A 49,716-nucleotide genomic window follows, 5' to 3' on the forward strand; every position below is an offset into this window, starting at 1 on the left:
AAGATTGAACTACTGTGTTTTTGAATTCTAAACTATAGTTTTTGTTTCGACCAGTTCTATTAAAGGCCGTTTCTCCAAATGCCTTATAATTGTTTATCCATGCTGACAAAGACTTATGGTTAACATCATATTTCTTGGCTATAGATTCTTGACTTCCTTTTCCGGTAAGATACTCGATTACTGCTTGTAGCTTGTCCTGTGGCGATACATTTCTAGGTATAAAAAACACTCCCTCCTAAATAAACAAGTTTTTATTATTTCACTTGTCTACCTAGAAGGGAGCATATCAAACCACCATCGGGGATCTTTTTTGCGTATATATATTAAAAGCCTGTATTACATTAGTACAATGATGTGCCGTGGTCGACATACAGAATCTGTCCGGTAAGCTTATATCCAGATGGTTTGCACACTGGGCTGGCAATTGATGACATGGACAAGTATAAACAGGCGATGAATGAACTGTTATCATTTTTAAAAAGGGGATGGCTATTTATCTGCCCGATTAAATATCATTGTCTTCGGGGTTTTGTTTGTCTTTCATAACATGGTATAATGATGGCATGAATATTTTACATGTCTCATATGAAAATTTAATACGGGCGCGCTATAATTTATGAAATTCAGGGTATGCCCGTGAAAAACAGGATACCGGGGGACGGCATATGAAGAAACTGGGAATCATTGATATCGGATCGAATTCAGTAAGGATGGTAGTTCTCCACATCAAGCCGGATGGCAGCTTCAGGCTCATTGATGAAGTAAAGGAAACGTTGAGGCTGGGTGAACGGAACGGAGATTCCAGGAATCTGCAGCCGGAAAAGATGAGGACTGCCATTGAAACACTTCGTTTTTTCAAGGATCTGGGTGAGGCGTTGGAAGTGGATGAGCTGGTTGCAACAGCCACGGAGGCAGTCAGAAGGGCACCGAACCGGGAAGATTTTTTGAAGATGGTACAGGAGGAGATTGGCATCCGGATCAGCGTGCTGTCTGGAATGCAGGAGTCTTACTATGACTACTTCGGAGCCATAAACACAATGGTGCTTTCGGACTGCCTGATAATGGACATCGGTGGCGCAAGTACAGAACTCATACTGGTCAGAAACAGAGAATTCAGACAGTCGGTAAGTCTTCCTTTCGGTGCCATTACGATGGCTGAGATGTTTCGGCTTAAAGATCCTCTGACGGAAGAAACACGGCAAAAGATGAGAAAATTTCTGTACAGTGAGTTTGCAAACCTTACGTGGCTGGAAAGTGCCGGGCCTTTGGTAGGGATTGGAGGGTCGTTCCGTAATCTGTCCAAAATCGACAGAAAGTTAAAAAACTACCCTTTGGATATAACACACAATTATTCAATGACCGACATGGATGTGAATGAAATATTCAGACTGGTTTCCGGAAAATCCGCAAAGGACAGAACGGATATTAAAGGTCTTTCTGCTGACAGAGCAGATATTTTTCCAGGTGCTCTTGCAGAAATAGAGGCGCTTCTGGATTTTACCGGAATTAAAAGTATTCAGGTGAGCGGTGCGGGTCTGCGGGAAGGAATCGGATACGAACATATGCTGGGCGGCAGGGAACCGGTCAGGGATGTGCTTGAAAATTCACTGGATAATCTGGTAAAGAATTTTGGAGTAAATGAACGGCACGCCAGCAATGTATGGAATCTGTCGCGGACACTTTATCATCAATTGCAGGAAGAATTAGGAATTGAACGAAATCAGGAAAGAGTATTAAAGACGGCCGCTCTGCTGCATGATTGCGGAATCAATGTAAGTTATTACGACCATCATAAACATTCATTCTACACCATATTGAATAGCCGCATCAATGGACTGTCCCACAAGGAGCTTGTTATGGCTGCAATGGTCGCCGCCATGCACAGAAAGGACGAGATGAAGCTTACGGCACCGTTTAAATCCCTGCTGGACAGGAAAGAATACAATACGGTCAGACAGCTGGGCATCATGGTCCGGATCGCCGAAAGTCTGGATAGAAGACAGAATGGGAACGTGATTGGTATCGAAAGCCAGATTGCGGCTAAAACTGTAACCCTCAGGATACAGGCCTGGATAAGTCCCGGTTTGGAAATAAATGATGCAAAAAGCATTGCAGGTACATTTGCCAGAACTTTTGGAAAGCAGCTGCAGATACAAGAATCAGAAGAGGTGGACTCAGTTGAATAAAAAAGGGTATGAGGTAGTAGGGGCTATTGTAATAAGACCAAACAATCTGGAGCTGACGATTGCCGAGCTTCGAGGGGACGGGGGCAAGAATATCCTTGAAGAACTCGTTCAGCCGACAAATATCGGAAGTGACGTTTTTCAGACAGGGAGAATCCATGCCGCAACAATCAGCGATACAGTCCTGCATATCAAAGGATTTAAAAAGGCCATGGATAACTATCAGGTCAAAACATATAAGGCGGTGGCAACGAGCGCATTCAGGGAAGCGGAAAATCAAGAGTATGTACTGGAAAGAATACGCATGAATACAGGGATTGTCGTGGATGTTGCCAACAGTGCACAGGAGCGATTCTACATGCACAAAGCTCTCAGGTACGGACTTCCCAAAGTGGGAAAAACAGTGGAGTCAGCGCTTGTAGTGAATGTGGGTTCCGGTGGAGTCGAGTTTTCCATATATCAAAAAGGCAATCTGATGATGACGGAATATATTAATATCGGGGCACTACGTCTTCATGAACAGTTGTCCACATTTCAGACCAGGACAACAGAATTTCTCCGGGTTATGGAGGAATTTATAAGCAGCCGCCTGTCTATTGTCAAACCAATCATCAATAAGGCTGATATCCAATATTTTATCGGTCTGGGTTCTGAATTGAATATGGTGGCCGGACTGATATCGGCAAAGAAAAAATTGATCGATATTGTTGAAATCGAGAATCTATATGAGAAAATAAAACGAATGCAGGACGAGGAAATCATGGAGGCATACCGGATGTCTGCGAAGCAGGTGGAAACGCTGGTGCCAACCTTTGTAATTCTGAATTCCTTTCTTGGGATGACTCATTCAAAAAAAGTCTATATACCTAAAATTGATTTCCGCCAGGGAATAGTCTGCGATCTGGCAGACAGTATTTTTGACCTGGAAAGGCAGGAAGAGTTCAACAGGGATATTATTTCTTCTGTCTGGTACCTGGCCAAAAAATATGGAATCGACAGACAGCATTCCTCCCAGGTTGCTAAAGTTGCCATGAAGATATATGATCAGACCGAAAAGTACCACCAGCTTGGGAAAAGAGAGAGGCAATATCTTGAAATCGCAGCGATGCTTCATGCCATTGGATATTTTGTGAATTTTAATGACTACAATGTGATTACGAGCTGGCTGGTCAAAAGACAGAATATTATGGGAATATCTAATCTGGAGATGGAGATAATATCCAGTATCATCTTTTATCATGAAGACGAGGTTCCAAGGCAACATCATACAGTATATACCAACCTGTCCCATGAAGAAAAGGCAATCGTATTAAAACTGACAGCTATATTGAAAATTGCGAATAGCCTGGATTATTCAAGGGGAGGGAAAGTGTCAGACATCGAAATCTGCCGTAAAAAAGACGAATTGATTCTGACCGTCAAGGCATCACAGAATCTTCTGCTGGAGGAATGGGTATTCAATAAAAGAGCTGAATTTTTTGAAGAAGTCATGGGAATCCATCCTGTGTTAAAAATTATGATGTAGGAGGGAACAGATGGGGAGCCGATATATAAACAGGGAACTGAGCTGGCTGGAATTTAACCACCGGGTTCTGGAAGAGGTAAGCGACCGACAGAATCCATTGTTTGAACGACTGAATTTTGCTTCAATTGTATGTTCCAATCTCGACGAGTTCTTTATGGTGCGCGTCGCTTCTGTTCAGGATCAGATTGATGCGGGATTGCGGACAAAGGATCCTTCAGGCCTGACGCCTATGGAACTCATGGAAAAAATTTCCCTGCGTACACACCGCATGATGAAAGAACTGTATCTCAGACACAACGATGAGCTTCTAAAAGAGCTGGATGATGAAAAAATCAGGATACTCAGCCATGACCAATTAAGCGCGGACCAGGTTTCGTTTTTAGATGATTATTTTGAAAAGGACATATTTCCTGTGCTTACTCCTATGGTGGCGGACCAAGGCAGGCCGTTCCCCCTGGTCCAGAATAAAAGTCTCAATATTGCCGTGCTCCTCTCGGACGAGGAGGAAAGGGGGGATGCTGCATATTTTGCTACAGTGCAGGTTCCGTCTGTACTTGGCAGAGTCCTTCCCGTACCCTCAGGTGATGGCTACAGGAATTTTATACTTTTGGAAGAAGTAATCAGGATGCGTCTTGACCGTCTGTTTACAGGTTATGCCGTGTTAAAGACGGCCATATGGAGAATAACCAGGAATGCCGATCTTGGAATACATGAAGAAGGCGCAGAAGATTTGCTGGAAGTTATCGAGGAGTCTGTACGCATGCGGAGATGGGGAGCGGTCATCCGACTTGAAATAGAGGAAAACGCGGACAGGAAAATACTCAAGCGCCTGATGGATGAAACGGAAGTCAATCGGGAACATGTTTATAAGATACCGGGAACAGTTGATCTCATTTATCTGAGGAGGATATATTCTCTGAAGGGTTATTCCAAGCTGCGATATCCCGGGTTGGAGCCCGTTATTCCTGAAGCCCTGAAAGGCAGGGAGGACATGTTCGATGTAATAAGAAACAAGGATATTTTTCTGCATCATCCATACAATTCATTTCTTCCAGTAGTGGAGTTTGTGCAGAAGGCTGCCCAGGATCCCCGGGTTCTTGCCATAAAACAGACTCTTTACCGGGTCAGTGAAGATTCTCCGATTGTAAAGGCTCTGGAACAGGCTGCTGAAAATGGCAAACAGGTAACTGTTATGGTTGAGATCAAAGCCAGGTTTGATGAACAGAACAATATCCTCTGGGCAAAGCGCCTGGAAACGGCGGGATGCCACGTTATTTACGGTTTTGCTGGGCTGAAGACGCACTGCAAGGTGCTGCTGGTTGTCCGGAAAGAGGAAGACCATATCAGAAGATACGTCCACCTCGGGACCGGAAACTATAATGATGTAACAGCCAGATTCTATACAGACATGGGCTTGTTCACCTCAAATCCGAACTTTGGTATGGATGCATCAAACCTCTTCAATATGCTTTCAGGGCTTTCAAAACCGATGGCCATGAACCGGCTCAGCGTTGCACCCTATACGCTGAGGGAAAAAATGCTGAAGCTCATCAACCGGGAAAAGGAAAATGCAAAGAGGGGAAAAAAGGCCGCAATTATTGCAAAAATGAACTCTCTCGTAGACATAGGCATCATTGAGGCTCTTTATAGCGCCTCTCAGGCGGGTGTAACAATCAGCCTTCTCGTCCGTGGAATATGCTGCCTAAGGGCCGGGGTGGATGGCATGAGCGAAAATATAACGGTGCAGAGCATCGTTGGAAGATTTCTTGAACACAGCAGAATTTACTATTTTTACAATGACGGAAAAGAGGAAATCTATCTTTCAAGTGCGGATATGATGCAGCGCAATCTTGATCGGAGAGTCGAAGTCCTTTTCCCTGTGGATGATCCGGAAATCCGCAATCAGATAAAGGGTATCCTGGAAATATTTTTCAGGGATACCGGAAAGGTGAGGAAAATGACAGCCAAAGGAACATACCGAAAGCATACGCAGGGGCAGCAAGGCCGGTTTGTCAGCCAGGAGTACTTTTCTGGCAATGTGGAGAAAAAATAAGGAGGTATTGAAATGTACGGAAAATTGATTCTCATGAGACATGGAAAGGCACAGGGATTGGAACCGGATGGGAATGACGCCGCGAGGGAACTGACCAGAAACGGTATTAACGAATTGAAGGCTGCATTGCCCGGATTGCAGGAAGGTATCGGTCAGGGTATGGAGATCCGCATCCTGTCGAGCCCGCTTATTCGGGCAGTCCAGACGGCTCAGATTTTGGCCCGGGAGTTGGGAGACCTGCCGGTAGCAGAGTGTGAGTGGATTAAAAATGGAGATTTCGAAGCCCTGAAATCTGAAATCCAAACAGCCACTTCCCACACCTGCCTGATTATAATCGGTCATGAGCCATTTCTCAGCGGATGGGCTACACAATTATATGGTTTACATATCCCGTTTAGAAAAGGTATGGCTGTTTCCTTCGCCATTGAATCGCTAAATCCCATCAGATTGAAACCGCATTGGCTTATTCAGCCGGACGTTCTTGAAGCGGAGTGCGTGAACGTGGACAAGAAGGGGAATGCTGTAAAAGAATTTCATAAAATCTTCCGTGCCCAATTCCAGGAAATCTTCGACATGTATAGGGAAATATCCCACAGAATTGATGATCCGGAGTCAGTACACCAGATGCGGGTTAAAATCCGTATCTTTCGATCCACGCTTTCTTTTGCCAAACCACTTGTAGAAGAAGATGATTACATGCAGGTAAAAGAAATTCTTAAAAATATCATGACTGAGCTCGGACACCTCCGGGAAATTGACGTCATGATGATGGATTGGCAGAATCTTATAAAAACCCATCCGGAAATAATCACGGGGGAATCCTCTTTTCTTCACACCCTGAGAGTGGAGCGGGATGAGGAAAAACACAGAGTAAATAATGAACTGAAGAGAATCGCGGAAAACCTTTTGAGGATTTGGGGTATCATTAATGAAGAAAAACCGGAATCTGAAGACGAAGTGACCCGGTTTGAAGACTTTACGGAGAAACACTTAGAAAAGTGGTCAGAAAAGGTGAAAGATAGTTATGAAAGTACAGATTTCAAGGAGATTTCATCCATTCATCCCCTTAGGATTCAAATCAAGAAACTCCGATATGTGATGAGTGCACTGGGGAATTTCATCAGGCTAGATAAAAATATATCCCTTTCCCGATTAAAAATATTACAGGATGATATCGGCATCGTCTGCGATGCGGCTGCTAACTACCATATTATAGAGAAACTGGATGAAAAATATAAAAGCCGCAAGTCAGCCCATGAAAGCGCCTTTCTGGCTGGGTACCAGCAAAGAAGGGCGGATGAAATCGTTGCACGGTATTTTGACGGGGTAGACAGAAAGGTGTTCAAATAAGAATCGATAGTTGAACACTGAGACAAGAAGAATTGAATCCCAAAAAATAGGCCCGGACAAGCATCCAGCCGTCCGGACCTATAAATAAGTTTTATTCTAAATAAGTACCGGCCAAATGGTTAGGATTGTTCCTGTCCTCAAACAGACTTTTTCAACCCTGTAATTTTCACAGATTCTTCGCAGCACAATAGGGTAAAACCCCATTGAAACCCCATTTGTTATAAAAATGGCTCTTAATACATTGCTGGATGAAGCATTGAATTTTAAATAACCCTTCTCGCTTTCGAATAATTTTCGTTGGAAAATCCCCAGAATTTTATCCAATTCGTCTTCAGTCGTCTCTTTGAACGAAGTGCAGTCTTTTTCTGTTGTTCTTCTCATGTTATTATTTCTCCTTTCGATAATTGGTGCCTTCCGTTTTGGGTGACAGTTTATATTTCTCACTTTCAATAAGATATGTTTTTCACAGTATATGAAACAAATTTAAAATCCGGTCTATAAAAAAACGCTTATTTAAATGATTTTTGTAAAATTTAAAATATATGTTGTCCATGATTTTTGAGTATGGATTTGCTCTGCCATTAGGAGTAAAATGAAAGTAAGAGAATATGTAAATGATAAGCTGCGGGAACCAGGTCGGGAAAAGGATGGTGGCCAGTATGAAAAAACTTTTTTTAATACTAGTGCTAGTGCTGTCGGTAGCTATGTTTTGGGCATGTAAGAAGACGGACCAAAACAATGGAAGCACTACAGAAGAAACCACAGAAGCAACCACAGAAGAAACCACAGAAGCAACTACAGAAGCAACCACAGAAGAAACCACAGAAACGACCACAGAAGCTACTACAGAAACGACAACAGAAACAACCACAGAGGCAGAGGAACACAAGCTTGCTGAGTATTATCCGTTTTTAAATAACGTCATGTACACATATCAGGGAGAAGGAAATGAATTTGCATTCTTCACCTTGAGTGTGGATGTCTACAATGAGACCAGGGTGCAGACAAGAATGAATAATGGCGGAACGGAGATTGTAAATGTCATTGAGGTAAGCAGTGACCGTATAACCCGTATACTTTCAAGGCCTGAATGCTACTACAGGGAGGGATTTCTGCCAAAAACCCCCGAGATGAAGGATGTGCTTTTGGAGGCGCCTCTGGTTAAAGGAAATGAGTGGACCGCAGCGGACGGAAGCAGGCGATATATTTCGGGAACGGATGTTGAAGTCGTTACCCCGGCAGGGACGTTCCATGCCGTGGAAGTAGTAACAGAAAGAGCTGGGGATACGAATAAGGATTATTATGCCCCGGGCATCGGACTTGTCAAGACAATATGGGAATCAAAGGAAGGATATGTTGTTTCTTCAACATTGAGCCAGATATCAATGAACCGTCCTCTGGTGCAGCATATAAGGTTTTTCTACCCGAATGGAAATGTGGACGGTCTATATTTTGTTGACCGGGACATAACCTTTAATACAAACGACATAACAAGGATTGTGATTCAGAAAGCTTTCAAGAACCTTCCGGAAGGGAATGTGGCCAGGGTCCTTACAGAAAACGTGAAAATCAACTGGCTTTACCTGAACAGGGATGGCATGCTGTATGTTGACTTCTCACAAGAACTTGTAAGCGAAATGAATGCGGGTGCCGGTTATGAAGCATTGATTCTAGCGAGTATAACGAATACGCTTGGCAGCTACTATGGAGTTGAAAAAGTGTATCTCACGGTAGAGGGAAACCCGTATTCAAGTGGCCATATCGATATGGACAGAGGAGATGCATTTATTGTCGATACCAAAGATGCCTTGCCTCTTCCCTAAAAGTAGAATTGGATTCTTGCACTGTATCGTGTGCCGCGTAATCCGGTGAGGCAATATTTTCAATTATTTGCGTACCGTTTAGGGGGAAAACAGTGGATAATCATGAAAAGATGGACCACAGCAAAATGAATCATCCTCAGATGGATGAAGATCAGAAAGTCCATCCGGAGCACCATGAACATGATAATCATCATGAAATGATGGTTGTTGATTTAAAAAAAAGATTTTTATTTTCCATCATCCTTATGCTGCCGATACTTGCTTTGTCACCAATGATTCAGATGTTTATGGGTGTGGACTGGAGGTTTGCCGGTGATACATATCTTTTGTTTGCATTATCTACAGTGATTTTCTTTTATGGAGGCAAGCCTTTTTTAAAAGGTGCCATTGATGAGTTCAAGAAAAAATCACCGGCTATGATGATGCTCATTGCATTGGCGATTACTGTTGCCTACGTTTACAGTGCCCTTACTGTTTTTGTGCTTAAGGGAAATGATTTCTTTTGGGAGCTGGCGACATTGGTAGTCATTATGCTTCTTGGCCACTGGATTGAGATGAAATCAGTTATGAAAGCATCCAAAGCGCTGGAGGAATTAGCGAAATTAATGCCTGAGATTGCCCATTTCGTAGGTGAAAATGGAGAAACCAGGGATATCCCCGTAAAAGATTTAATGGAAGGGGATATGGTTCTTGTGAAACCGGGAGAAAAGGTCCCTATAGACGGTATTATTTACGAAGGGTCTTCTTCCGTTAATGAGTCCATGCTTACCGGTGAGTCGGTACCTGTCGACAAAAGAAAAGGTGACGAGATTATCGGAGGGGCAATCAATGGGGAGGGAGTCCTGAAATTCAGGGTCAACCGGATCGGGGAAAATACCTTCTTGTCTCAGATTATCAAAATGGTCCGGGAAGCCCAGGAATCGAAATCCAATACCCAGAGACTGGCAGACATAGCGGCAAAGTGGCTTTTCTACATTGCAGTATCGGCTGGCGCTGTGACTTTTATAGTATGGATGGCAGTGGGCAGTGGCTTGAATTTTGCCATCGAGAGAGCCGTAACAGTAATGGTTATTTCCTGCCCGCACGCACTGGGTCTGGCCACGCCTCTTGTGACGGCAGTGTCAACGAGCATTGGCGCGAAACATGGACTTCTGATAAGAAACAGGGCAGCTTTTGAAAATGCAAGAAAAATAAATTCAATTGTTTTTGATAAGACAGGAACTTTGACAGAAGGCGAATTCGGGATTACAGATATCCATGAAGTATCTGCAACTAAAGACGGGCTGTTGACGATAGCGTATTCTGTTGAACTGAATTCAGAGCATCCAATCGCAAGAGGAATCGTGAAAGAAGGCAGCAAAAAAAGTCTGGAGCGACTGGAAGTAACGGATTATCAAAATATAACCGGAGAAGGGCTGATGGCGAAGGTCAGAGGCAGAGATACCAGAATTGTAAGTCCGGGATATATGCGTTCAAAAAATATCAGCTTTGATGTTGAGACTTATGAGAGGCTGGCTCAAGAGGGAAAAACGGTTGTGTTCGTTCTTGAAGAAGAAAAGCTGCTGGGGTTTATCGCTCTTTCCGATATCGTCCGGGATTCAGCCAAAGAAGCGGTAGAGACGCTGCGGAGCATGGATGTTGAATCCATAATGCTTACTGGAGATAACAAGAGGGTTGCGGCATATGTCGGAGAAAGCGTAGGCATTGATAAAGTCATAGCCGAGGTGCTTCCTCAGGAGAAGGCATCAAAGATTGAGGAATTGCAGGCGAAGGGCAGAATCATCGGCATGACGGGCGACGGGGTGAATGATGCCCCTTCACTTGCAGCAGCTGATCTTGGAATTGCAATAGGCGCCGGAACAGATGTTGCGATTGAGACAGCTGGAGTTCTGTATAATCAGGGAATCATAATCAGCCCGGCTCTGGGTGCTATACTCATGTCTCTGAGTACCATAATTGTCTCAATAAATGCCAGATTGTTAAAGGCGGATTGATCAGCGGTGAATTTATGGAATATACTGTCCTGACTCACATGAATACGCATCTGGTTCTAAAATCAAAAGAGGTGAAATGTTGAAAACAATAGGATTGATTGGCGGAATGAGCTGGGAAAGCACCGTCTCTTATTACAAGATAATCAACGAGGTTATAAAAAAAGAGCTCGGTGGTTTGCATTCCGCGAAAGTACTGTTATATAGCGTAGATTTTGCGGAAATAGAAGAATGCCAGGCAAATGAGGACTGGGATAAAAGTGCCGATATTCTGGCAGATGCCGCGAAAAGACTGGAAGAAGCAGGCGCAGACTACATTCTTATCTGCACCAATACAATGCACAAGGTCGCAGATAAAATTCAGGAGATTCTGAGAATACCCATTATCCATATCGCCGAAGCTACTGCCGATGAGCTGAAAAAACATAAAATCAAGAAAGTTGCGCTGCTTGGGACTAAGTATACAATGCGGCAAAGATTTTACCGGGAGAAGATTGAGAAAGCCGGAATTGAAGTACAGATTCCAAATGAGCCGGATATTGAGGCCGTGAATCAGATCATCTATGAGGAATTATGCATGGGCATTATATCGGAGAAATCAAGACAGGAATACCTTCGCATTATAAACGGAATGGCGGCTGACGGGGCAGCAGGTGTCATTCTTGGCTGTACGGAAATAGGTCTTCTGATACGGCAGGAAGACACATTGCTGCCCATATTTGACACAACGCAGATTCATGCAACGAAAGCTGCAATGCTGGCAATTGAGTGAGATCTTGATTGTTCACATGTGACTTCTGCAACTAATCCCCCCAATGAATAGTCTATAATTACATTGTTTAGGAGAAGGGGGAATCATATTGTGAACAGATTTGCAAAATATGCTGTCGAAAGCACGGGGGTTTTTATTGCCATATTATTGGTCTCACTGGTGGGAGATTTTACGCAAACAGGTCTTATGATTGCACCATTTGGTGCCACCTGCGTAATCTTATTCTCTTTACGAAGCAGCCATTTTGCGAGAATGAGAAATGTTGTTGGAAGTTACACAGTCTGCTCTTTGGCAGGAGTGGCGTCTTATCACATCATGGAAAATACATCCTGGTCAATAGCGTTTGCGGTAGGGATTGCTGTTTTCATCATGCTTATAGCAGATATTGTACATCCGCCGGCGTGCGCCGTAACAATAATTGCAGTAACAACCGGTGCAGACTGGCTTTATATAATTTTCCCAGTATTGTCAGGGGCTTTGATGATCTCCGTCATTGCAACCATCTATACCAGAAAATTCAAATAGCTTCAATTATCAAAAAACTTGAACACCAATGGGTAGTAATGTCTTTGATACCCTTTGGTTTTTTGTGTCCTGAGCTATAAATTAAATCCTTATAGCTGGGCTCATTGCGGCCCTTTTTTGTATGCAGTTTTAAAATACCCCTTGACATGGAGTTAACTCCAAGGCGTAGTATTTCCTTATCGCAAAAAAAGGAGTAATCAGTATCAGGAGTTTCCCTGGTGGATTTTGTCATGGCGCTGATTATCAGTGTGTTTTCTGCCGGATTGCGCTGTCCTACGTATTTGCCTTTGGTTTCCAAATGGGCATGATGGGAACCTGGGTTGCTATGTTTGTCGACTGGATTGTAAAATCAGCCATATATGAGCGGAATTATAAAAAAGAAAGATGGAGGTTTTTAGAATGAATGGAGATAATGATTTAAGTAAAGGAGCGATTTTCCCAATCGGCGAACCGCTTCCAGAAAAGTTTGGACAGTATTTCATCGGACAGGCATATTTGAATATGCTGACAACTGCAGGCGTCCCGATTGGAAATGTGACATTTGAGCCAGGGTGCAGAAATAACTGGCACATACACCATAAGGGGGGGCAGATTCTTCTTGTTACGGGAGGCAGGGGATATTTTCAGGAATGGGAAAAAGAAGTGAGGGAGCTAAAAGCTGGAGATGTTGTAAATATTCCGGCAGAAGTGAAGCATTGGCACGGTGCCGCATCCGACAGCTGGTTTTCCCACCTGGCAGTCGAGGTTCCAGCCAAGGATGCAGGTAATGAATGGCTGGAAGAAGTTTCGGATGAAATTTATAAAAAAATAAATAATTCCTGTCCTGGAGTCAGCTCCAGGTGATATTATGGAGATAGCAAGCTTTGAATAAAAAGCGGGAGGTTCCGCAAATGAAATCTTTCATAAGGAGACAGGCCAACTATGGGCCTTGTACTTCCTTTCGAAAGTGTACGTGAGTCAAAACATAAAAAAATGGGTATAAATTACTTATAGTTGAAAAGGAGATTGAAAACATGAACAGTTTTATTTATGACATTCCCACAAAAGTATATTTTGGTGAAAATCAATTGGGACATCTGGGTGAAGAATTGGGCAGGTATGGAAAAAAAGTTTTACTGACTTATGGAGGGGGTTCCATTAAAACAATCGGACTCTATGATAAAGTAGTCGAAGAGATTAAAAATGCTGGTCTGGAGCTTTTTGAATTATCAGGAATTGAGCCAAATCCGAGGGTTTCCTCTGTGAACGCAGGGGCTGTTATCTGTAAGAAAGAGAATATCGATGTGCTCCTTGCAGTAGGTGGGGGATCCGTTATTGACTGTACCAAATACATCGGAGCCGCAGCCTATTATGACGGCGACGCATGGGACATTCTCCTGCAGAAAGTTCCGGTAGACAAATGTCTCCCGATTATCGATGTCCTGACCCTTTCTGCAACCGGCTCTGAAATGGACTGCGGAGGAGTTATCAGCAATCCGGAAACGCAGGATAAAATAGGACTTCTGTTCCCGGTTATGCAGCCGAAAGTCTCCTTCCTTGACCCGTCAATCACCTACACAGTAAGCAAATATCAGACAGCCTGCGGAGCGGCTGACATCCTCAATCATATTATGGAAGTTTACTTCAATATGGATCAGGATCTGTATATGCTGGATACGGTGATGGAAGGATTGATGAAAACAATCATTGAATTCGCACCGATTGCAATGGAGGCTCCAGACAATTATGAAGCAAGAGCGAATCTTATGTGGACTTCCTCCTGGGCAATCAATGGATTTGTAAATGGCGGCAAAAGGCAGGCGTGGAGCTGCCATCCGATGGAACATGAAATATCGGCAATTTATGATATTACACACGGGCTTGGCCTTGCAATCCTTACTCCCCGCTGGATGGAATATACATTGGATGAAAGAACCGTGTCGAAGTTTTATCAGTTTGGATGTAATGTTTTGGGAATCAATCCTGAGATGGAACCTATGGAGGTTGCAAAGAAGAGCATTGAGATGGTTTCTGATTTTCTGTTTAAAACGCTGGGATTGCAGAGTACTTTCACAGAAATCGGGATCGATGATTCCAATTTTGCCATAATGGCCAGAAAAGCATGCGGGGGCGGCATTCTGTCAGGATTCAAGCCGCTAAACCAGCAGGATATTGAGAATATATTCAAAATGTGTCTGTAGGATATGAAGAGAACCTGAAGAAATCCAATGAATAGACATGATTCAGACGGGGGGCAGAAATGTTAGAAAGAGCCGAAGCAATTGCATTTTGCAGTACATTTGAAAGTGTATATGAGGACTATCCGTTTCATGACCCCAACTGGACTGTAATGAGGCATAAAGACAACAGGAAAATATTTGCATGCATATACGAAAGAGAAGACCATATCTGGATCAACGTAAAATGTGACCCGGAGTGGAGAGATTTCTGGCGCAATGCTTTTGTATCCGTGATTCCGGGGTATCATGTGAACAAAGAACACTGGAATTCCATCATTCTGGACGGGACGGTACCGGACAAGGACATTGAAAGAATGATAGCGGAAAGCTATGAGCTTACAAAGGAAAAACTGAAAAAAAGGAAGCGTTAGAAAGTTCAAGCCTCATAAGCCGCCAATTGAAGGGGTATATGGGGCTTGTATCGTTCCTACAGACGGTGAAGTTGGAATAAAGCACCTTTATTTTAACGGATAAATCCACCAATTGGTGTCATATAGGTTGGACTAAATCCGTCCATTCATAGGCTAAAGTCCCTGGATGAAATAAAAATTATAAAATAGAAGTAAAAAATGCGATAATGCCGAAATAATCCAAGGATCTTAGAAGTCTAAGAAGTTACATTAATGGATTCCTTGTAAGTATTTCCCCATTCCTCCATAGATTTAAACAGAGGACGTAATGTGTCCCCCAATTCACTTAAGGAGTATTCGACGCGTGGCGGCACTTCTGGAAAAACAGTTCTGATGACTAATCCGTCGGACTCTAATGAACGAAGGTTATCCGTTAATACTTTCTGACTGATTCCTGGAATACCGTTTTTTAATTCCCCGAAACGGGAGGTCCTTGCCAATAGATTTCGTATGATTAATAGTTTCCATTTATTGCCGATTAGTTCAACTATTGTAGCAACAGGACATAATGGCAATTCGTCTTTTGTCAGCATATTTGTACCTCCTAAAATATCTATATGGTTTATAAAAGAATGTTATATACAAATTATAATGTAACATTCTTTGGCAGTCAATATTTCTTTTGATATCAAGATGAAGGTAATGGTTACAAAAAGGTGCGTACTTACTAATAGGCTGCATGTAATCTATAATAGAGCATGATTATAAATGTTATTGGTGAAAGGACAGATAGGAGATGGAATTAAAACAAAGGGAACGCTTGACTCATATTGTGAAAAAATTCTCAATCAAAAATGATATAGATATTTTGGGAATTGCTGATGTTGAGGAGTTAAATCAAAAAGCAAGGGCAGGAAGACGGCCTAAAGACTTGTTTCCGACAGCAAAATCAATTTTGTTATTTGGCTGCGGGATGGCCGATCCAATTAGCAGAGGGTGGGTTTGCAACGGAAAAGGAGGGGATTATATCTCGTTGACACTCAGTGAATTGGAAAATCGGAAATGGATATTGAAAAAGTTTTTGAGAGAACAGGGGTTTCATACTTTTGGAGGTGACATTTATGGGGAAGGAATTCTAAATACAGGAATCCGTCTGGCCAATGCGGCGGAAAGCTGTGGAATGGGTTACATCGGAAAAAGCAATTTATTAATTACGAAAAAGTATGGTCCGAGACTGAATTTACTTTATCTTGCAACAGATGCCCCATTAATCCCTGACAGGGAAGTGGAAAAAGATAATTGTGGAGGATGCAAAATTTGCCAGACGCATTGTACAAGCGGGGCTATTTTGGGAGATGGATACTTTCATGCAAGACAGTGCGAATGCATTATTAACTGTAGTGAGAATAAAATGTATTATTCCAGCCATTTGAATATTGACTGCGATATGTGTCTTCGTATGTGTCCGAAAGGAGACATGCATTGGGATGCGGAAGAAAAGAAAAATACATGGTTTGAAAAAATTGAAAAGAAGAATGGGGGCTGATTATGAGAGCACAGTGGAGTAAACGAAGAAAAAAGGAAGATTTGATCATTCCAGATCTATATTTGGAAAAGAATGAAGAAATGCAAAATAGAAGAGACCTTACCTTCTTGATACAGGAGGCTGCCTTTGCTGAAAAGATACCATTTTTTCATATTTTAGATTGTGACCTTCTTGCAGATGGTAAAAAAGCAAGGAGTATTATTTTTCTCGGAATTCCGCTGTATGAGCCGTTGCTATTGATGGAGCAGTCCATTTACGGGACGGATGGTGAGTCAAAATGCACCATGGCGCAGAAGAAAGTGGAAAGTTATCTTAGGAATTTTAGCGATAAGCTGGAGATACTGGGGTATAACACGGTGATAAAGCTGCCAGATATTTTGCCGGATGATGAAGCTAACAGGCTATTTGAAATGACAAAGACGGGATTTGTAGGGAAAAACCATAGATTTATCGTAGAAGATTATGGGTGCAGAAACTATATAGGTTATATATTATCTGATGCACCCTTGATGGGGGGAGATTATCGTTATCCAGAATATGACGAGAATTTGTGTGGAGGCTGTACTTTGTGTCTTGACCAATGTCCAGGGGGCGCATTAAAAGAAAACGGATTTACAAAGGAGCGTTGCGAAAATTACCGTGAAAACTCTAAAAATCAGGTGGAAATAGCTGCGAAAAGTATTCGTAAATGTGATGTTTGTTACGCGTGCTGCCCCATCGGAACAAAAACGAGGTGGCAGAGTGCAGATAGTTCCGTATAGTCACCTTTTTGTAACCTACTAATAAAAAAGTTTCTACTTTTTATTTGATAATTACCCAGGTATATTGATAGTGTAAGAGACACTTTCATCGAAAAACTGAGGAAGTAGCAGAATGTCATTGTTTACGAAGAAATCAGGTGCACAGGCATATTTCAAAGCACCTGAAAAGAATGGAAAGTCCCATTGGAAACGCATTAACAGATAGCACGTACGGATATATTTGCAGGGGATGTCTGGCAGTAACATATGGCAGTAACATATGGATATACCCATAACAGGTATTCTGCTGATCCACAGTGCTGGAAAGAGGTTGTGTAATATGGATTATTTAGAAAAACGAATCAGTCAGGCACAAGAAGCCATTGAAAATAGCGAATACATATTAATCGGGGGAGGCGCAGGCCTGTCGGCAGCTGCGGGACTAACCTATAGTGGAAAAAGGTTTTCGGATCATTTTTCTGATTTTATGGAGAAATATGGATTTACAGATATGTATGCCGGAACATTTTATCCGTTTCAGACGGAAGAAGAACTTTGGGCTCACTGGGCAAGGCATATTGATGTAAACCGTTATCTTATGCCTGCCACCAGACTCTATCTTGATATCATGGAACTAGTGAAAAACAAGAAATATTTTGTAATATCAACAAACGTAGAAAGCCAATTTGTAAAAGCCGGATTTCCAGATGATAAGGTTTTCGAAGTTCAGGGAGACTATTCCTACCTGCAATGTGCTAAAGGGTGCCATGATAAACTTTACTACAACGAGGAATTGATTAAAAAAATGGTGTTTCATACAAAGGAGTGCAGAATTCCCTCTGAACTGGTGCCAAGATGTCCTGTGTGCGGAAATGAAATGGATGTAAACTTACGTCACAATGCTTTTTTTGTACAGAATGAAGAATGGTACAAGGCGGATAAAAGATACAGCAAATTTCTGGATGAGAGCGAAGGGAAAAATATTGTGTACATGGAGTTTGGAGTGGGATTTAATACCCCTGGTATTATCAGGTATCCATTTGAACAGATGACCTATAAAAATCCCAATGCTACACTAATACGGTTTAATAGGGATAACCCATTGGGAGCACCTGAAATTGCCAAAAAGACAATATCGTTTGATGAGGATATAATGCTGGTTATTCAATCCATTGGAAAAAGACAAAGTGAGCAGAATTTGCCAGGAAATGAGATGAAGAATGCATGATATATGGAATCCATGGCATGGATGCAAGAAGATAAGTGAAGGCTGTGATCATTGTTATATGTACTTCCTTGATCAAAGAAATGGCAGAAACGGAGGAGAAATTTATCAAACAAAGGGAAGCTATACATATCCCATGCAGAAAGACAGGCAGGGAAATTATAAAATAAAAAGTGGAGAGTTGATCCGCGTCTGCATGACATCCGATTTTTTCTTAGAAGAAGCAGATGAATGGAGAGAGGAAGCCTGGAGAATGATGCAAGAGCGCAGCGATGTGAAGTTCTTTCTGCTTACCAAACGGCCCCAAAGAGTTGAAAAGTGTCTGCCTAAGAATTGGGGAGATGGCATTGGCCAGTGGTCTATGGAAAACATTTTTTTGAATGTCACTTGTGAAAATCAGGAACGGGCAGATGAAAGAATACCTATTCTTTTGGAGCTTCCATTTAAGCATAAAGGAATTATGTGTGCTCCTATTATTGGTAAGGTGGATATCGAAAAATATCTGCCTACCGGTCAGATTGAGCAGGTAATTTGTGGGGGTGAAAACTATGATGGGGCAAGACCCTGCAATTTTGAGTGGGTCAAATTACTAAGAAAACAGTGTGAAACTCATCAGGTTTCATTTTTGTTTATAGAGACAGGTACATTTTTTGTGAAAGATGGGAAAAAATATCATCTCCCTAAAAAAAATGTACAGAGTGAGATGGCATATAAATCAGGCATGAATTATAAGGGGAAAGAGATGAGCTTTCTTCTTTATGATACGTTTGGAACAAGAATTGAAAAGGAATGCCTGTACGAGCCACATTTCCGGGAAAATTGCGGGCATTGCGGCAGCAGGCAAATCTGTAACGGGTGCAGTGACTGTGGTAAATGCAAAGTGAAATGAATGAGTATGATAAATATGGGTAAGGAGGAGATGAAAATGAGCCATCGGTCACAAAATGAAAAGCTGGAATGGATTGTAAAGGAACTCTGTATTGACTCCGGGAAATACAAGGATTTAAAGGTAAGCAGACAGGACAGAAGAAATATTATGCGCTCACTTATGAACATCCGTATGCCAAGACCCATTTCTAATGAATTTTTAGAAATTCAGGACGATTTTTTAAGGCAGGAATCTTTTGAAAAAGGAATTGTAAAGTTGGAAACTATTCCAACAATTTGGGAAGAGTGTCATTCAAGTCATCCATTTTCAAATAAAATCTCCATTTGGCAAGGGGATATTACACGGCTCCAGGTAGATGCGATTGTAAATGCAGCGAACTCTCAGATGCTGGGATGTTTTGTTCCCTGCCATGGATGTATCGATAATGCCATTCATTCATCAGCTGGAATTCAGCTTCGGGAAGAGTGCTTTCGGTATATGAACAGAAAGAAAAATGAAGACAGGAATTATGAGGAGCCCACCGGAGAGGCATTATTGACCGGAGCATATAATCTCCCAAGCAGATATGTTCTCCATACGGTTGGACCAATTGTAAGGAATCAGCTGAACGAATCTTTAAAAGAAGAATTACGTTCCTGCTATCGTTCTTGTATTGATCTGGCAGTAAAATATGGGATCAGAAGCATCGCGTTTTGCTGTATCTCAACAGGGGAATTCCGCTTTCCTAATGTTGCAGCAGCTGATATAGCAATAGAGGTAATTGGAGAGAAATTGCAGGAGTTCAGGGATCAGATTGACAGGGTTATATTTAACGTGTATAAAGAAATCGATCTCGAGTTATATATAAAAGGATTTTCCAAATAAAATCAGAGCCACCGCACTGCGATGGCTCTGATTTTGGTTATACCAGACACCTGAGGATGTAAAGACCGTCATGCGTCGTATTCATAAAGATAAATCCGCGGTCATCTACCACGCAATCCTCTGCGCTTCCGAGCAGTGGACCGGGAGCCTCCACTTCGTAATAGAGCTTCCTGGGGTTGGGCGGTATAAAATAGGCAATCTCTTTTACATTATAAGGATCTGAGAAATCATATACCCTCATGCCTGCGTGGAAATAACAGTTATACACCCTGTCAATCCGATTTTCAATCCATGGTTTATTGGTCATAGGTTCATGCAGGTTGTGTGGACCAAATGGACCCTGACGCTTCAAACCGCAGAAATTGAAATTCTTAAACGGGAAATCTGCAGGTACCTCCGGGTACGGAAATGTTGCGACCATGGTAGGATCTGCCGGATTGGAAACATCGATTGTGACGATTGTATTAAGAGGCTGTGCCCCGCTTGAAAGCATCTCATCCGACTGACAGAAGAATCGTTCCCCTTCGTGCGTTCCGACAGCAAAATCAGTTCCGATGACAGGCAGGAACGTGTGGCAGCGGGCGCCAGCACATTTTCCGCTGAAAGGGGGATGCTGTTCCAGATGCCCCAGGGTCTTTGGCTGCGTAACATCCGACACGTCCACAACATAGAATCCCTTCTCCATACAGCTTATATATGCCTTGTCATCTAATACGTAGACGCAGTGGACTCCTCCGAAATGCGTAGAGCAGGCGGCGCGTTCCTCTTCTGTTTTGCTGTTTTGGAACTGGCTGTCCATCCACCAGCGTCCGACTTCCACGGGGCTCGCAGGATCAATGATATCGAGAATGCGATAGATATATCCTTCATAACCGGGGCAGCTGCAGCTGAGGTGGACATATCTGCCTCCGTTAAAGCAGAATCTGTGTACCCCGGGCGAATTGCCGGGTTCCCAGGATGAAAGAAGCCTCGGATTTTCGGGGTCATCCTTCAGACTATAAATCATAAGAGGTCCCAGAGGCTTGAATCCACCTTCTGGATACGGACCGTGAAGCATGGGCAGACCGTTGCCGACAGCAATAATCATAAGATCATCGCATATCTGCAGCTTCGGTGTTGAAGAATATGTGTACTCTTGTGGATCCAGACAGTTGATGTACCGGATACTTTGTGGATTGGCCGGATCTGTAATATCAACGATATTGAATCCAATGCCTTTCATGGAACCGCAATAGAGATAATATCTGCCTTCTGCCGTTTTGTATATCTGTGTCTGGAATGCCATGATACCGTCAAGATCATGGTACCCGACCAATTCCATATTCTTGATATAACCTTCGCTTTTAGAAATCATTATTATTCACCCTGTCCTTTCTGCAACATATATTTCCATTATAATCTGCGGCATCAATAATGTAAAATTCGATTTCAGAGCATTTTGTCATAACATTACGGGTATATGGAAGTTGCTAAATAAGGCGTATTGATTTATTATAATATATATAGATAATAAATGCTGGCGGAGGATATAGGGAAATAATGAATACGAACCAGATACGCTGTTTTCTGGAAGCGGCTCTTGAAAAGAACTTCACCAGGGCTGCGCAAAAAATGCATATGTCACAGCCATCCATCAGCAGGATTATAAGTACGCTTGAAAAGGAATTGAATGTTCCATTGTTTTATCGTTCAAGAAACAAAAAAATCGACCTGACGCCTTCCGGAGAGGTCTATTACGAATTCTTTAAGAAAATTCAGTTTGAATTTGAGCTGAAAAGAGAAGCGGCTGATAAACTGGCTGCCCAAAAGGAAATGAATCTTCATTTCGGATACGTTGCGAAATGGAATATATACCCTCAGCTGATGAATGTTTTTCAGGAAGTGAATTCCGTTCGTCCGGGCATTGATTTTTTGCCGGAATGCCAGACATTCAGCGAATTGAACCGCCTGCTTGCCAACCGGGAGCTGGATATGATTCTGACTCTGAAAAAGTCTTTTACATGCGCTGCGGGGATCGGGTCGGAAGATATCCTTGAATTGAAACGAATCATTCTGTTTTCTGATAAATTCACGGACAATCCAGGAAGCTTTACGACGCCTGAAGATTTCAAGAGTTCAGCGTTTTACTACGCGACCGACAGCCACCCGGATATAAATCTTGAGATTCAGAATTTCTGCAGGCCATATGGATTTGCTCCTGAGCTTAAGCCTCTGAGCAATATGGAAACGGTTATTACCATGGTGGAGAATGGTTCGGGTGTCTGCATTATCGATTATTGGGGATGCTCCAATATTAAAGGACTTCATTACATAGTTTTGGATTCTTTCAATACAGTGACGCTGGCATGGAACAACGCAGTATCTGAGGAGGTGGTCCGTTTGGTCAGGGAAAGCATCCTGCTGAATCTGAAAGGTACCTGACACTATAAACGTTCAAAGCATAGTGTTTCGCTATCCTGGATAAGACATACCGGCCCAATCGCGTGGGTCTGTTGTGGAGTTCATGGGAAGCGGAGAATAATAAAATAATGAAAGGTGGTTTATGGTATGGGAAAAGCAGTCCAGGATTTAAAGAAGGAACATGAGTCTATTCTGCATGTATTCAGAATTATGGAAAATATGAGCGAACGAAATATGGAAGAATCTGCAAGACTAGGGTACGACTCTGATCTTGTGGATTTTTTTAAAGTATTTGCGGATAAGTGCCATCACGGAAAAGAGGAGCTATATCTCTTTGAAGAACTGGTAAATGCAGGAGTCCATAACGAAGGCGGGATAATTGGGACGCTTCTTCAGGAACACAATCTTGGCAGAGATTATTTGGCCATTATGGATACAGCAGTTCAGAAAAAGAATGCTGAAGAATTCGATAGCGCCGCAGAAAAATATCTGCTGCTTATGCGGAATCACATTGATAGAGAAAATAAAGTCTTATTCGAAATGGCTGACCAATTGCTGGATGAGGCAAAACAGGACGAAATATTTGAGAAATTTGAACAGCATGAACAAAGTGTTATCGGACACGGGATTCATGAAAAATTGCATGCAATGATACATGGATGGTCGGAGGAATTTGATGTTGAATAAATTTTAGTATATAATGATTGAAGAAGCGTTTGTCAGGAGGCAGGATATGGTTGACGAGAAGGAATTATGGGAGCAATGCGTGAAATTCCATGGTCATGCGTGCGGAGGGCTGACTATAGGGTTTAAAGCTGCCCTTTATGCAGTGGAGCTTTTGGATTTAAGCTTTTCAGAAGATGAAGACGTGGTATGTATTTCTGAAAATGATGCCTGCGGTGTTGATGCCATACAGGTCATTCTTGGATGCAGTATCGGAAAAGGCAATTTATTGTTTCATATGCGCGGAAAACAGGCGTTCTCATTTCATAACAGAGCCAATGGAAAGTCCGTGCGTCTGGTTTTGAAGGACAGGCCTGATGGGGCTTCGGGAGAGGGTTTTTTTGCATATATGCAGGAAAGAATGCCTGAAGAATTATTCGTGGTAAAAAAGACTGCGGTTCAGATTCCGGAAAGGGCAAGAATTTTAAAGTCGCTTCATTGCGCATGCTGCAATGAAGCGACCGCGGAAACAATGATACGGCTGCAAGACGGGAAGTATCTGTGCCTTGACTGCTATTTGCCATATAACAGATTTGATGTGTGAGTTTAAACTTTATAGAATTTATCTTTTTCAATATTTCTAAAAATTATTTCCACGTGCTGGTATCCCATATCCTGCACATATTTTACGAGCAGGTCGGCGGTTTTTTTCTGGAGATCCTCCGGCCTTTCGAACCATAAAACCTCAACAAGGGGCATACCCTTGGCTGGTTCGCCGTCGGCGACATATACAGATTGGGTTACTTCAAGATGCAGGCTGTCCCTCGGGCATTGTAAAATCGACTGCAGGTCATCCAGCATATTCTTACTGGCTTTGAGAACGTCATCAGTTGCAATTGCTTTAAAATTTATCATCGGCATGTTTGACTCCTCCAATTCTTTCAGCGTGATTTAACGGGCTCTCTTGGAAATTATTATATAATTCCGGAAAGGCTTTGTCAAATAAACCGCATTTTGAAAATGAAACTATAGAAAGCAGGAAATTAAAAAATGTTCACTGATATGCATATACATGCGGCCCTGAATCATCTTTTTACAAGAAAACAGTGGGGAGAAGCAGATGAAGAGCAAAGAATAAAATGGCTGCAGAAGTTCTTCGCAGAGTATGAAGAGATGGGAATATCGGCATTGAGGGATGGGGGGGACAGTGCATTCATATCCTTCGAAGCACGCCCGGTGGCAAGGGAACGGGGCTTTGTTTACAAGACCCCTGTATATGCCTTATACAAGAAGGGCTGCTATGGTTCTTTCATCGGAATGCCGGTCGCGGATCTTACGGAAATAAAAGAGGAGCTGATCCGACTTTCTTCGTATGAACCGGATCATATAAAGGTGATCCTGACGGGTATAGTTGATTTTCAGAAATACGGACATGTCGGAGGAACGAACTTTTCACTCCGGGAACTTTCTTATATCTGCGATTTTGCCAGAGACCGGGGACTTCCGGTCATGGTCCACGCAAATGGAAGCGAGGGTGTAAATCTGGCAATTGAGGCAGGAATTTCTACGTTGGAGCATGGATATCTAGTTTCTGAAGCGGAACTTTACAAATTGGCTGAAGCACGCGTGACGTGGGTTCCTACGCTTTCACCGCTTGGCAACATCCTGGAATCGGCAGATCAAAGATTCGACTCCGATAAAGAGGTCATACGGAAAGTCTTTGGGGAACAGCTGGCTAACATCCAGAAAGCGGACAGTCTGGGCGTAAAGATTGCATTAGGGAGCGACGCAGGAGCCCTTCTTGTTGGCCACGGAACAGGACTGGAAGATGAGATGCGACATTTTGAAAAGATTGATGGATTTAGCAGAAACAGAATAGAAAGGATATGTACAGATCAAAAGGCCTGGATGTGCTAATGCTGATGGTCGGGTGAAAGAGGAGGAATCAGGATGAAAGAAGCCATGCTGTATGAAAAGCTGCAGGACGATAAAGTCAGGTGCGCCGTATGCAGCCACAGATGTACTATTTCTGAGGGGAAAAGGGGAATCTGCTCTGTGCGGGAGAACCGCGAAGGAACGCTGTATGCCCTGAATTATGGACGTGCAATAGCCGTGCATGTTGACCCGATCGAAAAGAAACCGCTTTATCACTTCATGCCGGGAACAAGTACGTACTCATTTGCTACGGTTGGCTGTAATTTTCGGTGCCAATGGTGCCAGAACTGGGAAATATCACAGGCTTCCAAGCCGAACCGTCCGATTGCGGGCGCCCTCATTTCTCCGGAGGAACATGTACAGAGAGCTCTCGAATATGGATGCCCGTCAATTTCCTACACGTATTCGGAACCGACAATTTTCGTGGAATATGCGTTGGATACCATGAAGCTCGCCAGAGAAAAAGGGTTGAAGAATACGTGGCATACCAATGGATATATGACGAAAGAAACTCTTGATGCAATTGTCCCATATCTGGATGCTGCAAATGTTGATTTCAAGGGACCTGACGATACGGTATATGAAAAATACTGTGGCGGAAAATCAGGACCTGTAATGGAAAGTTTGAAATACCTCTATAAAGCCGGAGTCCATCTTGAGATAACGACCTTGATTGTGCCGGGCGTCAATGACCAGAAGCAGCAGCTGCAGACAATAGCGAAATTTATTGCCAATGAACTTGGTAAAGATGTGCCATGGCATATATCACGGTTCTTTCCGGCCTGGAAAATGCCGGATGCACCGGTTACGCCGCTGGAAACACTGGAAATGGCCCGTAAAGCAGGCGAAGAAGAAGGTCTTCTGTATATCTACCTGGGTAATGTATTCTGAAAATGGATTAATAGGAGCAAAAGGGCTGACTGCCTTCAAAAACACCGCTGATTCTGGCGGTGTTTTTTGCCTGCTCATCAATTGTAAATCAAAAGGCAATCCTTTTGATATAACAATAAAAATTTATTGATAAACGATAAGTACTATGATATCATATTTATATAAACTCAAAGAGAATTTAAAGCGAGGTACTTTTATGAAGCATAGTTCAACCATTTTTTTGAAAGCAGTTGTCTTACTTATAGGTCTCCCGGTTCTGGCTATATGTATATTCTGGCTGCCCGGGCTTGCGGACATCTATGATGGGAAGGACTCAGAGGCAGCATATGTTCTATATCCTGTTTTTATTTGCGCATATGCTTCGGCAATTTCCTTTTTCTTTGCGCTGTACCAGGCATTCAGGCTGTTAGGGTACATAGATAAAAACACTGCTTTTTCATCTTTATCCGTGAAGGCTTTGAAGAAAATTAAATTCAGTGCTGTCGCAATTGGTGTTCTCTACGGCGCATGCATGCCATTCTTATACTTCATTGCTGAGGCAGATGATGCCCCGGGTCTGATAGTGATCGGGCTGGTCATCATTTTTGCATCAGCCGTGATCGCCGCGTTTGCCGCTGTCTTGGAAATGCTTTTGAAAAGTGCCATGGAAATTAAAATGGAAAATGATCTGACGGTCTGAGGGGAAGGATATGGCAATTATAATCAATGTTGATGTGATGTTGGCTAAAAGGAAAATGAGCGTAACAGAACTTTCAGAGAAGGTCGGGATCACCTTGGCCAATCTTTCTATACTTAAGAATGGAAAGGCAAAGGCAGTCCGGTTTTCTACGCTGGAAGCGATTTGCCGGGCACTGGACTGCCAGCCGGGAGATATCATGGAATACAGGAAGGATGAAAATGTATGATTAAGGACATTGACAAGCTGATTGACGAAAATACAGATAATCCCCATGAGCTGGAGAGGCTGTACAGGGAAGAACCCCGGGCTTTCGAGGAGTCATTTCCTTACATATGGGAACAGAATCCTGATTCGCGGGTTCTCGCTGCCTGGAATGAAAGATTGAATTTCAGGGGTGCCGGAAATACCCAAAAAGTATCATACCTACGGAAGGATATTCTGGTTATGGTTCTTCTGGCAGCCCTGTCAGGGATAAGCACCAGGATGATTTTATATTTAGTTGATCAGCAGATGATAGCCCCTGTAAACCTTGTGTTTGGGATATTCCCTTTCTTAGCCGGCTTGTTTGTATATAAGAATCTGCCCAAAAGAACGATATTGACCGCCCTTGTATCCTTATTCCTGATTTGCGGCGTTTATATGAATCTGTTGCCATTTGAGGGAAAAGACAGTATTCTGCTGGCTTATCTGCATCTTCCAGTATTTCTGTGGGTTTTAACAGGACTGGCATTTACAGGTGACAATTATAGAATAGGAAGCACAAGACTGGCCTATCTGAAATTCAATGGGGAATTCTGTATACTGTATGCCAGCATGGCAATCTGTGGAATGCTGCTGACTGCATTGACGATGCAGCTATTTGGAGTTGTCGGCGTTGATATATCCGAATTCTATTTTGAAAATATCGTTTTGATCGGAGCTGCTTTTCTTGCAGTCGTGGCTGCATTTCTGGCCTCGGGAAACCTGAAGCTTGCCAGAAATATTGCGCCACATATAGCCCGGATCTTTGGGCCGCTTGTACTGGCTACCCTGATGGTCTACCTTGCCGCGGCTATATGGATTGGAAAAAATCCATTCCTGGACCGCAATTTTCTCCTCTCTTTCAATGGGATCCTCCTTTGCGTGCTGGCGGTAACCATATTCTCCATTACGGAAAGAAGTAAAGAGGAGAAAAAGAATGTTTCCGATTTTGTGAATTTTGCCCTGATTGTCCTGGCACTTATCACAGACTTTGTTGCCTTGTCATCTATAGTTTTCCGGCTTTCTTCTTACGGGCTTACGCCTAACAGACTGGCTGTTTTGGGCATAAACATATTAATCTGCATCCATCTGCTTTGGATAATTTTCGCGTATATGCGTTTTCTTCAAAACAAAACAGACCCTGCAGGAATACAGGATGCCATTACAAAATATCTGCCGGTCTATGGAATCTGGACGGCGTTTGTTACATTTGCGTTTCCTTTGATTTTTTAAGAGAGGGTCATTTAACAGGGGGTCTGACCCCCCATAAGGGGAGATATAGCCATGATAATCGGAGTGATAAGGGTTGAGATCTATGTTCCATGGGTCCATTCCCTGAAAGAAAAGCGGATGGTCGTCAAGAGCGTCTGTGCCAAAGTGCGGAACAAATTCAACGTTTCCATTGCAGAGACGGATGAACAGGATATCCATCAGAGAATTGTTCTGGGGATTGCCCTGGTTGCAGGGGAAGCCAGCCTGGCCGACAGTATCATGGACCATGTGCTGAATTTCATCGAGGGCAGCACGGAAGGCGAAATAATCAATATTGAACGGGAGTTCAGATGATTGCTGACGTCTGGATGGGGAGACTGAAATAAGTTTATTGATTAACAATAATTCACTTAAATCGTATTATGCATGCGGTTGCTATGAATAATAGTTCATTATATACAGATAATTGAAATTTAATTAACATAAAAACATTGTTAAATATGAAACATAAGATAAAAGTGAATAATAATGCAATTGACCTGCAGGACATACCATGTTACGATGAGCCAAATTTAACATAAGATGTGAACTGCAAAGGAGATTATTCATGAGAGAACAAAAACAGCGACGGTTACCTGTAGTAATTGCATCCATAGCCATCCAGCTCTGCCTTGGTACAGTATATATTTGGAGTGTATTTCAAAATGGAATCGCACAAGGAATTTTTTCCGGCCGAAATGCAGATGCAGCATTGACTTTTTCCCTTCTTCTGGCCGTTCTTGGTTTTGGAAGTATAGCGGGAGGCCGTCTCCAGGAAGTGATCGGTCCCAGGGCGACCGTTATTACCGGAGGTGTTATTGCCGGGATTGGATTTATTGCCGCCTCATTTACCAGCGCTTCCTTTCCGTGGCTCCTGTGGCTTACCTATGGTGTATTAGGCGGTTTCGGAATGGGATTTTCCTACTCGACTACCATTACAATTGCGCAGAAATGGTATCCAGAGAAAAAAGGTCTAATTACGGGAATCATAGTATCCGCTCTTGGTTTTGGAGGAGTAGTATTCACCCCCATCGTAGGAGCTGTAATTGCGCATTTTGACACGGGTGTAGCAGGTTCCGGTGAGTTAATGGCTTTGCGGGTTTTGGGCATTATATTCATAGTGGTCAGCCTTATCGGAGGATATTTCATAGCGGCTCCACCTGAAGACGTCCTGCACGGCGCCGTTTCCGGGAGTGGTCAGGGGGAGAGTCTTTCTCCACGCCAGATTATGAAAGATCCGCGCTTCTATCTGCTTGCTGGATCTCTGATGCTTGCCTGCATGGGAGGTCTCATGATGATCGGGTTCGCCAAGCCTATTGCTATCGCCCGGGGCATGGCAAAGACGGCAACAGTCGGAGTGCTGGCAATCACTCTTTTTAATTCCATCGGACGACTTTTCTGGGGCTTCATTTCTGATAAGCTGGGTCGCAAGAGAACCGTAATCCTTTTATTGGTGGTGACGGCGGTTCTTTCCCTCTGTGTAAACCTGGTTACGGGATACATGATTTATGTCCTGATTGCACTGATTGGATTTTCCTATGGCGGATTTCTGGGCACCTACCCCTCATTCACTTCAGATTTGTTTGGAGTGAAATATAATGCAACAAATTATGGAATGGTATTGATCGGGTTCGCCGTCGGCGCATTGGCGTCCTCTTACATTGCAGGATATTTCAAGGACATCGCGGCTACCGATATCAATCTTATGTTTCCTGCATTTATTATAGCATCAGCGGCAGCTCTGCTTTCTATTCTGCTGGTCGCGCTGATCAAAACAAAGAACGTATAATGTGATAAAAGAAACAATTGAAGGTCCTGACTGTACCGTGAAGAATGGACGGGACCAAACTTTATGCCTGAAAAGTTGACGCAGGCCTGCAGCTGGAATATACTGTAAGTAATAGGTTCGAAAGACTGAAGGAATATTAACAGGGGTACTAAATGGTAGCGGTTTTCATAAACAGGGGGACGATTATGAAGAAGCAAATATTACATACTTTTTTTAATGACATGAAAAATTCCACTTTTGCTGTAGAGTATTGGGACGGCGAAGTGAGGAATTATGGAAAAGGTGAAAGTTCAGATCTGAAAATTATTTTTAAGAAACCATTACCGTTGACATTTGAAATTGCGGATCCTATGCTATCTATCGGAGAGGCATATATGGATGACGTAATAGACTTTCAAGGCAATTTCGATGAAGTTATGAAAATGGCCATGAAAAACAAAGATTTAGTCAAGGGAGAAAGCAACATTCTGAAAGTTACCTCAAAGCTGATAAAGAAATCCAATATCAAGAAAGTGCAAAAGGAAAATATCCATCAGCACTACGATTTGGGAAATGACTTTTTTTCCCTTTGGCTGGATGATACCATGAGCTATTCCTGTGGATATTTCAAGGAATCAACGGATACATTGAAGGATGCGCAAATAAATAAAATCGATCATATATTGAAAAAGCTTCAGCTAAAGCCCGGGGAGACTCTGCTGGACATCGGAAGCGGCTGGGGCTGGCTCATAATCCGGGCAGCCCAGATGTATGGAGTTAAGGCGACCGGAATTACCATAAGCGAAGAACAGTATAAGGGAACCTTGGAGAGAATAAAAAGCCTCGGCCTTGAAGATCAGGTTGAAGTAAAACTGCTGGATTATCTCGATTTGGATGGAAGAGTTGCAAAATATGACAAGATAGTCAGCGTCGGAATGTTTGAACATGTAGGCAGAGACAACCTGCATCAATATATGGAAAAAGTACAGGAACTATTAGAACCAAAGGGATTATCCCTTCTCCATTCCATTATGGGGACACATGAGGACGATGTGAATTCATGGATTGCCAAATATATTTTTCCAGGTGGTTATGTTCCTTCCCTCAGAGAGACAACCGGTCTTCTGCCGGAATATGATTTTCATCTGATACATGCAGAAACCCTGCGTATGCATTATGCTATGACACTGGACCGCTGGTATGAAAATTATCGTCAGCACTGGGGCGTGGTTGAAGAAAAATACGGAAGAAGATTTGCCCGAATGTGGGAGCTGTATTTAAAGGGCTGCGCTTCGAATTTCAGAGTATCCGGTCTGGATATATATCAGCTGCTATTTTCAAAGGGATTAAACAATGATCTGCCCTTGACACTGCATCGAATATAAAGCTAACAACCTCCGGGCTTTTCCGGGGGTTGTTTTGCAGCTTGGCAATAATATTCGGAGGTATTTCATGTGTTATATATGGTATAATGTAGTTAGGATATTCAATGAATGGAAAGGAATGAAAATGTATGGGCGATAAAATGGCGGAAATGGAGAAAGAAAGCCACCTTGATAAAATTGCGATTCTGATCGATTCGGGATGCGACGTACCACAGGACATAATCGAAAAATATAATATGAAAGTCTTAAGGCTCCATGTCATTTATAATGAAAAAGAATATACGGATGGGCTGGATATTACCGCAGATATGGTTTATGAACGGTTTCCCGCTGAAATACCGACGACATCTACGCCGGGAATTGGAGAAATCACAGATGTGATTAAGGAAATCAAAAGAGAAGGCTATAATAAAGTGATTGCGGTATGCATATCCAGCGGATTGAGTGGAACCTATAACGCAGTACGTTTCGTGCTGAGCGAAGAGGATGAATTGGAATCTTTTGTGTTTGACACGAAAAACATATCGATGGGGAGCGGTTTTTTTGCAATCTGGATAGCCTATCAGATTGAAAAAGGAAAAACATTCCGAGAAATCACGGAAGAACTGCCTTCAAAAATCAAAGATTCGAAAGTGTTTTTCTATATGGATAATTTGGATTATCTACGCAAAGGCGGAAGAATCGGGCTCCTGACTGCTTTGGCAGGAAACATTCTGAATATAAAGCCCATCATATCCTGCAATGAACAGGGCGCTTATTATACAGTGGCAAAGGAGCGGGGTTCAAAAAAGGCAATGAATAAACTGTTGGATGTGGTCATGCAGGAAATAGGATCAAACCAGGTGCTGGCTGCCATCATGAATGGGGCCGCAGTGGAAAAAGCAACCCAGGTAAAAGAGAGACTTCTTGATAAAATCCCTGCTTTAAACATATTGTTTGAGAAACAGGTCATGGCTTCATTAGCGGTCCATACAGGACCGGGACTGATCGGCATTGGAATCATGGTAATCTAAAACTACAGGCGGGTATTGTGGCATCCCATGAATTATGGTACGATATAAAAAAAATTATGGTACGATATAAAAAAATAGAGATGTTTTGCAACAACGGCTCAAACTGGAAAGGCAAGGAATATAAATTGGATAATAATGATATACTAATCAGATTAAGATATGCGCTGGATATTAAAGACGCAGATATCGTGGAGATGTTCAAACTCGGCGGAGTCGATGTGACAAAAGAGGATGTCCTTAAGATGCTGTCAAAGCCGGATGAAGATGAGGATGGCAGTGAGGACAGGTTAGAATGCAACTATTTCATGTTGGAATCATTTTTAAATGGATTCATCATTTTCAAACGGGGAAAACAGGAAGAGAAAGCAGATCAGCCTGCAAAACCTGTGTTGTCAATAAAAAATAGCAGTAATGTGAATAATATACTGTTGAAAAAATTAAAGATTGCTTTGGCACTGTCAAGTGAGGATATGATTGAAATATTTGAACTTGCAGGAATTACCATAACAAAAGGAGAATTGAGCGCCGTATTCAGAAAAGAAGGACACAGAAATTATAAAGAATGTGGTGACAGGTATGTACGTAATTTCTTAAAAGGATTAGCCATAAAATACAGAAAATAATCGGGATCGGTGGATGCAGGGATACATTTAATCGCTACCCTTGAAGAACTGAATCACAAAAGCCGGCCGAACGAGGCCGGCTTTTGTGATTAAACATAGATTTATTTGCTCAAAGAAAATGAAGGGGGATAAAAATGAAAAATAGCATAATCGTATTTAGTCTGAGCATGTTACTGGTTATCGGTGTATCAGCCTGTTCACCTGCTGGAACGGTAAAGACCGCATCCTCGGGAGGGGATGCCTTACAGGTTCAGGATACCATCACGGTTCAGGGAACGTCCAGTATCACGGTTACCCCGACTATAGCCTATGTGAACATAGGGGTGACCACTTTCAGCAAAGAGGCGGTGATTGCCCAAAGTGATAACGCTGAAAAGATGCAGCGGGTTTACGAGGTGTTGGACGGGCTGGGGATTGGCAAAGATAATATTAAGACCATATCCTATTATATTACTCCACACTATGACTACACATACAGCACTGCAAAAATGACAGGTTATGACGTTACAAATGGAATTCAGGTGACGGTTCTGGATCTGGCAAAGGTCAGCCAGGTGCTGGATATGACTGTGGAGCAGGGAATCAATCAATCGAATTCCATTTCTTTCGATATTACAGAGCAGGAAAAAAATGATTTCTATCTGCAGGCTTTAACGCAGGCAGTAGCCAATGCCGGGGGAAAAGCCGGCGCGTTAGCATCTGCTGCTGGGGTAACCTTGGGAGAACCGGCCCAGATTACTGAGAGTTCACCGGATTATGTGGTCACACCTGGTTATGATGCTTCAGGTGCCGGCAAGGGGGAGGGCAGCGTTACTCCTATTTCTGCAGGCGAATTAAAAGTGGAGGCCAACGTCACGGTTGTCTATGGCTATTAGATATTACTGTTTTTAGAAAAAAGGGGGTATCGGGAATGAAACGACTTGCTGTACTTACAGGAGGAGGGGACTGTCCTGGGCTGAATGCAGTCATAAGAGCCATAGTTAAATCATCTGTCAGACTGGGGATGGAAGTCTTTGGGATTCGTGATGGGTTTCACGGGGCAGTTGAAGGTGATTTCATCCCACTCGGTATCAACGATGTTTCTGGGATTTTACCGCGCGGAGGAACAATTTTAGGAACTACCAACCGGGATAATCCGTTTTCCTACAGGTCAAGATCCAGTGCAGATGAGGTGCCAGCAGATCGTTCTGGCGATGTTCTGAGGAACCTGGAAGAAAACAAAATAGATGCGCTTCTGGTTATCGGCGGGGATGGGAGCCTGTCGATTGCCCTTGAATTTTCACAGTTGGGATTCCCAGTAGTTGGCATCCCGAAAACCATTGATAATGACGTGATGGCAACGGATCTGACTTTTGGATTCCAATCTGCGGTGAATTTTGCACAGGACGCCCTGGACAGGCTGCATACAACGGCCGAATCACATCACCGCATAATGATTCTTGAAGTTATGGGCAGATATGCAGGTTGGATCGCCTTGTACGCTGGAACAGCAGGCGGAGCGGATGTCATTCTCATCCCGGAAATACCATATAATATGGATTCAATCGTGAAAGCTGTTCAGGACAGGATTCATGCTGGGAAAAGGTTCAGCATTGTTGTCGCAGCAGAAGGAGCAAAACCAATAGGCGGGGAAATGACAGTAGACAGAATTTTAGAAGGTCGCCCTGAACCAATCAGGCTCGGAGGCATCGGCGCCCGATTAAGTGACGATCTTGAAAAATTGACTGGGCTTGAAACAAGATCCACGGTGCTCGGACATCTTCAGCGCGGTGGATCCCCATTGGCAAATGACCGGATACTGGCTACCCGTTACGGTGTGTCAGCTGTGAGAGCTGCCATAGATCAAAGGTTCGAAATGATGGTGGCCTTGCAGGGGAATCAGGTAACGCTGGTCCCTCTGAAAGAAGCTGTCAATAGATTAAAACTGGTGCCTGCTGATGATGAAGTTCTTCTGGCGGCGCGAAGTGTAGGAATCTGCATGGGAGACTGAGATGATATTATCAAAATTAAATATCCGGGTTGTCTAAACAACTTACAATAACCCGTGGCTGTGTTATTTTAAAGATGGTGAGTATTTTAGAATAAATTTTGTTTTTCGTTGCAGATTCCTTAAAAATGGAAGAAAGGGCATGAGGATCAGCCCTTTTTTTCGTGCGGTCACTGAATAATTCAAAAGAATTTGATTCGAAAGTAGTGTATAATTGTTAAAAGCCTGAAAGCTCTTGGGAAAATGAAAAGACGAAAAACTGACGGGAGGTCAATCAAGTGAAAATAGCAGTAATCGGTGCAGGTGCCATGGGATGTCTTTATGGGACCTATTTATCCGCCAAAAATGATGTGGTTTTATTTGACAGTTATGCTCCGCAGGTGGAAGCCATTAATCGGGATGGCCTCACAATGCTGGAGGACGGAAAAGAAACAACCATACGAATCAGGGCTGAGCTTAGCGGCACTGACATTGGATCGGCAGATATGGTGGTGGTATTTGTCAAGTCAACACAGACATATGAAGCTGTAAAAGAAAATCAGAAACTGATAGATGCCCGCACGCTGGTCGTGACATTACAGAATGGTGCTGGCAATGACCGTGATATCCTGCAGTTTGCGCGGAAGGAAAATATAGTAATTGGAACTTCCAAGCATAATAGTGTTGGAATCGGTCTGGGTAAATTCAATCACACTGCTTCTGGTATCACTACCATCGGGACCATGGATGAAGATTCTACAAAGGACAGGGAAGTTGAAAAAGTGCTCAAAGACTCCAGAATTGACGTTGAGGTTTCCAACGACATCCAGCGTATCATCTGGAGCAAACTATTTGTAAATATGTCCATCAATACGCTGACTGCACTTTTGCAGACTAAAATCGGATACATGACAAAAAATAAGTATGCCTGGAATTTCGCAAAAAGGGTAGTATATGAAGGTGTGGATGTAGCTGAGGCAGATGGCACTTATTTTGATCGCCGTGAGACACTGGAAATGGTCCGCAAGGTTTGCCTGGAGGCAGAAGAAGGGTATTCCTCCATGTATCAGGACCGGCTGCACAAGAGGCTGACGGAAATAGACCGAATAAATGGCGCTGTTGTAGAGCAGGCCAAATCGTATGGGGTCGCAACGCCCTATAATTCCCTGATTGTAGATTTGATTCACGCCATCGAAGGAACCTATGATGAATCATAGTATCTATGTGAAAAACTTTGAAAACAGTTCGTATGTTTCAATGGCATAACAGACCATCAGATAAACCAGCAGGAACCAGCTTATGAGGGAGGCCGTAAACATTGGAAGCCTGTTGATCATTTTCTTGAAGCCTGGATGGATCCAGTAGATCAACACAAGCGACAGAAGCCCCCACAGCAGCGAAACCGGGAGTGAGATGATGCCCTTTATGGTGGGGGGCATCCCGGAATAATCCCAGAATGTAAGGTGAAAAACCTGGGTTAAAATCAGGCCCGCTGAAAGTTCAATGAAAGTTATGATACTGACGGATCCTATAAAAATGAGCAGCGGATTCTTTTTTTGAGGGGACAGCAGCTTGATTAAAATCGGGCAGCAGTAGGCATACAGAGGAATGAATGGCAGACCCAAATGCAGCCAGCCGCGGGAAATAAATTGATGCTGCAGAATCAGAATACTGATGGTTTCAATAATCCATCCAACAAAGCCATAGAAAACAAAAGACAACAAAAGGCGATTGAATTTTTGAGTATTACGGGCGAAATGGTTCAATAATTGAATCGGTCGGCGTTCGTTTATAAGGCGGTCATCTTTCATTATCCAACCCTCCAGTTACTGTTTAAGTTGACATAAGGAAATGTGCTGTTTTATTAATTATAACACTTTCTCTGCAGAAGAATCAATTCATCTTCTGTCAGGGGGCGGCATTGTCCTTCGGGGAGTGTCCCGTCCAGCTGCAGGGCTCCCATGGATACTCGCTTAAGGGCTGTCACTTTGGCGCCGCAGCATCCAAACATCCGTTTGATCTGATGATATCTACCCTCCTCAAGAGTTACTTTTCCGGTTGTGCTGCAGAGAATTTCCAGCACAGCTGGTCTGCATATGCCGTCATTTAGCTCGATTCCGGCGGCGAAGCGTTCCGACATTACCGGAGTCAGCGGGATGTCGATGGTGACAATATAACTTTTAGGGACATGATTCTTGGGGGACAGGATATCATGCGCCATAGCACCGTCGTCGGTAATGATGATCATTCCTGTAGTATCTTTATCCAGACGTCCCGCCGGGAACAGGTTCTTGCGCTTGTATTCTGCAGGAACGAGTTCCAAAACAGTCTTGTCAAGGGAATCCCGCACGGCGGAAACGTAGCCCGGAGGTTTATTCATCATGAGGTACAGATATTTCTGCACGTTGAGTTGTTTGCCATCGATAGCAATAATATCGGTTTCTTCCACCTTGCGGTCGGCTTTCTTCTCCTGCGCACCGTTCACCGAAACCAGGCCTTTGCTGATCAGTGATTTGACATCCTTGCGCGACCAGGTACCCTGTGAAGCCAGCAGCTTATCCAGACGTTCCATGAAAACCACCTCCCTTTCTTCTGCATGCTATTATAGCATAAGTAAGGGAATGTGGTATAATTAAAAAAACAAACCATCCTGTGTCTGTTATACCCATTGCAAGCTGCTGGGAAGTGCTATTCCCCGGCTCCCTGCAGGGGCTGCGTAAGCCATAGCCATATGGTACTGCGGTGAAATCAAAAGCTTGGTGTAGCAATAAAATGATTTTGGGAGTATAATAAGAATATAGCTTGACTGGGGGTGACTTATATGAAAGATAAAGGTCCTAAGAAAAAAGAAACCAAGAAGAAGAAAGCAGAAGTAAACAGTGCTGGTTCACCATTAACGGCGCCAGTAAAGAAAGTTAAAAAGACGTATTAATATATCCTTAATTGAAAGTAAAAAACAAGATAGTCTGCCAGAGAGACTGTCTTGATTTTTACTTTTTTTGGATATTCAAGGAGGACATATGAAGAACACGGGCTGGACGGATATCACTTTTGAGGTGGATATAAATGACGCAAAATCAGCGGAGGCCATTGCTGCGCAGTGCACCGGATTGGGAATATTTGTCGAGGATTATTCGGACATAGAGGCGGTACAGGCATTGGTCGGAGGGGATTATATCGATGAAAAATTGATGGCGAAGGACAAAAGCTGCGTCACGATACATATCTATATTCCCTCTGATGAACACCCCGAGGAAACGGTCACTCGAGTATCCGAACTTATGACACAGGCAGGAGTGAAATTCCGTCAGAGCTATGTGCAGGTAATGGAAGATGACTGGGAAAACGACTGGAAGAGACACCACAAACCTCAGCGGATCGGGAATAGGCTTATTATCTGTCCTTCCTGGGAGGAATGTGCCATGGCGGAAGGTGAGGTGAAGCTGACCATTGATCCAGGCTCGTCGTTTGGCACGGGTAAGGATGATACCACAAAACTCTGCCTCCGCCTTATGGAGTCCAAACTGTCAACCGGGGACAAAGTGCTGGATATGGGCTGCGGAAGCGGCGTGCTTGCCATTGCCGCCCTCCTTCTTGGAGCACAGTCGGCGGTCGGGGTGGATATTGAGGAAAACGCAGTCAGGGATGCCATTGAGAACGCTCGCATCAATGGTGTCGGTGACCGGTTCGAAGGCCGGTGGGGGAATGTTCTAAGCGACGAAGTCTTAAAAGATTCCATCGGCAGCGGATACGACCTCATCTGTGCCAACATAGTAGCAGATGTCCACCTTGCCATGAAAGGAATGTATTTTGATAAGCTCAAGGAGAACGGCAGGCTGATCGTGAGCGGGATAATCAGTGCCCGCAAGCATGAGGTGCAATCTGCGATTGAGTTGTCGGGTTTTGCTTTGACTGGCATGGAAGAAGAAAATGGATGGACGGCTTTAGGGTTCAAAAAAACTGACAGATCAAACTGATACGGGAGGCGGCGCAGTATGGCAGATGAAATACGAATTGATTCGGAAAGACTGGTAAAAGAGTTTTTCAAACTGGTAAGCCTGGATTGCCCTTCCTTTGGGGAACGCCGGATTGCAGATTATTTAAAATCCGAATTGGCAGATTTGGGGTTTGAAATACTGGAAGACAAGGCAGGAGAAATATACGGAGGCAGCTGCGGAAATATCTATGGATTTCTCCAGGGAGAATTAGCGGGGGAGCCCATTCTTTTTTCGGCACATATGGATACGGTCGAACCGGCCATCGGAAAGGAGGCTGTTCTTCATCCGGATGGACGAATAACCAGCAAGGGATCTACGGTGCTGGGCGCGGATGACGCGGCAGGAATTACATCCATACTGGAGGCAGTGCGGTATGTCCGGGAAAAGAAAATTGCGCACAGGAGTATAGAAGTGCTTTTTACTATTGCGGAAGAGGTGTACGCAAAAGGAGCCGCAGTATTTGATTATAGAAATATAAAGGCAAAAGAAGCCTATACCCTTGATTTGAGCGGTCCTGTCGGAACGGCCGCTTACAGGGCACCATCAATCTTGTCCTACACAGTGAACATTAAGGGGAAAGCTTCCCACGCGGGTTTCGAGCCTGAAAAAGGAATTAATGCAGTTTCTGTGGCGGCAAAAGCAATAAGCGATATAAAGGTCGGCAAAATTGATACGGATACGACAGTTAATGTCGGCGTCATTGAAGGCGGCACGGCTACCAATATTGTTCCAGCCCGTTGCACAATTAGAGGAGAAGTCAGAAGCTTCAGCAATGAAAAGGCCCTGAAGGTTCTTGCGGATATTGCAGAGACTTTCCGAAGTACGGCAGCCGGCTACGGGGCAGGATGCGAATGGATCGAGGTGCATAACTGCATAGCTTTTGAAATCGAGAAAAGCCACCCTGTCATAAAACGGTATGAAAGAGCATGTGAGGAAAGAGGAATTTCCACAGTACTGGTGGAGACTTTCGGAGGCAGCGATCACAACGTGTATGCTCAAAAAGGCATCAAAGGAATTGTCATATCTACGGCGATGAACAGAGTTCACACATGCGATGAATATTCGGATATTAAGGAATTGGTCAATAGTTCGGAAGTTGTAGTCAATTTGCTGACCATATAAAAATCGCGAGGGAAATGTTTATGAAGCTGAGCAAAGAGGAAAAATCCTGGATCCTTTATGACTGCGGCAATTCCGCCTATTCCATGGCAGTTACGACAGGCTTGCTGCCAATTGTGTTCGGCATGTTCGAAAATGTGAAAAACAGCATGGATCTGGGATACTTCAATTCCATTGCAAGTATCGTAATTGCCGTCCTGAGCCCGATTCTGGGGACCATTGCGGATTATAAGGATAAGAAAAAGCGGTTCTTCATATTCTTTTTCCTGATTGGGATGATTTTTACCGCATCCCTGGCATTCGTGCCGCCTTCCGGAGGGCAGTGGCAGCTCCTGGTTGTTTTCTATGTCTTGTCTGCAGTTGGCTTTGCGGGAGCAAATGTTTTTTATGATTCATTTCTGGTGGATGTCACAACGGATGACAGGATTGATAAAGTGTCCACAAGAGGTTTTGCATTTGGATATATAACCAGCATAATTCCTTTTGCCATCTGCCTCGCGTTGATATTTTTTATGGATATGGATCTGGCAATTGGATATCGGCTTGGTTTTATTGTAACGGCCATATGGTGGGGTCTGCTGACCATACCGATAATCAGGGATGTGAAGCAGAAGCATTATATTCAGCCTGAACCGAAACCGGTAATCAACAGCTTCAAAAGACTGGCGGACACCTTCAGAAATATCAGAAGGCATAAAACGATATTTATTTTTCTGATTGCATATTTTTTGTATATTGACGGTGTGGATACGATCATCAAGATGGTCGTTCCGTATGCCACGTCAGTCTTAGGCAGCGGTGCATTTGATACAATTACATTGCTTGGAATCCTGGTGGCTGTTCAGGTTATAGCATTTCCATGCGCGATAATTTATGGCAACCTGGCAAAACGATATTCGGCCAGAACCATGATTATCGCTGGAATATTCACATACATCATCACATGTGTAGCGGCGTTTTTTATATCCTCTGTCTGGCATATTTTCATATTAGGTGCAATGATCGGCTCAGCGCAGGGTGGCATTCAGGCACTGAGCAGGTCCTATTATGCGAAGCTTATTCCAAAGGAACGTTCCAATGAGTTTTTTGGATTTTACAATATATTCGGGAAATTTGCAGCTATTATCGGACCAGGAGTGATGGCCCTGACAACGACGTTGACTGGAAATGCAAAATACAGCAGCCTGGCCATTATTCCGTTGTTCGTCGCCGGTTTCCTGATATTCATTACTCTGCCAAGGGATAAAAGTTTTCCTTGACAGAAGTGACTAGTCATGATATTATTATGAAGTATTTTAGATGTTAGTTTTGATTCACATATTTTTGTAAATCATTGATGCGTTTAATGACTTACAAAAATATGTGATTTTTTATTTTCAGCGTAAAATATAAAAAATTATATTAGGAGGTATCTTTCATGAATAAAGGTACAGTAAAGTGGTTTAACTCACAAAAAGGTTTTGGATTTATAACAAACAGCGAAAATGGTGAAGACATATTCGTTCATTTCTCAGGAATCGCTACAGACGGATTCAAGAGCTTAGAAGACGGACAGAGTGTTACTTTTGAAATCACAAAAGGCGCACGTGGATTACAGGCTGTAAACGTAGTAGCAGCTTAATCAACCAATTAAAAGAAAGGCTGACTTCAATGCCAGCCTTTCTTTTTTTTGTCCATTTTTTTTGGAAAGCATGACACATGAAGTTTAGAAAAGAGGAGAATATATGGCAGATGGAGATAAAATATTAGATTTTGTAACATTTACGATTTCGAAACGCAAGAATATTGCGATTATTGCGCATGACAACGAGAAAGCAAAATTATTAAAATGGTGTATAAAAAACCGTGAAATTTTGGAAAAACATAACTTGTGTGGAACGGGTACAACGGCAAGAATGATCACTGAAAAAACCGGACTGCCGGTTAAAGGATACAACAGCGGCCCGTTAGGCGGAGATCAGCAGATCGGTGCTAAAATTGTTGAGGGAAGAATTGATCTGGTAATCTTTTTTTCAGATCCATTGACAGCACAGCCTCACGATCCGGATGTCAAAGCCTTGCTCAGAATTGCGCAGGTATACGACATTCCTATAGCTAACAATAAGGCAACGGCGGATTTCATTATAACTTCGAAGTTCATGAACAGGGACTATATGCATGAAGTCATCGATTTCAATAAAAATATTATCGAGCGCGTGCAGCAGTTATAAGCTATAATAGAAGTAAGCTGGAATATCGAAAGATTTACATTATGGTAAGTCTTTTTTTATTGTTCGGAACGTACTGGAAAAAAAAGAAGTGAAAAATACAGATAGACAGTGTAAAATTGAAAGTAATAGAAAATGAAAAATATCAGGAGGCAATAAATATTATGAAACCTTTAAATTGTCCAAGGGTGGTCCGATATGAAGTATAGAAATAATAACGGGAACGACGATTTATCTATCCTGGGATACGGTTGTATGCGTTTTCCCAGGAAGGGCAATTCCATCGATATGGCAGAAACAGAAAAGCAGATTATGTATGCCATTGAGCAGGGAGTGAACTATTTTGATACAGCCTACATTTATCCTGGCAGTGAGGAGGCTTTGGGGAAAGTACTGTCAAAGAATAATTGCAGGGACCGGGTGAAAATCGCTACCAAACTGCCTCACTATCTGGTTAGAAAAAATGAGGATTTTGAGAAATATTTCCTGGAACAGCTGAAGCGCCTGAAAACAGATCATATAGACTATTATCTTATGCATATGCTTCCGGATGTCAATGTCTGGGACCGGATGATTGCGCTCGGTGTCCTTGAATGGATCAAAGAGAAAAGGGAAAATGGACAAATTAAGCATATAGGATTTTCCTATCATGGAAATACAATATCTTTTTTGGAATTGCTTAACGCCTATGAATGGGAATTCTGTCAGATCCAGTATAACTATATGGATGAGCACAGTCAGGCCGGAAGAAAGGGAATGATGGCAGCTGCGGAAAAAAGAATCCCAGTGATAATTATGGAACCGCTCAGAGGCGGCGTGCTCGCCAATAATTTGCCGAAAAAAGCAGAAGAACTTATTGCGCAGGCACCTGTGAAACGGAGCCCTGCCGAATGGGCACTCCGATGGCTGTGGGATCAGAAGGAAGTAACGGTCGTTCTGTCGGGCATGAATTCAATGGCTATGATTGAAGAAAACATCAAAACCGCATCTGAAGTGAAGGCAGGCGAACTGACAGATGATGAGCGAAAAATGATCAATCAGGTGAAAGAAGCTATAAATGAAAACATTAAGGTAGCTTGTACAGGATGTTCCTATTGCATGCCCTGTCCGTTTGGCGTCGATATCCCCGGTTCATTCCGCTGTTATAATGTCAGTTATACAGATGGGTATTTCAAGGGCCTGAAAGAATATTTCATGTGTACGACGATGCGCAATAAGCAGAGTACCGCCTCCCTTTGCACAGAATGCGGCGCATGTGAAAAGCATTGCCCGCAGAGCATTCCAATCCGCAAGGAATTAAAGAAAGTAAAGTCCCGTTTCGAAAATCCGGTCTTCAGAATAGCGAACAGATTTATAAAAAAACGGTATAAATAAATTATAAACAACGGGTTAACGCCTGTTGAATAATATTTTCGCAAATTCATGCAGGAGGTAAAGAGATGAAACAATGGATATGTACAGTATGCGGGTATATTCATATCGGGGAAGAACCGCCTCAGATATGTCCTCAGTGCGGAGCACCCAAAGAAAAGTTCGTCTTGCAGGAAGGCATCAAAATGGCCGAACCCATCCGGGACATGAACACGGAAAACACGCAGAATCTTTTGCTGTCATCCGCATATGCTGCTGACGTAATCATTATCGGAACCGGCGCAGCAGCTTTTTCAGCCGGCGTAACAGCCAAAAGCAAAGGCTGCTCTGTAATCATGCTGGAAAAAGCAGGTGAAATTGGCGGCACCACCAGACGCTCGGGCGGCGGATTCTGGACACCGAACAACCGGTATCAGAGAGCACGCGGCGTCAGGGAAGACAGAGAGCAGACTCTGAAGTACATGGCAAGGTATTCCTATCCGCATCTTTACCAGCCTGAGGGGGAGCGGTATGGCGTTCCGGAAAATGAATTTGAACTGATGGAAGCCATTGTGGATCATGCAGCTGAAATGTCGGAGTATCTGGAGAATGCCGGCGTATTTGAGCTATGTGAGGAAATCAACTGGACAGGAAAGCCCCAGGTGGACTATCAGAACCACCTCCCGGAGAATCAGTCCATCCGCGGACGAGGCATTTATACTAAGGATGAAAATGGAAAATTGGGTTATGGTTACGTGCTGGTGGGCCACTTCATTGAATGGGCAAAAAAATACAATATTCCTATTCTCTTAAATCATGAAGCAACCCGGATTCGCAGAGATGACCGTGGACGTGTCATTGGCGTGGAAGCAAAAAATGAGAGCGGCATCATAAGCATTACCGCCCACAAGGGGGTCATTTTCGCTACGGGAGGTTTTTCTCATAATCCGGAGATGATGCTTCATTACAGCAGGGGTCCGATATTTGGGGGCTGCTCCGTCCCTTCAAATACAGGAGATTTTATAACCATGGCCGGAGAAATCGGGGCTAAAATTGGAAATACGGGAGGCGCATTCAGGGCACAGAGCGTATTTGAAAATGTGCTGGAACATCCGGATGGATCCAATAACCTTTTCTTTATTGCCGGCGACAGCGTTTTGGAAGTCAACCGTTTTGGAAAAAGGGTAATGAATGAGAAACGAAACTATAGTGACAGGGGAATGGCTCATTTTGTCTGGGATCCGAACCGTGCCGAATGGACAAATATGCTGTTGTTTTTGATATATGATAGCAGGACGGCAGATTTCTGGCAGGGATATCCACCTTACCCGGCAGGCGCCAGCGAGGCTCCGCATGTCATCAGAGGAAATACCCTTGAAGAGCTCAGCGATGAAATAGCCAAACGACTGGAGAAACTGAAAAATCATACCGGTGGGTTTACTTTGGACGAAAACTTTGCGGAGAACATGATCAGAACGGTGGAGAGATTTAATGACTTCGCAAAAAATGGGAAAGATGATGATTTTGGACGCGGAGACTTCGCCTATGACAGGGAATGGACGACGTTTCCACCTACCAATCCCAAAGCCGGAAAATGGCCGGAGGATATGGAGAAAAATTATACCATGCATCCGATTGATGGACAGGGGCCTTACTACTGCGTGATCGTCTCCTCGGGAACCCTGGACACGAACGGAGGACCGGTAATCAATAAGAACGGTCAGGTGTTGAACGTGCGGGGAGAAGTAATCGAGGGATTATATGGAGCTGGAAACTGTATAGCTTCTCCGACCGCGAATGCGTACTGGGGACCCGGCAGCACGATTGGACCAGCCATGACATTTGGTTATCTCGCTGCCCGGCATATTGCAGGCAGTTAACCATGAAATTGTGCAGCGTTGTCATAAATGAACATTACATTTGAAGGGAAAGATATGGACTTGTTGGCAAACATAATCATAAATGCATACTCCATAATTTTGTTGGGTGTTATTATCATTACGGCCATGAAACAGGGAGAAAAAGAAACACTTCAATACAAACTGTACATGGGAATGGTTCAGGTGGCGATATTGCTGCTGACACTTGATACCCTGTCACGGTTTGATGGCAGCCCGGGGACGGTTTATCCCCTGCTCAATCACGGAGGCAACTTTCTGCTTTTTGCCCTCAATCTGACGCTGCCATCTTCATGGCTTTTGTATGTCTTTCATCAGATATTCGTGGATGAGAGAAAGACGAAGAGGCTTTTTTGGAGCCTGCTCGCCATTAATCTTCTAAATATGCTCATTATAATAGTATCCCTCCCACTTGACTGGTTCTATTATATTGATTCCAACAATGTCTATCACAGGGGAGCCCTGTTTCCGCTGGCTTCTGTGGGAACTATAGCCGTTCTGGTCATTGCGTACATCCTGATTCTTAGAAATAGAAAAAAAATCGAAAAGAAGCATTATTTTGCACTTGCATTCTTTGCCGTACCCCCATGTGCAGGGATTATCCTGCAGATTTTCATATACGGCATGTCATTCATGCTGAATCTCGCAGTAGTATCTTTGTTTATACTGTTTTTGAACATTCAGCAGCAAAACATCCATACGGACTACCTGACTGGCATCAATAACCGGAAAAGCCTTGATGACTACATGAGAAAAAAAATAAACATGAGCAACTGGAATCAGGCGTTTGGAGCAATCATGCTGGATTTTGATGACTTCAAGGGTATCAACGATGTATTTGGACACGACGAAGGAGACATCGCATTAAAGACTGCGGCAAGACTGCTGAGTTCCTGTTTGAGACTGACAGATTTTATTGCGCGTTTTGGCGGGGACGAATTTTGCGTTATTACGGATGTTTCAGACGAAAAGGAGCTCTTACAAATCGTTGAGAGGATTCAGGAGTGTTTTAAACGGTATAATGAGACAAAGGAAAAGCCTTATAAATTGAGCATGAGTGCCGGATATTCCATTTATGACGCCGAATCAGGGAGAGGAATGGATGATTTTCAAAAACATCTGGATAAAAAGATGTATGAAAATAAGCAAAACACACTTCCGATAGTATTATGAGAGAATAATTGCTATAATCTAAAATAGTCAAAGGAGGCACTCATGTGGATTTTAGGACGTAATAATTTTGATAATGATGGAGAGCGCCAGAAAGGAGTTTCCCGGGGAATAACAGTAACAACCATTATTGCTGTGCTGGTATTGGTGATTATTTCTTCCCAGCCCACTAAAGTAACTTTTTTGGATGAAGGTTTAAAGATACATGGAATGTATGGAGATGTTTATGAATGGGAATCGGTCGAGAATGTGAGATTGCTGGATGAGCTTCCGGAAATCGGAGTCCGTACGAATGGGTCAGCGATAGGACCGAATTTGAAAGGATATTTCAGTACACAGGCATATGGGACGGTAAAACTGTTCGTAAATACCGGCAAACCTCCATTTGTGTTTTTTGAATATAAAGGGAAGATCATAATCTTTAATTTGATTAATGCAGAGAAAACGAAATTGACACTGGAAAACATTTTAATAAAGACAGAAATGGATGAAAACGATGAATAATTATAAGATGACAATTCAATATGACGGCGGACGCTATAAGGGCTGGCAGCGACTTGGAAACGACGAAGGCACCATTCAGGGTAAGCTGGAAAATATTCTGAAAGAGCAATTTGGAAGAGAAATCGAGATTACCGGCTGCAGCCGGACGGATGCCGGAGTTCACGCCCTGGCGCAGATTGCAAATTTCAAGATAGAAGAAAACCTCACTCCGGAAGAAGTTAAAAACATATTTAACAAATATCTTCCAGAAGATATCTGCGTTACGAAGGTCATGAAAGTGGATGAGCGTTTTCATGCAAGGTATAATGCGAAAGAAAAAACCTATGTATATAAAATTTGGAACAAGGAATATCCGGATCCGTTCCTGCGAAAATACAGCATGCATGTCGAGAGTCCGCTGGATCTGCAGAAAATGAGGGAAGCGGCAGAAAGTTTTATTGGAAAACATGATTTTACTGCATTTTCAACAGCAACCTCCAAGAAGAAGTCCATGGAACGTGAGGTTTATGAAATAAAGATTGAAAAAGAAAATGGTCTGATTCAGATAAGGGTCCGGGGAAACAGCTTCCTGTACAATATGGTTCGGAGGATGGTCGGAGTTCTTGTGGACGTGGGGACGGGAAGACGCAAACCTGAAAGCGTGGCAGAAATAATCGAATCAAAAGAAAGGTTACAGGCCGGTTCCATTGCCCTGGCAAAAGGTTTGTTCCTGGAGGATGTCAAGTATTAGCCCCCGCCTAAACAATTTATAGAATATTTATTTCTCTATTGCGGCATGTTATAATTACAGTTGAAACAGACGTATTGTACATCAAAAAGAAAAGAGGGATATTATGAGGGTTTTGCTGAAAAATTTTGAAACAGGCGACTTTTACGTAAAGGAAGCATATGAAGTCTCTTATGGTATTGTTGACGTTGATACTGAGCAGAGAGCGGTTGTGTTTGAACTTTCAGACGGAACGGGAGATTTTGGAATCAAAGGTCTTTCCCCGGAGGAAGGAAATGAGCTGGTCAGAAAGGTGGCCATCCAGGGTTACATTGATCTGACCCACTATGAGGATGTTTACTTTGAACCGTATTTTGATGAAGACGAAGAGTAAGTTAGGAAACGATACATTCTGAAATGAAAATAGCCAATGCCGGCTGCCGGCATTGGCTATTTTCTTCGGGGCAAGTGCTCCAGAAGCCTTTTTTTGAGGATAGGTATAGTCCAGACGAGTATTCCGACCAGAAATGGTACGATATACGTTGTGAAACGGTAGATAATCATGGCTGCGCCTGCTTTTGCGATGTCGACAAAAACAGAAAATAAGACCGTGAAGGCCAGTTCTGTTGACATGATGCCGGAAGGCAGCGGGATAATACCCACCAGGGCGTTGGAAAATGCGGTCAGGGAAAGAGAATCTGTTAACGAAATTGCGTCACGGGTCAGGATAAAGAAGGGGATGACATACCAGCAGCTGAATTTTACAAGTTCCAACACAATGGTCAGGGGAAGAAGCTTCTTATCTTTAATTATGACTTTCGCGTCTGCCGACAGCCCTTTTATTTGAAGAGTGATATTGTCCAGCGTTGCTTTGTGCTTTTCTTTTCTTAATAATGAAGTTGCAATCCGTATTATCAGCAGATGTGTTTTTCTGGAAACTGCTAAAAGTATCAGTGCTGTGACAATTATGATATTTATTAAATAACCGATTTTGATATAAGGCAGGTAAGAGCCGTAATTTGACTGATAGAATCCAAAATTGAATAAAAAGAAAAGAGAAATATACAGAAACATTCCCACCTTATGTATGGCATAGGAAAGGGTCAGGGAACTCATACTTTGGGACGGTGCCAGGCCTTTTTTATACAGAAAATAAACCTGACCCGCCTGGGTGCCTCCTCCGAAGGTGATGCCCCGGTAGAAACAACCCTGAAAAATAGTCAGGATGCCTTGTGTCAGGCTAAAGTCTTTTTTGTGCTTTCGGATAATGTTTGTCAGAATTATTCCTTCAGTCACCTGGTATAAAAGGGAACAGATGAGAATAATGATGAATGTAAGTATGCTTAATTCCCGAATGTTAGACAGAATCTCACCAAAGGAGCCCCTGAACATCCTATACAGAACTATCACCAATAGGCATATAATTATCAACGGAAATAATATTTTTTTGAGTTTTATCTTCATTCTTTTTGATTCCTGGAAGTTATCATGTTATTATTATAGCTAATTCTGCGGATATAGCAAACTATATTTATCAGATATGCAAAATATATGAATATTCCGTTCCAATAATGCATGCTTTTCGGAAAGTCAGAGCATCCCTATCCGGAAGAACAGAGCACCGCTTTCCGGATAGAGTGCAGTTTGTAAGTTAAATCTTAATCGAGTTCATCGTTGGCACCAGGATCAACTGCCCAGATAAGATTGACCCATTCTTCAGAATTCATCGGTCTCAAGCATGTGCCCCACATCCTTTGACGGAGGATTTTAATCCATGGCGCTCACGCATGGATATCCGGCCATCAATCATGACTTCATAGGAATTGTGAACAATCCGGTCGATGATGGCTTCTGACACCGTAGCATCCCTTTCCGTACCGATACGTCCATACCAG

The 49,716-nt window shown here is 43.1% G+C and carries 51 protein-coding genes; 43 read left to right on the plus strand and 8 right to left on the minus strand.

The features are described from left to right. On the minus strand, positions 1-229 hold a 229-nt coding region (locus tag BUA79_RS09795), incomplete at its 3' end, for a transposase (protein ID WP_143147905.1). 436 nt (positions 230-665) lie between these two features. On the opposite strand from BUA79_RS09795, the gene BUA79_RS09800 reads away from it, so the two are divergent. The 4 genes from BUA79_RS09800 to BUA79_RS09815 are packed head-to-tail and all read left to right on the plus strand — an operon-like array spanning position 666 to position 7,111. Then, entirely contained in the window at positions 666-2,186 is a 1,521-nt protein-coding gene (locus tag BUA79_RS09800) for a Ppx/GppA phosphatase family protein (protein WP_073994248.1), read from the plus strand. Beyond that, complete coding sequence (locus BUA79_RS09805) at positions 2,179-3,708, plus strand: Ppx/GppA phosphatase family protein (protein ID WP_073994249.1); 1,530 nt, start codon at positions 2,179-2,181, stop codon at positions 3,706-3,708. Before BUA79_RS09800 ends, BUA79_RS09805 begins: the two co-directional genes overlap by 8 nt. A gap of 10 nt (positions 3,709-3,718) precedes the next feature. After that, positions 3,719-5,761, plus strand: a complete 2,043-nt coding sequence (locus BUA79_RS09810; RefSeq protein ID WP_073994250.1) for an RNA degradosome polyphosphate kinase — start codon at positions 3,719-3,721, stop codon at positions 5,759-5,761. A gap of 12 nt (positions 5,762-5,773) precedes the next feature. Beyond that, positions 5,774-7,111, plus strand: coding sequence for a CHAD domain-containing protein (locus BUA79_RS09815; RefSeq protein WP_073994251.1), 1,338 nt, complete (start codon positions 5,774-5,776; stop codon positions 7,109-7,111). Positions 7,112-7,207: 96 nt separating this feature from the next. Here the strand turns inward: BUA79_RS09815 and BUA79_RS09820 are convergent, their stop codons facing one another. Continuing rightward, positions 7,208-7,492, minus strand: a complete 285-nt coding sequence (locus BUA79_RS09820; RefSeq protein ID WP_073994252.1) for a hypothetical protein — start codon at positions 7,490-7,492, stop codon at positions 7,208-7,210. 278 nt (positions 7,493-7,770) lie between these two features. Here BUA79_RS09820 and BUA79_RS09825 point away from each other — a divergent pair, with 278 nt between their 5' ends. From BUA79_RS09825 to BUA79_RS09860, 7 genes are all read left to right on the plus strand, one after another. Further along, positions 7,771-8,934, plus strand: a complete 1,164-nt coding sequence (locus BUA79_RS09825) for a GerMN domain-containing protein (RefSeq protein WP_143147906.1) — start codon at positions 7,771-7,773, stop codon at positions 8,932-8,934. Between the two features lie 92 nt (positions 8,935-9,026). After that, positions 9,027-10,928 (plus strand): heavy metal translocating P-type ATPase, encoded by a 1,902-nt coding sequence (locus BUA79_RS09830; RefSeq protein ID WP_073994254.1) that lies wholly within the window; start codon positions 9,027-9,029, stop codon positions 10,926-10,928. Positions 10,929-11,007: 79 nt separating this feature from the next. Then, positions 11,008-11,697 (plus strand): aspartate/glutamate racemase family protein, encoded by a 690-nt coding sequence (locus BUA79_RS09835; RefSeq protein WP_073994296.1) that lies wholly within the window; start codon positions 11,008-11,010, stop codon positions 11,695-11,697. A gap of 90 nt (positions 11,698-11,787) precedes the next feature. Further along, positions 11,788-12,222 carry an HPP family protein gene (locus BUA79_RS09840; RefSeq protein WP_073994255.1) on the plus strand — a complete coding sequence of 145 codons (435 nt, stop codon included), beginning with the start codon at positions 11,788-11,790 and terminating at the stop codon, positions 12,220-12,222. Positions 12,223-12,621: 399 nt separating this feature from the next. Continuing rightward, entirely contained in the window at positions 12,622-13,065 is a 444-nt protein-coding gene (locus BUA79_RS09850; RefSeq protein ID WP_073994257.1) for a cupin domain-containing protein, read from the plus strand. Positions 13,066-13,235: 170 nt separating this feature from the next. Continuing rightward, a complete protein-coding gene (locus BUA79_RS09855; RefSeq protein ID WP_073994258.1) occupies positions 13,236-14,402 on the plus strand; it encodes an iron-containing alcohol dehydrogenase in 1,167 nt (388 codons plus the stop codon). A gap of 59 nt (positions 14,403-14,461) precedes the next feature. Continuing rightward, positions 14,462-14,812 carry an MmcQ/YjbR family DNA-binding protein gene (locus tag BUA79_RS09860; RefSeq protein WP_073994259.1) on the plus strand — a complete coding sequence of 117 codons (351 nt, stop codon included), beginning with the start codon at positions 14,462-14,464 and terminating at the stop codon, positions 14,810-14,812. 236 nt (positions 14,813-15,048) lie between these two features. On the opposite strand, the gene BUA79_RS09865 is transcribed toward BUA79_RS09860, so the two are convergent. Further along, positions 15,049-15,384, minus strand: coding sequence for a winged helix-turn-helix transcriptional regulator (locus BUA79_RS09865; protein ID WP_073994260.1), 336 nt, complete (start codon positions 15,382-15,384; stop codon positions 15,049-15,051). A gap of 203 nt (positions 15,385-15,587) precedes the next feature. Between BUA79_RS09865 and BUA79_RS09870 the strand changes: the two genes are divergently transcribed. The 5 genes from BUA79_RS09870 to BUA79_RS09890 all read left to right on the plus strand — a co-directional run bounded on the left by BUA79_RS09870 (position 15,588) and on the right by BUA79_RS09890 (position 20,055). Further along, positions 15,588-16,337 (plus strand): hypothetical protein, encoded by a 750-nt coding sequence (locus BUA79_RS09870; RefSeq protein WP_073994261.1) that lies wholly within the window; start codon positions 15,588-15,590, stop codon positions 16,335-16,337. 62 nt (positions 16,338-16,399) lie between these two features. Then, entirely contained in the window at positions 16,400-17,098 is a 699-nt protein-coding gene (locus tag BUA79_RS09875; RefSeq protein WP_178138586.1) for a 4Fe-4S double cluster binding domain-containing protein, read from the plus strand. Positions 17,099-17,417: 319 nt separating this feature from the next. Then, positions 17,418-18,305 carry an SIR2 family NAD-dependent protein deacylase gene (locus BUA79_RS09880; protein WP_073994263.1) on the plus strand — a complete coding sequence of 296 codons (888 nt, stop codon included), beginning with the start codon at positions 17,418-17,420 and terminating at the stop codon, positions 18,303-18,305. Beyond that, the gene (locus BUA79_RS09885; protein WP_073994264.1) at positions 18,298-19,191 is read left to right on the plus strand and encodes a DUF5131 family protein; all 894 of its coding nucleotides are present in this window, start codon (positions 18,298-18,300) and stop codon (positions 19,189-19,191) included. The genes BUA79_RS09880 and BUA79_RS09885 overlap by 8 nt, the downstream gene beginning before the upstream one ends. A gap of 36 nt (positions 19,192-19,227) precedes the next feature. After that, a complete protein-coding gene (locus BUA79_RS09890) occupies positions 19,228-20,055 on the plus strand; it encodes a protein-ADP-ribose hydrolase (protein ID WP_073994265.1) in 828 nt (275 codons plus the stop codon). Between the two features lie 37 nt (positions 20,056-20,092). Here BUA79_RS09890 and BUA79_RS09895 read toward each other — a convergent pair whose 3' ends face one another. Next, on the minus strand, positions 20,093-21,409 hold the full coding sequence (locus BUA79_RS09895) for an LVIVD repeat-containing protein (RefSeq protein WP_073994266.1): 1,317 nt from the start codon (positions 21,407-21,409) through the stop codon (positions 20,093-20,095). A gap of 185 nt (positions 21,410-21,594) precedes the next feature. Here BUA79_RS09895 and BUA79_RS09900 point away from each other — a divergent pair, with 185 nt between their 5' ends. The 3 genes from BUA79_RS09900 to BUA79_RS09910 all read left to right on the plus strand — a co-directional run bounded on the left by BUA79_RS09900 (position 21,595) and on the right by BUA79_RS09910 (position 23,722). Beyond that, positions 21,595-22,476 carry a LysR family transcriptional regulator gene (locus BUA79_RS09900; protein WP_073994267.1) on the plus strand — a complete coding sequence of 294 codons (882 nt, stop codon included), beginning with the start codon at positions 21,595-21,597 and terminating at the stop codon, positions 22,474-22,476. Positions 22,477-22,602: 126 nt separating this feature from the next. Further along, positions 22,603-23,142 (plus strand): hemerythrin domain-containing protein, encoded by a 540-nt coding sequence (locus BUA79_RS09905; protein WP_073994268.1) that lies wholly within the window; start codon positions 22,603-22,605, stop codon positions 23,140-23,142. Positions 23,143-23,155: 13 nt separating this feature from the next. Beyond that, the gene (locus BUA79_RS09910; protein WP_242941681.1) at positions 23,156-23,722 is read left to right on the plus strand and encodes an FmdE family protein; all 567 of its coding nucleotides are present in this window, start codon (positions 23,156-23,158) and stop codon (positions 23,720-23,722) included. 2 nt (positions 23,723-23,724) lie between these two features. Here BUA79_RS09910 and BUA79_RS09915 read toward each other — a convergent pair whose 3' ends face one another. Next, positions 23,725-24,039, minus strand: coding sequence for a DUF1904 family protein (locus BUA79_RS09915; protein ID WP_073994270.1), 315 nt, complete (start codon positions 24,037-24,039; stop codon positions 23,725-23,727). Positions 24,040-24,168: 129 nt separating this feature from the next. Between BUA79_RS09915 and BUA79_RS09920 the strand changes: the two genes are divergently transcribed. The 13 genes from BUA79_RS09920 (at position 24,169) to BUA79_RS09980 (ending at position 36,086) form a co-directional block, all read left to right on the plus strand. Continuing rightward, positions 24,169-25,035, plus strand: a complete 867-nt coding sequence (locus BUA79_RS09920) for an amidohydrolase family protein (RefSeq protein ID WP_073994271.1) — start codon at positions 24,169-24,171, stop codon at positions 25,033-25,035. A 33-nt stretch (positions 25,036-25,068) separates the two neighbouring features. Then, a complete protein-coding gene (gene amrS, locus BUA79_RS09925) occupies positions 25,069-25,944 on the plus strand; it encodes an AmmeMemoRadiSam system radical SAM enzyme (RefSeq protein WP_073994272.1) in 876 nt (291 codons plus the stop codon). A 196-nt stretch (positions 25,945-26,140) separates the two neighbouring features. Continuing rightward, on the plus strand, positions 26,141-26,623 hold the full coding sequence (locus tag BUA79_RS09930; RefSeq protein ID WP_073994273.1) for a DUF2975 domain-containing protein: 483 nt from the start codon (positions 26,141-26,143) through the stop codon (positions 26,621-26,623). A 10-nt stretch (positions 26,624-26,633) separates the two neighbouring features. After that, positions 26,634-26,849, plus strand: coding sequence for a helix-turn-helix domain-containing protein (locus BUA79_RS09935; protein ID WP_073994274.1), 216 nt, complete (start codon positions 26,634-26,636; stop codon positions 26,847-26,849). Beyond that, entirely contained in the window at positions 26,846-28,096 is a 1,251-nt protein-coding gene (locus BUA79_RS09940; protein WP_073994275.1) for a DUF4153 domain-containing protein, read from the plus strand. The genes BUA79_RS09935 and BUA79_RS09940 overlap by 4 nt, the downstream gene beginning before the upstream one ends. Positions 28,097-28,147: 51 nt before the next feature. After that, positions 28,148-28,429 carry a DUF503 domain-containing protein gene (locus BUA79_RS09945; RefSeq protein ID WP_073994276.1) on the plus strand — a complete coding sequence of 94 codons (282 nt, stop codon included), beginning with the start codon at positions 28,148-28,150 and terminating at the stop codon, positions 28,427-28,429. A 253-nt stretch (positions 28,430-28,682) separates the two neighbouring features. Continuing rightward, entirely contained in the window at positions 28,683-29,903 is a 1,221-nt protein-coding gene (locus BUA79_RS09950) for an OFA family MFS transporter (protein ID WP_073994277.1), read from the plus strand. Positions 29,904-30,088: 185 nt separating this feature from the next. Then, positions 30,089-31,267, plus strand: coding sequence for an SAM-dependent methyltransferase (locus tag BUA79_RS09955; protein ID WP_073994278.1), 1,179 nt, complete (start codon positions 30,089-30,091; stop codon positions 31,265-31,267). A gap of 128 nt (positions 31,268-31,395) precedes the next feature. Further along, positions 31,396-32,280: a DegV family protein gene (locus BUA79_RS09960; protein ID WP_073994279.1), complete on the plus strand. Its 885-nt coding sequence runs from the start codon at positions 31,396-31,398 to the stop codon at positions 32,278-32,280. Positions 32,281-32,336: 56 nt separating this feature from the next. After that, entirely contained in the window at positions 32,337-32,903 is a 567-nt protein-coding gene (locus BUA79_RS09965) for a YehS family protein (RefSeq protein WP_408633844.1), read from the plus strand. Positions 32,904-33,037: 134 nt separating this feature from the next. Beyond that, on the plus strand, positions 33,038-33,778 hold the full coding sequence (locus BUA79_RS09970) for an SIMPL domain-containing protein (protein ID WP_073994280.1): 741 nt from the start codon (positions 33,038-33,040) through the stop codon (positions 33,776-33,778). 35 nt (positions 33,779-33,813) lie between these two features. After that, a complete protein-coding gene (locus tag BUA79_RS09975; protein ID WP_073994281.1) occupies positions 33,814-34,893 on the plus strand; it encodes a 6-phosphofructokinase in 1,080 nt (359 codons plus the stop codon). A 275-nt stretch (positions 34,894-35,168) separates the two neighbouring features. Next, positions 35,169-36,086, plus strand: a complete 918-nt coding sequence (locus BUA79_RS09980; RefSeq protein ID WP_073994282.1) for a ketopantoate reductase family protein — start codon at positions 35,169-35,171, stop codon at positions 36,084-36,086. A 3-nt stretch (positions 36,087-36,089) separates the two neighbouring features. Here BUA79_RS09980 and BUA79_RS09985 read toward each other — a convergent pair whose 3' ends face one another. Both BUA79_RS09985 and BUA79_RS09990 read right to left on the minus strand, forming a co-directional pair. Then, positions 36,090-36,680: a putative ABC transporter permease gene (locus BUA79_RS09985; protein ID WP_073994283.1), complete on the minus strand. Its 591-nt coding sequence runs from the start codon at positions 36,678-36,680 to the stop codon at positions 36,090-36,092. Positions 36,681-36,733: 53 nt separating this feature from the next. Further along, positions 36,734-37,441, minus strand: a complete 708-nt coding sequence (locus tag BUA79_RS09990) for a pseudouridine synthase (RefSeq protein WP_073994284.1) — start codon at positions 37,439-37,441, stop codon at positions 36,734-36,736. Positions 37,442-37,889: 448 nt separating this feature from the next. Here BUA79_RS09990 and prmA point away from each other — a divergent pair, with 448 nt between their 5' ends. The 11 genes from prmA (at position 37,890) to BUA79_RS10045 (ending at position 48,215) form a co-directional block, all read left to right on the plus strand. Beyond that, positions 37,890-38,846, plus strand: a complete 957-nt coding sequence (prmA, locus tag BUA79_RS09995; RefSeq protein ID WP_073994285.1) for a 50S ribosomal protein L11 methyltransferase — start codon at positions 37,890-37,892, stop codon at positions 38,844-38,846. A gap of 18 nt (positions 38,847-38,864) precedes the next feature. After that, the gene (locus BUA79_RS10000; protein ID WP_242941682.1) at positions 38,865-39,989 is read left to right on the plus strand and encodes a M20/M25/M40 family metallo-hydrolase; all 1,125 of its coding nucleotides are present in this window, start codon (positions 38,865-38,867) and stop codon (positions 39,987-39,989) included. Positions 39,990-40,009: 20 nt separating this feature from the next. Then, a complete protein-coding gene (locus BUA79_RS10005; RefSeq protein WP_073994286.1) occupies positions 40,010-41,245 on the plus strand; it encodes an MFS transporter in 1,236 nt (411 codons plus the stop codon). 158 nt (positions 41,246-41,403) lie between these two features. After that, positions 41,404-41,607 (plus strand): cold-shock protein, encoded by a 204-nt coding sequence (locus BUA79_RS10010; RefSeq protein ID WP_073994287.1) that lies wholly within the window; start codon positions 41,404-41,406, stop codon positions 41,605-41,607. 103 nt (positions 41,608-41,710) lie between these two features. Continuing rightward, positions 41,711-42,196, plus strand: coding sequence for a methylglyoxal synthase (locus BUA79_RS10015; RefSeq protein WP_073994288.1), 486 nt, complete (start codon positions 41,711-41,713; stop codon positions 42,194-42,196). 195 nt (positions 42,197-42,391) lie between these two features. Then, on the plus strand, positions 42,392-43,567 hold the full coding sequence (locus BUA79_RS10020; RefSeq protein WP_073994289.1) for an aldo/keto reductase: 1,176 nt from the start codon (positions 42,392-42,394) through the stop codon (positions 43,565-43,567). Positions 43,568-43,632: 65 nt separating this feature from the next. Next, positions 43,633-45,423, plus strand: coding sequence for an FAD-dependent oxidoreductase (locus tag BUA79_RS10025; RefSeq protein WP_073994290.1), 1,791 nt, complete (start codon positions 43,633-43,635; stop codon positions 45,421-45,423). A 27-nt stretch (positions 45,424-45,450) separates the two neighbouring features. Continuing rightward, positions 45,451-46,614 (plus strand): diguanylate cyclase domain-containing protein, encoded by a 1,164-nt coding sequence (locus tag BUA79_RS10030; RefSeq protein WP_073994291.1) that lies wholly within the window; start codon positions 45,451-45,453, stop codon positions 46,612-46,614. Between the two features lie 42 nt (positions 46,615-46,656). Next, on the plus strand, positions 46,657-47,115 hold the full coding sequence (locus BUA79_RS10035) for a hypothetical protein (RefSeq protein WP_073994292.1): 459 nt from the start codon (positions 46,657-46,659) through the stop codon (positions 47,113-47,115). Then, positions 47,108-47,845, plus strand: a complete 738-nt coding sequence (truA, locus tag BUA79_RS10040) for a tRNA pseudouridine(38-40) synthase TruA (RefSeq protein ID WP_073994293.1) — start codon at positions 47,108-47,110, stop codon at positions 47,843-47,845. Before BUA79_RS10035 ends, truA begins: the two co-directional genes overlap by 8 nt. A 103-nt stretch (positions 47,846-47,948) precedes the next feature. Beyond that, positions 47,949-48,215 (plus strand): hypothetical protein, encoded by a 267-nt coding sequence (locus BUA79_RS10045; RefSeq protein ID WP_073994294.1) that lies wholly within the window; start codon positions 47,949-47,951, stop codon positions 48,213-48,215. A gap of 56 nt (positions 48,216-48,271) precedes the next feature. Here the strand turns inward: BUA79_RS10045 and BUA79_RS10050 are convergent, their stop codons facing one another. Next, positions 48,272-49,285, minus strand: coding sequence for a lysylphosphatidylglycerol synthase transmembrane domain-containing protein (locus tag BUA79_RS10050; RefSeq protein WP_073994295.1), 1,014 nt, complete (start codon positions 49,283-49,285; stop codon positions 48,272-48,274). Positions 49,286-49,716: the final 431 nt, after the last annotated feature.

This window comes from Parasporobacterium paucivorans DSM 15970 (assembly GCF_900141895.1).
Taxonomy (GTDB): Bacteria; Bacillota; Clostridia; order Lachnospirales; family Lachnospiraceae; genus Parasporobacterium; species Parasporobacterium paucivorans.

What these genes read in the sequence shown, in the direction of transcription:
- BUA79_RS09800 (WP_073994248.1), top strand. Translation starts at nt 666, where the DNA reads ATGAAGAAACTGGGAATCATTGATATCGGATCGAATTCAGTAAGGATG.
- BUA79_RS09810 (WP_073994250.1), top strand. Translation starts at nt 3,719, where the DNA reads ATGGGGAGCCGATATATAAACAGGGAACTGAGCTGGCTGGAATTTAAC.
- BUA79_RS09815 (WP_073994251.1), top strand. Translation starts at nt 5,774, where the DNA reads ATGTACGGAAAATTGATTCTCATGAGACATGGAAAGGCACAGGGATTG.
- BUA79_RS09820 (WP_073994252.1), bottom strand. Translation starts at nt 7,492, where the DNA reads ATGAGAAGAACAACAGAAAAAGACTGCACTTCGTTCAAAGAGACGACT.
- BUA79_RS09825 (WP_143147906.1), top strand. Translation starts at nt 7,771, where the DNA reads ATGAAAAAACTTTTTTTAATACTAGTGCTAGTGCTGTCGGTAGCTATG.
- BUA79_RS09850 (WP_073994257.1), top strand. Translation starts at nt 12,622, where the DNA reads ATGAATGGAGATAATGATTTAAGTAAAGGAGCGATTTTCCCAATCGGC.
- BUA79_RS09855 (WP_073994258.1), top strand. Translation starts at nt 13,236, where the DNA reads ATGAACAGTTTTATTTATGACATTCCCACAAAAGTATATTTTGGTGAA.
- BUA79_RS09860 (WP_073994259.1), top strand. Translation starts at nt 14,462, where the DNA reads ATGTTAGAAAGAGCCGAAGCAATTGCATTTTGCAGTACATTTGAAAGT.
- BUA79_RS09865 (WP_073994260.1), bottom strand. Translation starts at nt 15,384, where the DNA reads ATGCTGACAAAAGACGAATTGCCATTATGTCCTGTTGCTACAATAGTT.
- BUA79_RS09870 (WP_073994261.1), top strand. Translation starts at nt 15,588, where the DNA reads ATGGAATTAAAACAAAGGGAACGCTTGACTCATATTGTGAAAAAATTC.
- BUA79_RS09880 (WP_073994263.1), top strand. Translation starts at nt 17,418, where the DNA reads ATGGATTATTTAGAAAAACGAATCAGTCAGGCACAAGAAGCCATTGAA.
- BUA79_RS09885 (WP_073994264.1), top strand. Translation starts at nt 18,298, where the DNA reads ATGCATGATATATGGAATCCATGGCATGGATGCAAGAAGATAAGTGAA.
- BUA79_RS09890 (WP_073994265.1), top strand. Translation starts at nt 19,228, where the DNA reads ATGAGCCATCGGTCACAAAATGAAAAGCTGGAATGGATTGTAAAGGAA.
- BUA79_RS09895 (WP_073994266.1), bottom strand. Translation starts at nt 21,409, where the DNA reads ATGATTTCTAAAAGCGAAGGTTATATCAAGAATATGGAATTGGTCGGG.
- BUA79_RS09900 (WP_073994267.1), top strand. Translation starts at nt 21,595, where the DNA reads ATGAATACGAACCAGATACGCTGTTTTCTGGAAGCGGCTCTTGAAAAG.
- BUA79_RS09905 (WP_073994268.1), top strand. Translation starts at nt 22,603, where the DNA reads ATGGGAAAAGCAGTCCAGGATTTAAAGAAGGAACATGAGTCTATTCTG.
- BUA79_RS09910 (WP_242941681.1), top strand. Translation starts at nt 23,156, where the DNA reads ATGATTGAAGAAGCGTTTGTCAGGAGGCAGGATATGGTTGACGAGAAG.
- BUA79_RS09915 (WP_073994270.1), bottom strand. Translation starts at nt 24,039, where the DNA reads ATGCCGATGATAAATTTTAAAGCAATTGCAACTGATGACGTTCTCAAA.
- BUA79_RS09920 (WP_073994271.1), top strand. Translation starts at nt 24,169, where the DNA reads ATGTTCACTGATATGCATATACATGCGGCCCTGAATCATCTTTTTACA.
- amrS (WP_073994272.1), top strand. Translation starts at nt 25,069, where the DNA reads ATGAAAGAAGCCATGCTGTATGAAAAGCTGCAGGACGATAAAGTCAGG.
- BUA79_RS09930 (WP_073994273.1), top strand. Translation starts at nt 26,141, where the DNA reads ATGAAGCATAGTTCAACCATTTTTTTGAAAGCAGTTGTCTTACTTATA.
- BUA79_RS09935 (WP_073994274.1), top strand. Translation starts at nt 26,634, where the DNA reads ATGGCAATTATAATCAATGTTGATGTGATGTTGGCTAAAAGGAAAATG.
- BUA79_RS09940 (WP_073994275.1), top strand. Translation starts at nt 26,846, where the DNA reads ATGATTAAGGACATTGACAAGCTGATTGACGAAAATACAGATAATCCC.
- BUA79_RS09945 (WP_073994276.1), top strand. Translation starts at nt 28,148, where the DNA reads ATGATAATCGGAGTGATAAGGGTTGAGATCTATGTTCCATGGGTCCAT.
- BUA79_RS09950 (WP_073994277.1), top strand. Translation starts at nt 28,683, where the DNA reads ATGAGAGAACAAAAACAGCGACGGTTACCTGTAGTAATTGCATCCATA.
- BUA79_RS09955 (WP_073994278.1), top strand. Translation starts at nt 30,089, where the DNA reads ATGAAGAAGCAAATATTACATACTTTTTTTAATGACATGAAAAATTCC.
- BUA79_RS09960 (WP_073994279.1), top strand. Translation starts at nt 31,396, where the DNA reads ATGGGCGATAAAATGGCGGAAATGGAGAAAGAAAGCCACCTTGATAAA.
- BUA79_RS09965 (WP_408633844.1), top strand. Translation starts at nt 32,337, where the DNA reads ATGGTACGATATAAAAAAATAGAGATGTTTTGCAACAACGGCTCAAAC.
- BUA79_RS09970 (WP_073994280.1), top strand. Translation starts at nt 33,038, where the DNA reads ATGAAAAATAGCATAATCGTATTTAGTCTGAGCATGTTACTGGTTATC.
- BUA79_RS09975 (WP_073994281.1), top strand. Translation starts at nt 33,814, where the DNA reads ATGAAACGACTTGCTGTACTTACAGGAGGAGGGGACTGTCCTGGGCTG.
- BUA79_RS09985 (WP_073994283.1), bottom strand. Translation starts at nt 36,680, where the DNA reads ATGAAAGATGACCGCCTTATAAACGAACGCCGACCGATTCAATTATTG.
- BUA79_RS09990 (WP_073994284.1), bottom strand. Translation starts at nt 37,441, where the DNA reads ATGGAACGTCTGGATAAGCTGCTGGCTTCACAGGGTACCTGGTCGCGC.
- prmA (WP_073994285.1), top strand. Translation starts at nt 37,890, where the DNA reads ATGAAGAACACGGGCTGGACGGATATCACTTTTGAGGTGGATATAAAT.
- BUA79_RS10000 (WP_242941682.1), top strand. Translation starts at nt 38,865, where the DNA reads ATGGCAGATGAAATACGAATTGATTCGGAAAGACTGGTAAAAGAGTTT.
- BUA79_RS10005 (WP_073994286.1), top strand. Translation starts at nt 40,010, where the DNA reads ATGAAGCTGAGCAAAGAGGAAAAATCCTGGATCCTTTATGACTGCGGC.
- BUA79_RS10010 (WP_073994287.1), top strand. Translation starts at nt 41,404, where the DNA reads ATGAATAAAGGTACAGTAAAGTGGTTTAACTCACAAAAAGGTTTTGGA.
- BUA79_RS10015 (WP_073994288.1), top strand. Translation starts at nt 41,711, where the DNA reads ATGGCAGATGGAGATAAAATATTAGATTTTGTAACATTTACGATTTCG.
- BUA79_RS10020 (WP_073994289.1), top strand. Translation starts at nt 42,392, where the DNA reads ATGAAGTATAGAAATAATAACGGGAACGACGATTTATCTATCCTGGGA.
- BUA79_RS10025 (WP_073994290.1), top strand. Translation starts at nt 43,633, where the DNA reads ATGAAACAATGGATATGTACAGTATGCGGGTATATTCATATCGGGGAA.
- BUA79_RS10030 (WP_073994291.1), top strand. Translation starts at nt 45,451, where the DNA reads ATGAACATTACATTTGAAGGGAAAGATATGGACTTGTTGGCAAACATA.
- BUA79_RS10035 (WP_073994292.1), top strand. Translation starts at nt 46,657, where the DNA reads ATGTGGATTTTAGGACGTAATAATTTTGATAATGATGGAGAGCGCCAG.
- truA (WP_073994293.1), top strand. Translation starts at nt 47,108, where the DNA reads ATGAATAATTATAAGATGACAATTCAATATGACGGCGGACGCTATAAG.
- BUA79_RS10045 (WP_073994294.1), top strand. Translation starts at nt 47,949, where the DNA reads ATGAGGGTTTTGCTGAAAAATTTTGAAACAGGCGACTTTTACGTAAAG.
- BUA79_RS10050 (WP_073994295.1), bottom strand. Translation starts at nt 49,285, where the DNA reads ATGAAGATAAAACTCAAAAAAATATTATTTCCGTTGATAATTATATGC.